Genomic DNA, 57,671 nt, shown 5'->3' on the forward strand with positions numbered 1-57,671 from the left:
TTTATCTTGTCATTGCTCATCTTCGTTGGCGAAGCGCTGCGTGATGCCTTTGATCCGAGGCACTCCTGATATGACAACTGATAAGGTGATAAACGCTAACATGATAACTGCTACTAAGCAAAATAACCTTATAGGTAACAATCATAGCAATACACAAAATAAGCTCATGCTGATAGTAGATGAGCTTAGCATTGTGACGACTTCAGGTAATGCGGCAAGTGTGCCTTTAGTTGATAAACTATCGTATGAGCTTAGGCAAGGACAAACGCTAGCCATCGTTGGTGAGTCAGGCTCTGGTAAGTCGATCGCCAGTCTTGGGCTGTTGGGCTTGTTACCAGATAGCTTGAGCGTCATGGGTGAGGTGCAGTTAGCAGATGCAACAGGAATGGCTACATTGCCGATAAGCAACCATAAAACACGTGATGCAGCGCTGCGCTCCATTCGTGGTCAACGCATCGGCATGGTGTTTCAAGAGCCAATGACGGCGCTCAATCCATTACATACCGTCGCTAAGCAAATCGCAGAGTCTCTGCGTCTCAGCGGTGTAGCCAAAAAGCAATGGCGCGAAAGAAGCATCGCTTTGCTAGACGATGTCAATATTAACGAGCCTGCTGACAAGCTAAATCGTTATCCGCATGAGTTATCGGGTGGTCAACGTCAGCGGGTAATGATTGCTATGGCATTAGCGCAGCAGCCAGATATCTTAATCGCTGATGAGCCAACCACTGCGCTTGATGTCACCTTGCAACATGAGATTCTCGCCCTATTAGATGATCTCAAGCGTCAGCATAATATGGCGATGATATTAATTAGTCATGATCTTAATTTAGTTAGACGCTATAGCAACGACGTCATCGTCATGCGCCAAGGGCAGACTATCGAGCAGGGGCCAACTGCAGCGGTATTTAGTCAGCCTAAAGCCGACTATACTCGCTCGCTTATTAAGCAAGATTTTGGGCAAGCATTGGAGTTATTGGTTGATAACAATGAGCAGCAACCAATAGTATTGCAAGTCAGTAACCTACAAGTACAGTTTCCGATTGAAAAAAGCTTGTTCGGAAGTACTAAACGCTGGTTCGATGCGGTAAAAAATGTCGATATGAACCTGCAAAAAGGGCAGGCACTCGGTATCGTTGGTGAGTCAGGCTCTGGAAAAACCACAATTGCACTCGCGTTAAGTCAATTACTCAGCAATCAAGCGCGAGTCGGTGGCCAGACAATAGTTAATGGACAAAACATCGCAGCATTATCAAAACGCGATCTACGCCGCTTTCGCTCGCAGATTCAAATGGTATTTCAAGACCCCTTTGCCAGTATTAACCCTCGCATGACGGTCATGCAGATAGTGGAGGAAGGACTTTTAGTACAAGGCATTGATAAAATATCCCGTCAGCAGGCAGTGATGGAGAGCTTAGCAACGGTACATCTGCCAACTGAGTTTGCGCAGCGTTATCCACATGAGCTATCTGGTGGGCAGCGTCAGCGGGTGGCACTTGCACGCGCACTCATTATGCAGCCAAGTCTATTGATACTGGATGAGCCTACTTCGGCACTTGATAGCACTACACAAGTCACGGTAGTCAGCTTGCTACGAGAGATTCAAGAAAAACTGCAAATTAGTTATATATTTATCAGCCATGACTTAAAAGTCGTACGTGCATTGTGTCAGTATATTATGGTGCTAAAAGCAGGCATGTGCATTGAGTCTGGATCTACCGAAGATGTTTTTGATAATCCAAAGCATCCGTATGCACAGCAGCTATTGCAGGCGAGCATGCTATAGCTAAGCAGTCAGCACTGCACAAATATACTAATCTTAGAACAATTGGAACATCTTACATGATTGACAGGCTCAAAATAAAACCTATCCAAGCACGAGATACTAATGAGCCAAATAGACCTTCAACCACGCTTGAGCTGCTGTTTGATTTAGTCTATGTCATTGCCGTTGCTGCCGCTGCAAATGGTTTTTATAATCGCTTAGGCGAGCATGACTTTTCAGGATTTTTAACCTTTATCGTGGCATTTTTTATCCTGTGGAATGCATGGACTAGCTTTACGTGGTTTGCCTCAGGATATGATCCTGATGATTGGTTTTATCGCATATCAGTCATGTTTCAAATGTTTGGCTCATTGATGATAGCCGCTAATATCCACCAGTTTTATGAGCAAGGGCTGACATGGATTGGGGTAATGGGCTATGCCATTATGCGACTGGCGAGTTGTAGTCAGTGGTGGCGCGTTTATCGACAAGTACTAGGTCATAAAAAGGTTGCTGCACGCAGTATGGTGGGCTTGTTAACCCTCCAAGCACTTTGGATAACTTGGCTGTTTTTACCCACGTCTCTACAGACACCTGCATTATTTCTGTTTATCGCAGCAGAGTTACTTATGCCTGTATGGGCACGCTCAGAGCAGTTCAATAATTGGCATCCTGGACACATTGCCGAGCGTTATGGTCTATTGACTATTATCGTATTGGGCGAGGGTGTGGTGGGAGTTAGTAATACGATTCAATATTTTTTAGCCAACTCTTCTTCTGCTGCCAGCTCTATTATGTTCCTAGGTTCAAGCTTAGTGGCATTGGTTTTCTCTTTATGGTGGTTATATTTTATCGTCCCTTTTGATACGATTTTAAATAAAGAACGACGCCGTCATGACTTGTTTTTATTTGGTTATGGTCATTTTTTTATCTTTGCCTCAATCGCAGGTCTAGGCAGTATGCTCAATTTGGTCACTGAGTCCGTAGCGGGTGACACAAGTGATGGCGCAAATCAAGTCATCTCACAGACGTACGCGATGGGCATGTTGATGGGTATGTTGAGCGTATTTTTATTGACGCTCACTATCTTGCGAGAGTTAATGTGCCGTAAATCGAGCCATAATGTCATTGCAATGGTCATTGCTTTAACCATTATTGGGCTAAGTTATACTGCTGTGGCGCAAGGTTTAAATATTACTTATGGTATTTGGATGAGTATTTTAGCGCCTGTAATGATGATTTGGTATTTTGGTCAAGATAATAAGCATTGGTTGACCAAAAGGAGCGATTAATAGCTAACTTGCTGTAATAGAGCGATTGTTTGTCTTGAAAGATGTGTCAGATAAGTAAGAACATATCAGTTCACAATAATAGCTACATTTAAAGAAATACACTGTCACAATGGGACTAGACAGTAGTTAATTATAATATGATTAAAAAGGATTTTTTCATGTCCACAAAAAAACAAAGCTTTATTGCTAAGTTGTTACATACCAATGGTTTACAGCATGCAGGCTATTTGACGGTTGCTAAGACTCGCGCTAAGGCGTTAAAAGCCTTTTCTTATGTGGTATCTATCAGAAGACCAATGTTATTCGTTGGCGAGACCTCTTGTGAGGAGCTGTGCGACATGCTCATCAATGAAGGGAGTACTAACGTATTTATCGTTACTGATGCAGTGCTCAATGAGCTTAGTATCCCTGCCAAAGTCACTGACTACTTAGAAAGTAAGCATATCAGCTATCATGTCTACGATGGGATTACGCCAGATCCTACTTTTGAAGTCGTTGAAGAAGGATTGCAAAAGTCTATCGATACTAAATGCGATGCAATCATTGCTATCGGTGGGGGCTCAGTCATTGATGCGGCTAAAATGATTGCCATGTCACAAGGCAATAACTGCAAACCGCAGCAGCTTATCGGTCTTTTTAAAGCAAAAAAACCTTCTATGCCGCTGTACTGTGTGCCGACGACAGCTGGTACGGGTTCAGAAGCGACGTTGGGAGCAGTCGTATCCGATGATAAAACCCATCAAAAAGCCTTGTCTATCGACCCAAAGATGGTGCCATTAGCAGCGGCTATTGATCCAACTATTATGCAAGGTATGCCAGCACATATTACTGCCGATACCGGTATCGATGTGTTGACACATGCGCTAGAGTCTTGGATGAGTGCCAATGCCAGCGTCGAGACCGACTATTATGCCGCCTCTGCCGTTAAGTCTGTCATGCACAATCTACCAGTGGTGTATGAAGACGGTAGCAATCTAAAAGCCCGTGAACAGATGGGCGTAGCAGCGCATTATGGCGGTATCGCCTTTAATAAAGCAGGACTTGGCTATGTTCATGCCATCGCTCACCAGTTAGGAGCATATTATGGTATTCCTCATGGTCGTGCCAATGCCATCGTCCTACCTTATGTACTCGACGTCAATCGTAAGGCGTGCCAAAAAAGACTGGCAGAGCTGGCCAAAAAAACAGGCATGGTGAAGGACGGGCAAACTGCCAATAGCGATGCTAAAATTGCAGAACATCTTATTGCGGAAGTACGAAAATTGATTGCTACCTTAAACATCAATCCAATAGTTAAAGGCATGCAAAGTAGTGACTTTGAGAGTATTGCGAAAGCTGCGGCCAAAGAAGTCAGGGACACCTATGCAGTACCTATTTATCTATCAAAGTCTGAGATCAAAGACCTGTTAACAAAGATTAAGCAGGCAAGTGAGGATTGTACAAACAAGGATAAAAGTAATGATAAAGCTGCATAGTTAATTCGTTCTGAGTAGGACAAGGCATTGCCAGTTTTGTATATGGGATATTTTTAATTGGTTGAAAAATCATTAAAAGTTCTCCATATACAACGATAAGGAAATCTTTTGGTATTGCCTATTTTGGGTGTTTTTTAAAGGTTTTACTGTTTTATCACCTTACTACTAGGAATTCTTATGAATCGTAAATTAAAAGCCAGCGCTGCGATGATGGCTATTGCAGCAAGCAGTACTCTTTATGCCGGCTGTGCTTCTACCGAGAATCCTGCCACCGTAAAAAGTACGCCTGTTGATAACCCTTATGCACCTATTGATTCAAATTTGGCAGTGGCTACTGTAGCTGGCGGCTGTTTTTGGTGTGTGGAAGCAGGCTATGAAAAGATACCAGGTGTGGTCGAGGTGGTGTCTGGTTATGCAGGTGGTCAGTCTACTAATCCAACTTACAGTACAGTGTCAGCAGGCGGTACAGGCCATACCGAAGCGGCGCAAGTGTACTATGATCCAACGAAAATTACTTACAACGGTATCGTAAATGCCCTTTGGCGAATCGCTGATCCTACTGATAGTAAAGGTCAATTCGTCGATCGCGGTACTCAGTATCGTCCAGCTATTTTTTACCAAAATGAGCAAGAAAAACAGATAGCCGAGTCGGCTAAGCAGTCGCTACAAGCTTCAGGTGTCTATGACAAACCTGTCGTGATTGAAATCGTTCCTGCCAGCGAATTTTATCCAGCAGAAGAGTATCATCAAGATTACTATAAAAAGAATCCGTTACGTTACAAAGCCTATACTTTTAACTCAGGTCGCTATCAGTTTATCGAAAGTGTATATGGCAAAGACTATGAACTGGACTTTAGTCAGTTTAAGCCCACTTCTACTAGTGCAGAATCAGGAGTAGTAGCTCAAGAGTCGACAGCGAACGCTTTGGCAGAGACAACAAGCTTGGGTTTTAATCCGAATAATTTTGTTAAACCTGCACAAGATGAGCTAAAAAAATCGCTGAGTAACATTCAATATAAAGTCACGCAAAAAGATGATACAGAGCGCGCTTTTGATAATGCTTATTGGGACAATAAAGAGCCTGGATTGTATGTAGATGTGGTGTCTGGCGAGCCATTGTACTCTTCACGTGATAAATACAAATCTGGTACAGGCTGGCCAAGCTTTACTCGACCGCTTGATACAAGCCTTGTCGTAGAAAAAGCAGATCGAGGTATATTTGGCACTCGTACCGAAATTCGTAGTCGCTATGCTGACTCGCATGTGGGTCACGTCTTTGATGATGGCCCAGCACCTACTGGCAAACGCTATTGCATGAACTCAGCGGCGTTGCGTTTTATTCCATTAGCGCAAATGGAAAAAGAAGGCTATAGCCAATGGACTGATGACGTCAAACCTGTTAGTTAACCCTATTTTATTAGAATTTAAAATCGCTCACTACTGTTTAAATAACATAGTGGGCGATTTTTTTGTTTACTATAATTATATTAAGGATAGGAAAATATTAATCACCAAGCATGAAATGTCGCGGTGTTTGATTATATGAGTTATTAGGAAAGAAAAAGTACGCTATGTTAGAGCAGCTACAAATAAAAAAGACGCATAAGCGCCCTTTTTATTTATCTTAACCATAGTGATTAGAAAACTAGAATGCAGGTTGACGTTTAGGCACTGCCCCTAAGAACTCATTACGGGCTTGATTATCGTGTACATATTCACCAAGCATCGCTGTGCTACGGGTGGTGGAATGCTGCTTATTAACACCACGCATCATCATACACATGTGTGATGCATCCATCACTACTGCCACACCGCGACAACCAGTTACATCCATAATGGTTTGTGCCACTTGCTCACTTAAGTTTTCTTGGATTTGCAAGCGACGTGCAAACATATCGACAATACGGGCAAATTTTGACAATCCTAAAACATATCCATTGGGCAAATATCCAATGTGAGCGATACCATGAAAAGGCAACATATGATGCTCACATAGCGAATAAAATTCAATGTTTTGTACCAATACTAGCTCACGATTGGTCGATGGAAATACGGCATCATTGACGACTTCATCTAAGCTTTGATGATAGCCTTGGGTTAAATGAGCAAAAGCTTTTGCCGCACGTTCAGGAGTATCCTCAAGGCCAGGGCGAGACAAATCCTCGCCTGTTGAGCCAATCAACTGACGATAAGATTCGATACTTTCTTGATATTTTGAAGTTATTGTTGGGGTGTTACTCATAGGTTTGGCAGCCATCCAAAATGTAGGTGTAGCTTAACGCTAAATCCTTGGTCATAAACAACCGTTATAAAGGATTTTTATAAAAATGTGCAAGCTGGGAAGGGCTACGATTATACTTGAAATCGGTGCAACTTCATACCGCTATAGACGATGCTAAACCGCCTGATATATGAGAGTAAATATAAATCGATATTAGTTTACGACTGTTTACTTAATTTGAATCGTGTATAATAAGCTATCTTTTTATGATGACATTTGCTACTTTTCTTATTGTAGCGTCATTGATCAGTTGAATCACTTTACCTCAACTTTCATTACTTTAATGTATTCACAAGGAAATATTATGCTACTGCAAGGACAACGTTTCGTCGTAACTGGGATTGCAAGCAAGTTATCTATCGCATGGGCTATTGCAGAAGCGTTACATCGTGAGGGCGCATCATTGATCCTCACTTATCCAAACGATAAGATTAAAAAGCGTGTCGACATGGCAGCTGAGAAGTTTGAAGCTGACTTAGTGTTAGAGTGCGATGTGGCTTCAGATGACTCTATTGCAGCTTGTTTTGAACAAGTCAGTAATCATTGGGGTGATGGTATAAATGGCGTGGTCCATGCGATCGGTTTTGCACCAATGGACCAGCTAGATGGTGATTTTGTTAGCGCCACTACTCGTGAAGGCAGTCATATCGCTCATGATATCTCAAGCTATAGCTTTGTGGCATTGGCTAAAGCTGCTCGCGAATTACTGGCTATGCGTCATGGTTCTATGCTGACGTTGACTTACGAAGGTAGTATTTCAGTACTTCCAAATTACAATGTCATGGGCATGGCTAAGGCCAGCTTAGAGGCCAGTGTGCGTTATTTAGCGACTTCGATGGGCGGTGAGGGTATTCGTGTCAACGCCATCTCAGCAGGACCTATTCGTACTCTTGCAGCCAGTGGTATCAAATCTTTTCGTAAAATGCTTGATATTAGTGAAAAAATAGCACCACTACAGCGCAATATCAATCAGATGGAAGTCGGTAATGCGGCGTTATTTTTACTTTCGCCATGGGCATCTGGTATTACTGGTGAAATCATGTTTGTTGATGCAGGATTCAATACGGTCGCTATTAGTGAGCAATTGATGATGCTTGATGAAGAGCCAAAATAATAGTGTTTATGTATAGATTCTATCTTTTTTAATATATCAAAGGCAGCCAATTGGCTGTCTTTTTTGATTATACTATTACCTTTTTTATGACAAGCCTTTAAGCGATAGAGATGATAACCAAACTACCAAAGTGGATATTATGGGGCGGGGCAGTACTAGCGTTTAGCGCTGGTTGTGTCAATACTGCAGCACTTATGGGCTTTGCTAGATTATCTGTGTCACACGTCACAGGCAACGTGAGTTTGTTTGCAGCAGCAATCGCCTATCTAGACCTACGTAGTATCTTATATATCGGGGCTCTATTATTGTCTTTTTTAGCAGGCGCGATAATGAGCGGCTTTGTCATTGGACAAACCTCTTTAAAATTAGGGAGACGTTATGGGCGTGCGCTGTATATTGAAGCAGCTTTACTATTGCTTAGTTACTGGCTTTATCAACAGCACGATTATCTAGGACAGTTGACTGCGGCAATGGCCTGTGGATTACAGAATGCGATGGTAGCGACTTATAGCGGCGCGGTAATTCGTACCACACATTTGACAGGCTTGACATCAGATATGGGGGCAGCGATTGGTAATTGGCTGGCAGGACGACCAATCAGTAAGCCAACGCTTGGCTTTCAGGCCATTATTTGGTATTGCTTTTGTGGCGGCAGCGTTGTAGGAGCATTCTTATACGCTAGCGTCGGATATGGCGCACTCTTATTGCCAGTAAGTATTGTCTTGATAGCTGCAATTGTCTATAACCGTGCTTCGGATCGTTTGCCAGAAACGAGAGATCCGATACGACAAGGGCGTCTACCGAAACGATAGACGCTCTTATTTATATTGATAAATCAAACAAGACCTGTATGTAAGCTATAGATACAGCTTTTACTTTTCCTTGTCTTCTTCATGATCTTCATGCTCATGCAAACCTTGCATCATATCAAGCACGCAATCATCAGTACGCTGTTGATCTTCTTTATCAAGACCATCTTGATTAATATCTTTCGGTGCCATTTTAGTGGTTGCGTCGGCTTTTTCACGATTAGCCATGGGATACTCCTTTTTATCTTAATGTCTTATAGCACAGCTACAACATTCTATAAAAGTTACTCATATCACTGAATTAATATTATTCATATGAGTCATATTAATCTACTCAGTTAGTATGAGTAATCTTTGAGTGCTTGTATAGCGTTGGACTGAACCAATTTGGTGACGATGTGTAACGCTGAATAAGTAGAGAATACAAGGAGTATTAGTAGTCAAAAAATAATTAATGTATTTTAAAAACAACGCTTTTTGTAATTATAACAAAAATACTGTCAGACCAAACTCTGTTATTATAGCCACGTATTTTTAACAGTGCTACAAAAGTATAACTAGTTATCAAAGTACGTTTTCATTTTTATGACTTTCAATAATGTCTCTGGGCGCAATAAGGATACTTTATGTCAGAGCAAAAACTAGATAGCCATCTTCCTGATGATGGCAATGAGTATTTATTTACCGATACCTTTCCAAAAGGTACGGGTAAAGGGCTGATAGTGGTCGCCGTTGCTGCGATTATTAGTATGGTTATATACAACGTATTATCGTTTGATATAAATGCTAATAAAGGCCTCGCTATGCTGTTTTTTATCGGCGTATTATGGCTAACTGAAGCGGTACACGTAACGATTACTGCTCTTTTAGTAGTGGTGGTAGGCGCACTAATCGGTATACCTGAATTTGATGCAAAAATAGGGTTACAAAGCTTTGCAAGTCCGATTATCTATCTGTTTTTTGGTGGTTTTGCCTTGGCGGCAGCTCTACATGTCCAGCAGTTGGACAAAAAAATTGCCCTCAAGATACTATCGATGTCTGGTGGTAATCTTGGCACAGCGGTCTTTTTAATATTCGGCGTGACCGCATTTTTATCAATGTGGATATCGAATACAGCGACTGCTGCAATGATGTTGCCATTGGCCCTTGGTATTTTAACGCAGGTCGATCGTGAAAAAGATCGTGGTACCTTTGTGTTTGTATTATTAGGTATCGCTTATTCTGCCAGCCTGGGTGGTCTGGGTACTATCGTCGGCTCACCGCCTAACGCTATCGCTGCAAAAGCCTTGGACATTGCTTTTGTCGATTGGATGAAGTTTGGCGTGCCGATGATGTTGGTGCTATTGCCATTATTGTTAGGTGCTATGTACTTTGTGCTCAAACCCAATCTAAACCGTAAAGTTACGGTTGCACAAGAAGCACCTATCAAATGGAACAAACCACGTGTATTGACTATTATTGTCTTTATCATAACAGCACTTAGCTGGATATTTTCCAAAAAAATTGGTGCCGCACTCGATATTGCCGACACTGATGCTATTATTGCCTTGTCCGCAGCGGCAGCGGTGGTTAGCTTGGGCTTGGTATCTTGGAAACAAGTATCAGATAATACTGACTGGGGCGTACTCATGCTATTCGGTGGCGGTATTGCGTTATCGACAGTGTTAAAAGTCTCTGGTGCATCGTTAGTGCTTGGTGAAACAGTCGCTAACGCTTTATCCTCGGCGCCTATTATTTTGGTGATGATTGCAATTTCAGCATTTATTATCTTTTTAACAGAGTTTGCATCTAATACAGCATCCGCAGCGCTATTGGTGCCAGTATTCGCTGCTATCGCTGAACAGATGGGCTTGCCACATGAGGTGCTAGTGTTGGTCATCGGTATTGGTGCATCGTGCGCCTTTATGCTACCGGTAGCGACGCCGCCGAACGCAATTGTCTTCGGTACTGGTCTGATAAAACAGTCAGAGATGATTCGTACAGGTGTGGTATTGAATATTATTGCCACCTTTATAATCGGTCTTTGGGCGTACTTTTTTCTGATTTAACCATATGTTAGATAACAAAAAACCGATATCTGAAGGCTCAGTTATCGGTTTTTTTATATAATGCTGATTTCGTATCAGTCAGCTGTTTGTACAGCCTCATTAAAGGCTACTCAGAATAATCCAGCCACACCCAGCCATTCTCAAGCCATTCGCTTAACTCGTCTGGATCGACATCTGCAACATCTTGATAACGCAGATGCTCGCCATTTGCCAATCGTATTAGTATGGCCGCTGTTGCCTTATCGATACCATCAAGGCGTTGACCATTGGCATATAGCGTGATGTCATTGTCATTTTGGCTATAGAGTAGGCGATTACTATAATCTGCCTGCAGTGTTGCCCCATCAGATAACGCTTGCATCAGCTCGTCAGTCTCCAATGTCTCCTCTGGAACCAGCGCATCGTATTGACGTTTGCTCACCACTTCAGACACGGCTTGACGAATGATGTCGTCACCGCGCTCAGACTGCAGCATTTGTAATAGCTGTTTTTTAATCGCACCAATGCTATCTGCTTGTAGTTCACCTGATGCTTGTAGCGCTTGCGGCAGTAGCATTGGGACAAATAAATCGCTGTCGTTGGTCGCGATATCGGCCATGCTGTCGATGATTTGCATAAGGTTTGGACGACGACAGCCAAATGAAAACGTCAGGCAGTCGTCTTGTGCTACCCCAAAATGCGAGAGTTTTGGTGGTACATAAAGTACGTCACCCGCTTCTAATATCTCATCAAAGATAATCTCGCCCATATCATCAAAAAGTCGAATCGGCTCATCTGCGACAAACTCAGTGTCTTTGTCACAAAACTTACCGAGCTGCCAACGGCGCGGCCCAAACCCTTGTGCCAAAAACACATCATAATCATCATAGTGCTTGCCGACTGAGCCGCCTGCAGGCGCGTACGAGACCATAATATCGTCGCGTTGCCACTGCGGAATAAAGTCAAATGCTTGCCAAAGCTTTCCAAGCTCAGGAGACCACTGTTCCATATTCTGTACTAACACGGTCCACTGTTTTGGCAAATTAGCAAAATCTGTTTCGATTAGCGGACTCTTTTTGAGTTGCCATTGCGCTTCGCCTTCTTGCTTAGTCGTAGCTTGAGTCAATAGGCGCGCTGAAGCATCTTCTTCCAAAGCAAGATCGAGCATATCTTCTTGCTCAAACATATCGATCAGTTGCGGTAAACCTTGCTTAATAAGTAACGGTTTTTTTTGCCAATACTCGTTCAAGAACTGCTCGGGAGTAATAGAGTCGGGTAAACAAAGAGGAATTGTGGTCATTGGTAAATCCATATTTAAAAATGGGTATAAGATTAATAGTAAGGAGTGCTTTATAGGACGGTTTTAATAGTTTATGATTATCGCCTATCTGATACAGAGTATGACAGTCGCTAGTATTACAGTACTAGTGACTACTAACAAAACATCCCATATCAGAACATCCCATTAATCGTAGGACATTTATGAAAAAATTACAATTTATCGTCATTATCGCAAGCGTATTCTTCCTTCAAGCTTGTGTACATAAGATAGTAACGGTACCTGCTAAAGTTGCCTATAAAACCACCAAAGGCGTGGTCAAAGGTACGGTTGCGGTCGGCAAAGCCATCATACCAGGTGACAGTGACGACGATGATAAAAAGGATAAAAAGTAAAACCTTACTTATCGACTATGGAGTTTGAATTAAAATCAATCATAGTTTTCAAAGTAAGGTTATCACTTATTAAGATAAAAACTTAGTAAGACAGTACTATTATCGAAATAGGAGCGTGTAAATCATTTTGCACGCTCCTATTTTTTAGTATTAGCTTAACTGCTACTAAAGCTTGGCAATCCAGTCTTTAATAGCGCGTGCTTGCTCAGCGGCATTACCAGTATAGGTCGCTGGTGTGAGCTCACGTAGACGTGCTTTATCAGCATCGCTAACGGCTGCCAACTCGTCACTGTCAACGAACGTTAGCATCGCTTCGCGAGTCATGGCATTGCCACGAGTTAGGGCTTTGAGTTTCTCATAAGGGTTCTCAACGCGGTAGCGACGCATGACCGTTTGAATCGGCTCTGCCAATACTTCTTGTGCTTGGTCAAGGTCATCATTCAAACGCTGCGCATTTAATTCAAGTTTGCCTACGCCTTTTAGGCAAGCATCAAATGCAATCATGCTTTGCGCCAGACCAACACCGATATTACGTAGTACGGTCGAGTCTGATAGATCGCGCTGCATACGTGAGATCGGCAGTTTTTCGCCCAAATGTGCGAGCATGGCATTGGCCACGCCCAAGTTGCCTTCTGAATTTTCAAAATCAATGGGATTAACTTTATGCGGCATGGTAGATGAGCCAACTTCACCGTCCTTTAGACGCTGCTTAAAATAGCCTAAGCTAATATATTGCCAAATATCACGGTTAAAATCGATCAATACCGTATTAAAACGCTTTACAGCATCAAACAACTCGGCGATATAGTCATGTGGCTCGATTTGCGTCGTATAAGGGTTAAAGGTCAGCTCAAGGCGCTCATTAATAAATTGCTCTGCATGCATAGCCCAGTCTACATCAGGATAGGCTGATAAATGCGCGTTATAGTTACCGACTGCGCCATTGATTTTACCAAGTAGCTCAACCTGACCAATTTGCTTGATTTGGCGGGCGAGGCGATAAGCCACGTTTGCCATCTCTTTACCTAGTGTCGTTGGGCTGGCAGTTTGACCGTGAGTACGTGAGAGCATTGGCTGATCGGCGTGCGCAATGGCTAGGTCGGCGATACTGTCGGTCACTTGCTGCATTTTTGCAACCACAAGCTCGCGGCTATCTTTTAGCATCAATGCGTACGATAAGTTGTTAATGTCCTCACTAGTACAGGCAAAGTGAATGAACTCAAGTGAGTCAATTAAGGCATCCTGACCACGAAATTTGTCTTTGATAAAGTACTCAACCGCTTTTACATCGTGATTGGTCGTTGCTTCGATGTCTTTGATTGCTTGTGCATCCGCTTCACTAAAGTCATCAACAATGCTATTTAAAAAGGCATTGGTATCTGTATCAAATGCTGATAATTCACCGATTGCGCTATTATCCGCCAATGACTGTAACCAGCGAATCTCAACGGTGACGCGTGCTTTGATCAAGCCAAATTCAGACAAATAAGGACGTAAGCTGTCGGCTTTGGATGCGTAACGACCGTCGATTGGGGAGAGTGCGGTAAGTGGAGTCATAGTGATGCCTCGATAGTTATGAGATAAAAAATTGCAAAGGTGTAGCTACTAAAAATTGCTATATAAGCACGGGGTAAAAATAGTTGCGCGTAATATAGCAGAAATGTGAATGTAAAAAACCCGTCTATTCATATAACTTTATATTTAAGGTGTATTGACAGTATCTGATTGCGTTGTCCCATACTGAGTATTAAAGTAAAAACTACGATGAGTTTTGGCACTTAAGTTTAAAGGTACTGTTTTCACTGTTCCGTTTTCTCCGATTGGCACACTATCGTTCGCATAATCGCTTGCCTGATAACTAGGATCAGCGAGTTTCGACGTTACTGCGGCGTTGTTGTCGCCTTTTTTTTGCAGAATGTCGTGCATGATGAAATTGTTAATATCGATATTGGCACGGTTGGTCGCAGTAATCTTATAAGCAATGCAATTCCCAGGCTTAATATCTGCGCCTGCGCCAGTCTCTGAGCTAGAAAGGGGGTCTTTGCTATAAGTGAGACTGGTAATATCAGTCACTTTGCAGTCATTAGCAGCCTGTTCTTTTTCTAGCACTAAAGCTACGTTTTGATCAATAACTCTACCAAAGTTATTGTTTTGATACTCATATTTCGCATTCTCTAACGTAATAGCCTTTTTATTAGTCGTCGTACGAATAGGATAAATAGTGTCGCTTCTTTCTTCTAAAAGGCAAACATTACCTTGGCCATTTAAGTTAGTAATAGGTATTTTAATTTGATATTTGCCAATAGCGTTGCCGGACTTTTCTACAGATTGTGTGGCGTAAGTTATGGTTGGGTTATCACAGTTATTGACTATTTTGACTATGCTACCAGCAATACCAGATTCAGAAGCGCTGTTAAATAGACCATTGAAATAATTAGGTTTGTTGCTGTAGGCACCGCTTGTTATGTTTGCGTTACTAGCATCTGCCTCTGCAGCAGTAATACCGCCATTGTCACCAAATACTATACCAGAAAAAACATAGTAATATGGTTCGCTCTCTACTCCAAAGCTAATCCACTCATTATAACTTTCACCAACTACATCGGCCTCAATAGCACTATTGCCTTTCATGATACCTTCGTACGTTAAAGTTACAGACTCTGCATTCCTAACTGCGACTACATAATTGCTTTTTGAGTTTTCAATCCCATAGCTGACGTAGCTACCGTTATTAGGGATAACGGTGCTGGTATTGAGAGAAGCATACGTGTTTTGGTTATTGGGGTTGGTAGAGGTTTCTTTTAGAATATTGGTAAAGGTAGGCGTAGGGGGCAAGGTACCTCTTTTTTGACCAGATGCAAAAGATACTTGTCCATTAGCATTGGTAGTAGGCGTAAACGAGCTGCTATTGCCGCTACCGTTAAGTGCAGTGATTCCATAATAATACAAACCACTATCCCCACCATTTGAGCTATCAACACGCAATTGTGGTCGACTTATCGTATTATTGGAACTAAAACTATTTCCTGCCAGTTTTTTGCCCATAAAGTAATCACCCATGGCACCAAAAAAGTAGCCAACATCGGGATTTTCTCTAACCGTCGCTTGTACAGGCAGGTTGATCTGAGTGTTTTCAGTAAAACTTAGTGTTTGGCGGGCAATCTCAGAGTTACCACCTGTGGTATAGCTGGTTTGACCAATTTTTATGGTATGTAAAGAAGTGATGTCATCAGGCGTAATAGTTATCGTATAGGTAAATTTATCTCTGTCGCTACCAGCGTTGGACTCATTTTTAATTTCAACACCGTTGTCTCCAACTGTAACACTAGAGCCGTTATAACCGTTTGACGGTCCTGCAGTAACCTTAAACTTACCAGTAGCATTTGCTGCTGTTCTGTAAGTACCTGAAGCAATACTACCTGCGATCGTATTTGTGTCGCGAGTAAATTTTCCAAAACCTGTAGGGTTAGCTTGCGCCATTAAAGGTGTGGTAATAACGACAAAAGCAATGACATGTTTTTTCCATGTTGAATAAGGTTTTACAATGTTAAAAACAGGAATGAAACGGCCAGTCATGAAATATCCCACAAACATATCTAGAAAATATTAATTGATAACGAGCACTGATAAATAATGATTAGTCTTAAAACCCACAAGGCGCATCAATAGATGCAATCACGCCGCCACCTAAACAAACCTCGTCAATATAGAAGACTGCTGATTGACCTGGAGTGACTGCACGTTGCGGTTCATCAAACACGACGCGGACTTCAGTGCCGTCAGCATTTACTGCAAATACATGGCAGGCTTGATCTGGTTGACGATAGCGCGATTTTGCCATGCAACGTAAACCTTCAGCTCTAAATATATCCGTAGGTGGCAGACCATCAATCCAGTCGAGCTTATAAGCTTGCAGCTCATTACTCATGAGCATCGGATGCGCGTGGCCTTGACCAACGATCAAACGGTTTTTGTCCAAGTCTTTTGCTAGTACAAACCATGGTTCTTCTGGACGATCTTTAACACCGCCGATACCGATACCGCCACGCTGACCTAACGTGTAATACATCAACCCATCATGAGTGCCAATCACTTTATTATCGTCAGTGATAATATCGCCTTTTTGGGCAGGCAAGTACTGCTGCAAGAAGTCTTTAAAACGACGCTCACCAATAAAGCAAATGCCCGTCGAGTCTTTCTTTTTAGCGGTAGCTAGATCATGTTCTTCAGCAATTTGACGTACGACTGGTTTTTCAAGCTCACCAACTGGAAACAAGGTCTTGGCAATTTTGTCACCGCCAACCGCATGTAAAAAGTAGCTTTGGTCTTTATTGTTATCGAGTCCGCGCAGTAGCTGTGCAACGAGCGTACCATCGGCATTGGTATAATTGACACTACGGCGTGTATAGTGACCGGTGGCAATATAATCAGCACCAAGGGTTAGGGCATAATCTAAGAACGCCTTAAATTTGATCTCTTTATTACATAAGATGTCAGGATTAGGCGTGCGGCCAGCTTTGTATTCCGCTAAAAAATGCTCAAATACGCGATCCCAGTATTCCATGGCAAAGTTGGCTGTATGCAATTTAATACCGATTTTGTCACACACTGCTTGCGCGTCGGCTAAGTCGTCCATAGCTGTACAGTATTCGGTGCCATCATCCTCTTCCCAGTTTTTCATAAACAGCCCTTCCACCTTAAAGCCTGCTTGCTGGAGTAGGACGGCTGATACAGAAGAATCGACACCACCTGACATGCCAACGATCACATGCTTGGTGCTTGGATTGTCGATATCAGCGAGCGTCAGAGGGCGCTGGGCGCTGAAAGAAACAGAAACGGGTATGCTTGATGTATTTGGCATGACTGACATAGAACGGCTCAACTTTTTATACTTTATTCAACGTTTAAGATGACGCAACGTCATTTTATCTTTTGGATTCAGTTTATTTTTAGAGTAGATATGATGATAAAATAAGGGCTATATTATACCAGCTAATTGAAACTGATGGCGACCTATGGCATCTTACTGCTTGTAAAATTCAGATAGTAGTTTTAAATTATTTTAATCACGCTTATTTTGGAATAGTAATGATAAAAATTGGTCAGGGTATTGATGTCCACGCGTTTCATAACAATGGTCAGCAACAACAATATGTCATACTAGCGGGCGTGCCTATTGAGCACAGTCATAGCTTACTGGCACATTCAGATGGTGATGTGGTGCTACATGCACTTGCAGACGCGCTATTAGGTGCATTAGCGCTTGGCGATATTGGTCAGCACTTTCCAGATACGGATGCAGCCCATGCAGGTTTGGATTCAAGGGTGTTACTACGCTATGTCTATAGTAAAGTTCAAGAAGCAGGTTACATGTTAGGTAATGCCGATATTACGGTGATGTGTGAGCGCCCAAAACTTGCTCCTCATAGCCTGGCTATGCGCGAAAATATCGCCAGTGATTTGCAAACGGTCATTAGCAATGTCAGCATTAAAGCCACGACGACAGAAAAACTTGGCTTTACCGGTCGACAAGAAGGGATTATGGCCAGCGCCGTGGTATTATTGGTTCCCACTGTTGTCGAACCCAGTTAATTTTATTCGTACAAAAATTGGCCAAACTGAAAAGTACGTGACTTGCAATACTGTAATGGTTGCCCCATGTATGAAGCAACTCTTCATCCAATTATTTTGTATTGATGTCTATTTTAATGAACCGCTTTAATCAATAGGAGCTTTTATGAGTGAACAAACCCCGAATACCGCTGCAAACGATGTTGAACAATTGATTCGTGATCAAATTAAAGACAATAAAGTTATCTTATATATGAAAGGCACACCGCAATTTCCGCAGTGTGGTTTTTCAGCACGTTCTATTGAAGTGTTGACCCAAATTGGTCGTCCATTCGCGTTTGTTAACATTTTGGAAAATCCAGAAATCCGTGCGACGTTACCGAAAGTTGGTAACTGGCCAACGTTTCCACAGTTATGGATTGATGGTGAGTTGATGGGCGGATCAGATATCATTCTTGAGATGTATCAATCAGGTGAGCTTAAGCCGTTGGTTGAAGCAAACAGCCCTGCTGCTTAATGATCTACATTTTTTTGGACCACTTTGTTGTCCAAAACTACTTTATTGTTTAAATAAGTGATTTGTATTTTTTGGCATTGCAAACCCGAGTAACTGATATAGTTGCTCGGGTTTTTGTTGTCTATGTACTTTGTTGTTTTTATCGGTTTTAGCCCCATATAGTGGTTAAGATACATACAATTTAGATAATAAGAGATACTTATGAATGACCAATCAAAACAAGATGCCTCAGCTAAGCAGCAAGAAGCGACAGAACAAACTGCCATTGAGAAGCGCCGTGAACATCTAAAAGCTGAGTCTCTACGCCTTATTGAGATGGCAGGCAATGAGCCAAACTCTGCACTTAGATGTATTCATCAACTGAGTGTGGCAGGCGGTGCTACAGAAGCGACTTATGTTGCCATTGAGCAGCGAGTGGTAGCTGATCAAGACACAGCGGGCGCTTATCATTTGGCATTGCTGGCGCAAAATACGCCAGATTTACCCATTGATGCGCGCCAGCTTATTGAGCTGGTCGTCAATAAAGGCGACAACGATCAGCGTTTGGCCCTACTCAAAAACTTACCATTACCACCTGTTGATATGATAAAAGAGTATATTTTAGCCAGTAACGATGGTGATGCTATTGGCCAGATGAATGCTTATTTGCAGATCAATCCAGAAGGCTATGGCAGCCATCATATGCTAGCTAGCAATCAAGCAGATCGTATTGTACCGTTAAGTCCTGGCAACAATGCAAACTAAAATGATGAGGGTCACTAATCGTTAACTGGTTGGTAAGTAACTGGCTCTTATAGCCTAAATTTTACAACGATAAGTTAATTTTAATCGTTTTTGACGCAACGTTTTTTAAGTGCGCAAAAATTGTTATAATTAGCAGCTGTTTTTTAGTATCTTTATTTAGATAACTGTTTTTAAAGATACCAGTTTTTAACAATACTCCCATCTGTTCTTAAAATACGATTGACGACCATTCATTGCGCGATAAATAATTGTTGAAATCAGTTATTTATCGTCAAAAACTTTGTCATTCAAGCGAGGCTTACATGCAATACCCAAAACATTACGACGTGATAGTGATCGGTGGCGGTCATGCTGGTACAGAAGCTGCTTTAGCATCTGCACGTATGGGCGCGCAGACCCTGCTGTTGACGCATAATATTGAGACGTTGGGTCAAATGAGCTGTAATCCAGCGATTGGCGGTATCGGGAAGTCGCATTTGGTGCGTGAGATTGACGCGCTCGGCGGTGCTATGGCACTAGCGACAGACAAGGCAGGTATCCAGTTTCGCGTGTTAAATAGCCGCAAAGGCGCTGCCGTGCGCGCCACCCGTGCCCAAGCGGATCGTATTTTGTATAAAGCTGCCGTACGCGCGACGCTTGAAAATCAGCCCAATCTTGATTTATTTCAACAAGGTGCTGATGATATTTTGGTAGAAAACGGCCGTGCGACTGCGGTTGTCACCTCTACTGGTATTGTTTTTAAGACTGAAACCGTCGTTTTGACCTCGGGAACGTTTTTAGGCGGGGTTATTCATATAGGTCTTGAGAACTCTAAAGGCGGACGTGCAGGGGATCAGCCTTCTATTAAGTTGGCAGATCGTTTGCGTGAGCTAAAGCTGCCAGTAGGGCGCCTAAAGACAGGTACACCTGCACGTATTGATGCGCGTAGCGTAGACTTTAGTGTAATGACGGTGCAGCCAGGTGATACGCCACTACCAGTGATGAGCTATATGGGTGATGTCTCTATGCACCCTGAGCAAGTTAATTGTTATATTACGCATACTAATGCACGCACCCATGACATCATCCGTGAAAACCTCGAGCGCTCACCGATGTTCTCTGGCAAAATTGAAGGTGTAGGCCCGCGCTATTGTCCATCCATTGAAGATAAGATTCACCGCTTTGCTGACAAAGACAGTCATCAGATTTTTATTGAGCCCGAAGGTTTGACCACGCATGAGTTGTATCCAAATGGTATCTCAACCAGCTTGCCATTTGATGTGCAGCTTGAATTTATTCATAGTATGAAAGGGCTTGAGAATGCCCATATTACCCGTCCCGGTTATGCGATTGAGTATGATTATTTTGATCCACAAAATCTAAAACCAACCCTTGAGACCAAATCTATTGATCGCTTATATTTTGCAGGTCAAATCAATGGTACGACGGGTTATGAAGAAGCTGGCGTGCAAGGTTTGCTTGCAGGCACCAATGCGGCATTAGTTACTACTAATAATAGCGAGTTTGAGACATGGACACCGCGCCGTGATGAGGCCTACCTTGGCGTGCTAGTCGATGACTTGATTACGCACGGTACTACCGAGCCGTATCGCATGTTTACTAGCCGTGCTGAGTATCGTTTGCTACTGCGTGAAGACAATGCGGATCAGCGTCTGACGGAGACTGGTCGTAAACTTGGCTTGGTTGATGATGAGCGCTGGCAAGCGTATCAAGAAAAGATGGAAGCCATTGCGACAGAATCCTCACGCTTAAAGGATATGTGGGCAACCCCTGCTAATGCTTTGGGACAAAAAGTTACTGAGCAAACAGGCGAGGTACTTAGCAAAGAGGCGACCGCTTTTGACTTGATGAAACGTCCACAAATCCACTTTGCTGATATCGCTGCTATTACTGATTCACAAGTCGATGCGCAAGTAGGTGAGCAGATTGAGATTTCTGTCAAATACGCAGGCTACATTGATCGTCAGTCTGATGAGATTGAACAAATGAAGCGCTTAGAGAATACTAAATTGCCTGAGGATTTTGACTATAGTATTGTGTCAGGGTTATCAAATGAGATCGTGCAAAAGCTTACACAAGTGCGTCCTTCGACCTTAGCTCAAGCTGGGCGCGTAAGCGGTGTGACTCCTGCTGCCGTTCAACTGTTGGCGATGACTGTCAAAAAGCAGAAAAAAGCAAAAGCGGCATTAGGTTCTTAATAATAGTACATGACTGATAATAGTGCGTTAACACTTAGATAGCGCATCAACATTTGCAGTCTGTAGAAAAACCCACAATAATCTTTTATTGTGGGTTTTTTTCTGTTTATATGTTTAACAATTTAAAAACAGCTTGGTACTGTTATACTTTGGTTTAGTAAGAAATAATACTAGTCAAATATAAATAAGGAGTAACGTTATGCCTTATGATAATTTATCAGACTTACCAGATGCGGTAAAAGACAATTTACCCAAACATGCACAAGAAATTTTTCGTGCAGCCTTCAATAGTGCAAGTGAGCAGTACGATGATGAGTCTCGCTGGTTTGCGACGGCATGGGCAGCCGTCGAAAATGTCTACGAAAAAAATGCTGATGGTAAGTGGGTAAAAAAACCAGATCATAAATAAAGATGTAGTACACTCTATAATATTTTACTCCACTATTATTTAATCTGACCTATAATAAGTATGTGCTCATGCCTTCAATGACATCGCTTTGAGCACATGACTAATCTGAGCTTATCTATGATCGAAGCTATTGTTTTTGCGATTACTATTGTACTGCCCAACCTTGCCTTAATGTGGTTGGGTTTTTTTATGCAAAGACGCGGCGAGGCGAGTCAGGCTTTTATTGATCAATCCTCAAACTTTGTCTTTAATTACTGTTTGCCCTGTTTGCTATTTTTTAGCGTGGTCGATAGTGAGGTTGATTATGGCAAACAAATCACGCTGATAGTCGCGGGTATTTTGGTGACCTTTATCTTGTTTATTGGTGCAGAGGTTTATGCCAAGCGTTTTGTGAGTCGTCCAGCGGATCAAGGGGTGTTTGTACAAGGTATATTTCGTAGTAATATGGCGATTATCGGGTTGGCGACAGTTGCCAACGCCTACGGAGAGCGCGGTTTAAGTATTGGTGCGGTCTATATGGGCGTGGTGACGATATTGTTTAATATTTTAGCTGTCATCACCCTTAGCCGTGTGTCCAAAAGCGTCGATGATACATGGATCAGCCGCAGCACCATGATTGTCAAAAAACTATTTACCAATCCATTAATCATCGCTTTATTGGCCGCTTTTGCTTATAAGGCTCTTATGCTGCCGCCACTTACTGGCGTTATCCATACGACTGGCGATTTATTAGCAGCGGTGGCATTGCCATTGGCCTTAATTTGCGCTGGGGCCAGTATTGATTTAAAGTCGATGCTGCATCCTTCAGGATTATCCATGCAAGCCAGTATCGGTCGTATTGTTATTGCACCAATAGTCGCTATCGCGGTAGGATTAGGCTTTGGACTGACGGGTGTACATATGGGTGTGTTGTTTTTGATGGCTGCATCACCGACCGCCGCTGCCAGTTATGTAATGGCAAAGGCAATGGGAGGCAATGATGTGCTCGCCGCCAATATTCTTGCTTTTACCACGGTAGTAGGAATGCTTGGGATGGCGATTGGCGCGGCGATGTTACGGGCGTTAGGATTGATATAGCAGTCATGTTTTATGACAAGATAGAGAAAATACGTTCACTCAAGCAAGTAACTAAGTATTCAAGCAAGTAATTAAGTAACTGAGTAACTAAGTATCCAATAAATGAAAGTAGCAACAACGCCATAATAAATACGATTATAAATTTAACCAGCAAGGAGTGCTCATAGTGCAATTATTAAATCAAGCGGTAGTGACCGAACATCTCAATATGCAAGCAGCTATTGATGCCATCGAAGAGCTATTACATCAGCAAGCGGCGCATCCTAATTGGGTAAAGGCGCCTGAACGTTTAGTCATTGAGACTTTTGGCGAAGATAAAGAGCATAGCTCAGGCTCGCACTTATCAATGCCAGCAACTATCTATGATGGTGAAAAAGAGTATACCGCCGTAAAGCTTGTCACCATTTGCCCTGATAATCCTAGCCGTGATATGCCAACGACCACTGCCATTATTACTGTATCAAATAATGATACTGGTGAGATATTGGCCATTATGGATGGCATTTATATCACTCAAGTGCGCACCGCTGCATTATCAGGTATCGCTACTAAGTATATGACAAAGCCTGATTGTCAAAGTGTCGCTGTCGTCGGTTGTGGCGGTATGGCTTATGAACAACTAAATGCTGTGTTGACAGTACGCCCTGACATTAAAACAGTATATCTATGGAACAGAAACCATGAGGGTGCAGCGCAATTTAAAACCCGTTTTGCCCGTGATTATGCTCAATGGGATGTTGAAATCAGCGTCTGCGAAGAGGTAGGTGATGCGATCCGTGATGCTGATATTATTAATGTTGCCACCCGTGCGACGGAAGGTTTATTTAGTATTGATCAAATTAAAACAGATGCACATATCAATGCAGTAGGGGCTTATCAAGCGACAATGAAAGAGATCGGTAACGATGTCGTTGCAAATAGTAGCATGGTCGTCGTTGATGATTTGGCCGGTAGCCGTCACGAAGCAGGTGATTTGATTCAAGCACATGATAATTCTGATTGTACCTGGACATGGGATGATCTCAGTGGTGATCTACAAGCGTTGGTAACTGGAGCGCTAAAAAAAGAGGTGACTAAGTCTGCTGGGGTAACACTATTTAAGTCTGTGGGTGCAGCCAGTTTTGATGCAGCAGTTGCTTTATATGTTGCAAAGCAAGCAGAACAAAATAGTCTCGGATCGTCAATTGATTGGTAATACTGTGTTTGTTTTATAGTGGAACGACTATATGACAGCCATTAAAAAAGCCGTTTTCTCGTATAAGAGAAAACGGCTTTTTTGGTATAAAATTGGGCTACATCAATTTAAGTTGTCTCTATCTCGCTTGTCTTTACGATGCTGCTTTCTTTTTGCACTTGTATGATACGTCAGATAACCTCCAACGGCCATTACTGCAAGAAATGCAACGATATATAGAAATATTGATGAACCAATAAAAGCAGATGATTCCATGACCGTTATCTCATTAAAGTTCATCTTTGATTATGCAAGCGTCTCCTCTTGTTGTAAAGTAAACAAGTTTAGCTCAGGTGTAAGTTCAAGTGAACGCAGGCGTGTGGCCTGATCATAAACGTTTGCTGTCACGATTAATTCATCTGGCTGATACGTGGCTAAAAACGCAGTAAGTTTTGGCTTGACCGTCTCAACAGAGCCAATAAAGGATACCGATAAAGCGTTGTCTACCATCATTTTCTCGCTTGAGCTCCAGATGCTGTCCATATCGTGAGTGGGTTTTGGCATTTGGCCTGTTTCCCCGCGGCGCAAGCGTACAAAGCTTTGCTGTGCTGAGGTGAAGTGATAATGCGCGGTGGCGTCATCATCAGCGAGTAACAGGTTCGCCGCTATCATGACGTAAGGTTTGTCAAGATAGGCGGACGGCTTGAATTGCTCGCGATAGGTCGTGATGGCCTGCTCAAGCATCGCGGGGGCAAAGTGAGAGGCAAACACATAAGGCAAGCCCAGATGCGCCGCTAGGGTAGCCCCAAATAGTGATGAACCTAAGATCCAAATAGGCACGTTTGATTGGGCACCAGGAAACGCCTGTACAGGGCTGTTATCTGTACCATTACCCAAAAAATACATCAGCTCCTGCACATCTTGCGGAAAGCGCTCAGCATCTTTCATTTGCCGGCGTAGTGCCTGGAAGGTCGCACCATCCGTACCAGGAGCACGCCCCAAGCCCAAATCAATACGGTCACCATACAGTGCTTGTAATGTCCCGAACTGCTCAGCGATGACCAAGGGGGCGTGGTTTGGCAGCATGACACCGCCAGCACCGATACGAATACGCTTGGTTTGACTGCCGATATGTGACAGCAGCACAGAGGTGGCCGCGCTTGCGATACCCGGCATATTGTGGTGCTCTGCCATCCAGTAACGATTGAGGCCGACTTCTTCTGCGCGCTGAGCGGTCTCAACCGTCTGTGCAATGCCTTTAGCGATGGTGCTACCTTCAGGGACGGGCGCTAGGTCTAAAAAAGATAAAGGGATTTGTGTGCTCATAAATTATCCAGTCGTTTGTCAGTTATTTGCTATTGATATGCTTATAGTTGGGGCTGGTTTCAAGTGCCCCCAGTCACTGTTAATAAATCCTAACAAAGACGGTTAATGCTGTTTTTAAGCTCGCTTAACCGTTATCCAGACACGGTGATGATCACGGTGATAATGGTCGTTAGGTCTTATAACTAAGTCAGAAGTAGGGAGATAATGGCTTATTTTGGCATTATGTGAGGGCACTAAAAAAGCAGGCAACCTAAGTCACCTGCTTCTTCATAGGCTCATTATAAAAAGACAATAAATCGAATTATCAGTGTCCTAATGAGCAGATATTACTTATCTTGGCCACCAAGCTTATAGGCTAAGACATAGTCTCCAATGGTTGTACCCACTGAACCATGACCACCAGCGACCAAAAGTACCATCTGCTCGCCTTTAGAGTTTAAGTAAGTCATGGGTGTCGCTTGACCCCCTGCTGGAATACGAACATTCCACAGCACGTCGCCATTTTTTAGATCATACGCTCGAAAGTTGTTTTCTGTCGCGGCTGACAAAAACGCTACGCCGCCTTTAGTGATGATAGGTCCACCAATACCAGGCACGCCCAATTCCAACTTTATAGGAATAGGAGATAGGTCTTGTACCGTACCGTTTTTACGTTGATACGCGATATCACCTGTGGCCAAATCCGCACCAGCGACCGTGCCCCAAGGTGGCTGCTGGCAGGGTACACCTAGCGGTGATAAAAAGGGCCCCATTTCTACTGCATAATCTGCCCCTTTGTTTTCATTGACCCCTTGCTCGCCTTTATTGGTCTCTGCATCACCCAACGTGTCTCTAGGGATAAGCTTAGATGTAAATGCCAAATATGTGGGCATACCGAACATCACGCCATTTTCAGGATCGACTGCAATACCGCCCCAATTGAAGGTACCAAAGTTACCAGGATAGATCAGACTACCCTTGGTTGATGGTGGGGTATAACGGCCATCGTAATTAAGCTTGTTGAACTCAATACGGCACATCATTTGATCCACGAGGCTTGCACCCCACATGTCTTTTTCAGTGAGTGGTTCAGGCTCAAAGCTCAAGCCAGAATAAGGCTGAGTCGGTGCAGCGTGCTCGCCTGCCACAAGATAGCCTTGCGGTGCAGGGCGCTCTTTGATCGGTACAATAGGCTCGCCCGTCGCTCGGTTTAGCACATACACATCACCTTGTTTGGTTGGCACCACCAACGCAGGCTGTACGCCATCAGCGGTATCTAGATCAAGTAAGGTTGGCTGCGCAGGGGTATCCATATCCCAAAGATCATGATGGACAAATTGCTGAACCCAGCGTGCTTTACCCGTCTCGATATCTAGTGCGACCACAGACGTTGCGTATTTTTCTTCAGCAGCGTTGCGATAGCTACCAAGCTGGTCAGGCGTACGATTGCCCATTGGAAAATACGCCAATCCAAGCTCTTCATCAGCGCTAGCAATCGCCCATGAATTGGGCGAGCTGGTTTTGTAAGTTTGGGATGGGTCGTTGACATCAAAAGGCGCGGTGTTTTCAGGGTCACCTGAATCCCAGTTCCAAAGAAGCTCACCGGTATTGACGTCATAAGCACGTATCACACCAGAAGGCGAATTTACATCATAGTTGTCGTTGACCGCGCCCGCTACGATGATGGTATCACCCGCGACTACTGGTGGCGACGTCGAATAATAATACCCTGCTTGATTAAACGGCATGTTATGCATCAAATCTAGCGCGCCATCATCACCAAAGTCTTGGCAGCGCTGCCCAGTATTTGGGTCAAGGGCGTATAACTTTGCATCAGAGGTGGGGATAAATATCTTGGCATCGCACTGCTTGGAGGCGTTTTTAAAGGTGTTGCCAGCAATTTTTTGCACTTGCACAGTGCTGGTTGTCTCGTCACTAGCAAGGGCAGGCGCCGGATCAGAGCCCGCTTGACCCGCGTAATAGGACACGCCGCGACATGTCTGGTGCTGACGTTGTAGGTTTTTTCCTACTTTTGGATCAAACGTCCACAGCGTTTCACCAGAGTCAGCATCTAATGCCATGACCCAGTTGTGAGGCGTACATAGGTATAGTGCATTGCCAATTTTTAGGGGCGTTGCTTGATAAGTGGTCTCACCAACATCGTTAGGACCTTTAACGTCACCCGTTTGGATTTGCCATGCCAGCTCAAGGTCTTTGACGTTGCTGGTATTGATTTTATCTAAAGGTGAATAGCGTTGGCCGTAGTCGGTACGACCATAAGCGCTCCACTCGCCATCTGGTGTGTGTTCACCGTTTGATAACGGGTCACCAAGATTGGCTGACGTCTCATCTGAGCTGTCATTTTGCTTGCTTTTATCTGTAGCAGATAAATCAAGCTCGCCCAGTTTATCAGTAGCGTTATTTGCCAGACTACCAAAAGAGAGCAGGGCACCTACGCCCACGCTTGCAAGCAGACCCCAATAGTACACAGGGCTTTTTTTTGTGGAGTCTGTGGTTAGTGTGCTGTTTGTGGCGTTTGGCGTGACTTCAGGTTTGGGTCCTCGCATTTTGCTTGAGACCCATGGTAGGAGCATCAACAAACCAAATATGAGTGGAAAGCCAACGCGCGGGGCCAGCGCCCACCAATCAAAGCCAGACTCCCAAAGTGCCCATACCATGGTCGCTACTATAAAGATGGCGTAGAGCCCGTAAGCACTCCAATGTTTTTTGAACAATAAAAAAGCGGTCGTTAGTATGATAACGCCAGCGAAGAGATAGTAAGGACTACCGCCTAAAGATAGCAGATAAGCGCCGCCAATCAGTAAAGGGGTGGCAAAAAGTGCCATAATGAGCGCTACGAATTTTTCCATGAGCGGTATCACCTGATTATAGAAGAACAAATGGACATGCAATGATCGATACCCAGACATTATTAAATATCTAGGTATCCAGCAATGCATGCAGAGATAAAATGAATCAAACGTTGAGTAACGTTTTAGCCCTCATTTTATCATCCATAAGCAAATCTAGTAAGTTTGAGATACTTTATTTAACAACTGCTCATTAATTGGCAAACTGCTGTTGGCACAGTTCCATAAAGGCGCGACCATATTGGCGAATCTCAGCGTCATCGCGTACCGCCATCCAACTGGTAAAGCGGCCAAAATGATCGACAGGAATGGCCGTTAGGTTTTGATAGTGACTGGGCTCAAACGCCATCTCAGCGATGATGCCGATTCCTAAACCCAGACCGACATAGGTGCTTATCACATCAGCATCAAGCGCTGCCAGCACAATATCCGGCTCAAGGCCTGCCTCGCTAAAGGTTTTGTCAATGGCACCGCGTCCGGTAAAACCACCGTGATAGGTGACAACCGGATAGCTGGCGAGAGTAGGTAGGTCAATGGATTCTTGTCCAGCCAATTCATGGTCGCTTGGTACGATGACGCGATGTGTCCAGTCATAATAACGAAAGCAGCGTAGATAGTCGTTATGGAGTAACGATTCGGTGGCAATGCCGATATCAGCTTGCCCGCGAATTACCATCTGTGCGATGGTCTCAGGGTCAGCCTGTTGCAAAATTAGATTAACTTTGGGGAAGCGCTCTTTGAACTCTTTAACCACGTGCGGCAAAACATATCGCGCTTGTGTGTGCGTGGTAGCGATCGTCAATGTGCCAATATTGGGATTATTAAAATCGAGACTGAGGTTCTCAATCGTACGAATTTCAGCAAAGATAGACTCAATATGCGGCATAAGCGCTGTACCCATGGTCGTAAGACCCGTTAAGCGCTTGCCTTGTCGGACGAACACTTCGGTTTTGAGTTGGTTTTCAAGCGCTGCTATATGCTTTGATAAGCTTGATTGACTGGTATGTAATACTGTCGCTGCTTGACTTAGGTTGTAGCCATTGATTACCGTATGCCATACCGTCTCTAGCTGTTTGAGCTGGATTTGTAGATGCCGCTGATTGACCACTACGTCGATTGCCATTAGTTAATCCTATTGTATAAATACACAAACGCTGTCTGTATATAAAAATAAAAGTGTACAGATATGCAGTAGGTAACCAGTGTAAATCAAATCTATTATTCTTGTATATAAGAAATAGCTATCAGTTTATGATAATTAGGAATATAAAAAACTGCTAAGTCTGAAAGGTACGGCAGATATAGTCACTCTTAGTTTTTAGTAGCTTTCGTCTTATTTTTATTACCACACTTGAATGTGATAAAGATGATTCTAGGCAGTAAATACGTGAGTAATAAGTGTGTAAACGATACTATATAGACAACACATGTGTGTTAATAATTCTGTGAGCTGATAATACATAAGTTTACTGCAATAAGGTATTCAGGGTTATTAAGCTAAGTTATCAAACTTTAATGCAGAAATTTCGATAGAATGTCTAGTCAATATAAACGTTCTGAAGTACCATAATTCAATTTTGCTATAAGTATGGCTTTCTTTGTACAAATTTAATCAGCTTTTATCAATTTTTGATGCAAATAATTGATACTAACGACTGATAAGAATTGTACGTGGTTGTGTTTTTTGTTTTAATTTTTGGTGAATAGTTATGTCTGCTGTCCAACCTGTGCCTCCAAACCCCCCAGTTGCCAAAAAGTCATGGGGAGAGGCGGCAAAAGCCTATCTCGATCGACGCGCCATTATCATGTTGTTTTTGGGGTTTGTCGCTGGCATTCCCATCTTGCTTATTTTTTCAAGCCTGTCACTGTGGCTGCGTGAGGCTGGTATTGATCGCAGTGTGGTAACGATGTTTAGTTGGGCGGCGCTTGGGTATTCGTTCAAGTTTATTTGGGCGCCATTGGTTGATGCCGTGCCACTTCCTATATTGACTAGACTATTGGGCCGTCGTCGTAGCTGGATATTGATTGCTCAATTGATGATTATTGTGGCGATTTGTCTGATGGCAAGTGTCAATCCAACCAATGAAGGTAGCCTTATTTATATGGCAGTTGGGGCGGTTTTACTTGGTTTTTCTTCCGCTACTCAAGATATTGTCATCGATGCTTATCGCATTGAGCTTGCTCCCCCAAGTCTACAGTCGGTATTGTCTGCCATGTATACTGCAGGCTACCGTTTGGGTATGATTGTCGCTGGGGCAGGCGCGCTATATTTGGCGGATTATTTTGGTTCAACTGAAGCGTTTTATAGTTATGAAGCGTGGCGCAATACTTACTGGGTTATGGCAGGGGTCATGGGAATTGGGGTCGCGACCACTTTGATTATTCATGAGCCAGTCAGCAATCAGGTACGCGTTGAACGTAAAACATCAGACTATTCACGTCTAGTCTTGGTATTTGCGTTATCAGTCATAGGTTTTGTGTTCATATTCGCAAATTTAGGATCATTATTACCTGCGACAGAAAGTGCGCTTTTAGGGTTTTTGTATGAATTGGTGCGTATGGCATTGAGTCTGACAGTAGCTTTGGCTATCGGTTATGGGTTGGTAAAAGCGAACCTTGTAGAAGCAGAAGTTGCCAAGACAACATGGGTTGAGCCTATCGCTGATTTCTTTCGTCGTTATGGCAAAAAAGCATTGTTGCTTCTAGCACTTATTGGTTTATATCGTATTTCAGATATTGTGGCTGGGGTAATATCCAATGTTTTTTATCAAGATATGGGCTTTACCAAGACTGATATTGCCAATGCAGTAAAATTAGTCGGTGTCATTATGGTGATCGCTGGAGGGTTCTTAGGTGGGTTATTGGCGCAAAAGCTGCGTATGATGCAAGCCATGATGGTTGGGGCAATATTGGCTTGTGCGACTAACTTGCTGTTTGTATTGCTGACATATCATCCTGGTAGTTTGCCGTATATGTACCTGGCCGTCATTTTTGATAACCTTGCTGCAGGTCTTGCAAGTGCGGTATTTATTGCCTTTTTATCTGCTCTGACTTCTATTCGTTTTACCGCAGTACAATATGCGATATTCTCATCGCTTATGACGTTGCTACCCAAAGTATTGGGTGGTTATTCAGGTACTATTGTCGATAATACCAGTTATCCGTTCTTTTTCATTTTTACCTTTGCGATCGGTATACCCATTTTGGCACTGATTTATCTTGTCGATAAACATATTATTATCGGTGACAATGATGATATTTATAGTGACAACGATGATAATAGTAGCGGCGGTAATACTGCGACTGGTTTAACTAAGACCAACCCAAACCTAACCGATACTAAAGAGCCGCCACGCGCTACAGACTAGCGACAACGATTAGCTGTGTTTTGTCCTAAATTGTTAGACAGTATTTTTATGAGTAATCTATGACAGCGTTCACCATTTATCAAATAAAGCAGCAAATTCAGCAACTAACAAATGGTGATACAGGAGGGACGCTGCCATCATTCTGGCTAACGGATTGGTTGCTATATATCATCGATAAGCCAAGCTCATTTTTAATCACTGATGAGAACTACGAGCTATCTGATAGTGAGCTTGAGAGATATAATAATGGCATTGCCAAAATGCAGACTGGCACACCGCTCGCGTATTTAACGGGACAGCAAGAATTTTGGTCGCTTAATTTTACTGTCAATGAGCACACTTTAATCCCTCGACCTGATACTGAAGTGTTGGTTGAACAAGTATTAAAGTGGATACAGTCTCAGCCAAAGAGCTTAGATAATATTAATAAGCCAAAGCGGCTGTTAGACTTAGGAACAGGCTCAGGCTGTATCGCTATCAGTTTGGCGCATGAGTTAAAATATCAATTAAAAGATGATAGTTGGCAAACGGTAGCGGTTGATTTATCAGCAGAGGCATTGAAAGTTGCTAGACACAATGCCGCTGTTAATGATGTTACTGATATCGAGTTTGTACAAAGCAGCTGGTATGACGAGCTGTCTACTCAAGACGAGCACTTATTCGATGTGATTGTCTCCAACCCTCCTTATATTGACGAGTCTGACGAGCATTTAACACGCTTAATAGCTGAACCGATTAGTGCGTTAAGTGCACCTAATCATGGACTTGCCGATATAGAGCGTATTGTGCAGCGAGCGCCGCTATATTTACGTACAGGTGGGCTGTTAGCGCTTGAGCATGGTTTTGATCAGGGCGCAACTGTCCGGCAAATATTTGCAGGTAATGGCTTTACCACTGTACAAACGGTGCAGGACTTTGGTGGTAATGATCGGGTGACGCTCGGAGAGATTTAGTCGTTGGTTTATTCTTATCGACTATTGTTTATAGTAATAATTTGTTGGTGACAAATATGGTGCAGTCGTTAGAATCAAAACAGTTATCAGATGATGAGCTGATGCGTTATGCACGGCAGGTGTTGCTTGACGGTTGGGATGTCGATGCGCAGCTACGCTTGAAATCGTCTCGTGTGGTAATGATAGGCGCGGGCGGTTTAGGTTGTCCAGCTTCTGAGACTTTGGTACGTGCAGGACTTGGGCAAATTCATCTGATTGATGATGATGAGATTGAGGCAAGTAACTTACAGCGGCAAACGCTATTTTTACCTGAAGATATCGGTCGGCCTAAAGCGTTGACCGCTGCCGAAATGCTTGAAAAGATTAATCCCTTGATATCTGCTCGCGGTACGGTTGCACGCTTGAATGAAGACAATGCTTATGATTTGCTTGATATGACAGCAGGTAAGCCCAGTCTTTTACTAGATTGTACCGACAACTTTGCCACACGTGACATCATTAATCGCATTAGTGTGCGCTTTCAGATACCATTATTGACTGCATCAGCAATTGGCATGCAAGGTCAATTGGCATTGTTTGAGCCGCAGTTAAATACTGGTTGTTACTACTGCGTCTTTGGCTCAGTCACGCATAATGCAGAAATTGATGAACGTACCTGTGCCAATTCTGGAGTGCTTGCCAGTACCACGGCTATTATGGGTAACCTGCAAGCCAATGCTGCTTTACAGTATCTAGGATTAACCAAAAATCCACTGATTAATAAGCTGCTTTTGTGGGATGGTAGCCGGATGCAGCAGCGACTGATGGGCTATCGGCAAGACAAACATTGTCCTGTGTGCGCTGCTTAGTTATTTTACTATTTATTTAGTGTCACATATTAAATGACACAATATATTTTATTATCCAATTTTGTTTCTTAATTATAGTTGTCTTCTATGAAAATTCATCGTCCTCATTTACTCAAGCATTCGTTCAATGTGGTCAATCGTATGCGTCAGACGGTCAGTGTCGCGGGCTTATCTGCCTTTAGAGTTGCAAAAGGCGAGAAGCCTGATGCAAGACTATTAAAAGATACTTTTGAGCAGCTTGGCACGACTTATATCAAAATTGGTCAGTTTATAGCCAGTACACCTTCGTTGTTTCCGCGTGAATATGTAGAAGCCTTTCAAGACTGTTTGGATCAAACAACGCCATTATCTTATACCTACATCGAGCAGGTACTGACAGCTGAGCTGGCAGTCGATGGGCAAACACTGGCGGATAAGTTTGCGTTCATTAACGAAAAACCATTAGCATCCGCCTCTATCGCTCAAGTACATGCCGCGCGTTTGCATAATGGCGACGAAGTGGTATTAAAGGTACAAAAGCCTGAAGTCGAAACCATTATGCAAACGGATTTGGGCGTGTTGCACGGCGTGACTAAAATTGTTGAGCTGCTTATGCCATCAATGAGGTTTGCCAGTATTGCACCGATTATCGATGAGATTCGTCTGCGCATGTTGGCTGAAACTGACTTTATTAGCGAGGCACAAAATATTCGCGATTTTCAGCAGTTTTTGAGCGTATCGGGGAACACAAAAGTAGTAGCGCCAGAGGTCTATGATGATTTGACGACCAAACGCGTCCTGACTATGAGCCAATTACACGGCGTTTCTATGATTGATGAGACGGCTATGCGTCAGTATTGTGACGATCCAGCGCAAGTGATGGCAGATACGTTAAATACGTGGTTTGCAAGCCTTATGTTTTGTAATAGTTTCCACGCTGACTTGCATGCTGGCAACTTGATGCTGTTAACCGATGGTCGAATTGGGTTTTTGGATTTTGGCATTGTGGGTAAGTTAAAGGCTGAAAGCTGGCGTGCTTGTATGGGGATGATGCAGGCATTGCAAGATAATAACTATCAAGCGATGGCGCAGCATATGATCGATATGGAGATGACCCATGGCCGCAGTAATGTCGATGCCCAGAGCTTAGCAAATGATCTAGAGCGCATGATGAAAACCATCATGGCAGAAGACATTACGTTTACAAGTGGGGTGCCTTTTAATAGTAAAGAGCAGGCCGATGAGCTTAACCAGATGATGCTCGAAATTGTCGAAGTCGGCAAACGTCATGGTATTCATTTCCCCCGTGATTTTGCTTTATTGACTAAGCAGTTGTTGTATTTTGATCGGTTCATGCGTACGCTTGCCCCTGATATGGATATGTTTAGCGACCAACGAGTACAGATACTGGGGCAGACTGATACTAGCCAGCATTCAGCGCCTGCACTTAATATGTCATAGTTTTAAGCTTCATCGCTGCTTTTAAGCGCTATCTATAGGTTTTTAACACAAAGGATTGTGTGCTGATAACCACAAATTGGCTGCGTCATGATGACTACCTCCAAAAGCCGTATTGTCCCTATTATTACTCATGAAACCACTATCGCTTGGATTGGACTTTACTGTCTGGCGGTAGTGATGGGTTATGGGCGCTTTTTATTTACAGCGACCTTACCTGATATTATGGTTCAAATGTCGCTGTCGACCGCTACTGCTGGATGGCTCGCCTCAATTAACTATATTGGCTATTTTATTGGCGCGCTCATTGCCATATTTGTGACACAGCGACACACGTGGCAAATGCTGATGCTATGGACGATGGTTAGTGTTATTACGACGATGATGCTTGTCGTACCAAAAATGTCATTAAGTCTATGGTACTTTATCCGTTTACTAGCAGGTGTCGCAAGCGGAGTGGCGATGATTTTAAGCTCGTCATTAGTGATTCAAAGCTTCAGCGATGAGCGTCGCTCTATACTTTCTACGCTGCACTATGCTGGGATAGGAGTGGGTATTAGCCTGTCAGCCGTATTGACTTGGTGGTTGTTATTGCTCGGCTATCATTTTGATATTATTTGGCTGGTAGCGGGCGTGAGTAGTTTGCCGTTACTCTGGCTACTTTACGGTCTACGTCCGACAAATAGCGATGCTGCCGTATCTAGCGAGTCAACGATAGCAGATGCGCCGACCAGTCTTACTCATCGATCTATACGCCAAACCTATATTAATTTTAAACGCTCATTATATAACGCTGTTATCGGTCATACCAAAGCCATAGTGTTGTTATCAGCAAGCTATGTATTAGCAGGATTTGGTTATATTACTTCAGCGACTTTTTTACCAGTTATGGCAGCACAGCGGCTTACTATCCAGAGCTATGCTGGGCTACTTATCTGGTTGCTGGTTGGTATTTTTGCGATGCTGTCGAATCCTCTGTGGGGTGCGCTTGCGAAGCGTATTGGTGAGACCAAAACCTTAATGGGTTTAACTCTATTACAAGCGCTAGGGATGCTTTTACCTTTGTGGTTTAAAGGAGCGTTTGGCTTATATGCGAATGCCGTTATTTTAGGACTAACCTTTGTCGGTATGGTGTCAATGACCTTAAATATCATCAAAAATATCAATCCCGCTTACTCTAATTTGCTTATAGGATTGGCAACTTTAGCCTATGCGCTTGGGCAGTTTATCGGACCATTGGTAACGGTTGCTTTGGCTGGACAAAGCGATAATTTTAATGCAGGTCTATTGGTTGCAGCTATCGGTTTACTCGTTGGACTGGCTTTAATAGTGCTATTTTATCGGCTGCATAACAACCCACTCAAGCGAGTATTGTAAAGATGCCATAATGCCTTAAACGATGCTGCGGCTAAAGACCTCTCGTAACTCAAAGCTAGTATGGACTTGTGCAACGCCCTCGATACGATTTAGCCGATGTAATAAAAACTCTTCATAATGTGCCATATCGCGTACCCGTACTTTGATCAAGTAGTCCTCAGAGCGGCCTGTCACGATGCTACAACTGATCACTTCGTCGAAGCTTTGCACCTTTTTTTCAAACTGCTCAAAACGCTCAGCTGTGTGGCGATCCATACTAATGGCGATAAATATAGCAAGTGGGTAGCCAAGCTTTTCTGCATCTGTTTGAGTATGATAACCTGTGATAATACCTGTATCTTCTAGGCGCTTAACCCGGCGTGCGCAAGGAGTCGCTGACAAATTGACGTTTTCAGCCAACTCGGTAATACTCATACGGGCATCTGTCTGTAATAGACGTAAAATACGCTTATCAGTATCATCAAGAGAGTGTGTGGTTTGAGAGGCTGGTTGGCTATCAGTCATATCTTTTGTTCATCGTTAGTGATTTGTGCCGATAATATATATGATATTAGTGATAAACACTACTTACATGTGACAATTTATTTAATAAAGCTGTTTTTCACTTTAAAAACTTTGCTATTATAATGTTGTAACCACCATCTCTTGTGATAAAGCGATTTAGTTAGATACGTATTTAGCTCATTATATCGTCTAAAAGGATTCATTATGTCTAACCAAGACCCACGCAATGCGACCACACATACGGCAAAGATTACCCCTAAAAATGCCGCTTTTGATTTTCGTAAATATCGTCCATTTGCGTTTGCACCTTCACTACCGGATCGCACATGGCCAAGTAAAACTATTGAGGCATCGCCAATATGGGCGAGTGTCGATCTACGTGACGGTAATCAAGCTCTCATTGATCCAATGACTATCGAACAAAAAATGCGCTTTTTTAAAACTTTGGTGGATGTGGGTTTTAAAGACATTGAGATTGGGTTTCCATCGGCGGCGCAAGTTGAGTTTGATTTTGCTCGCAAACTTATCGAAGAAAACCATGTACCAGATGATGTGACCTTGCAAGTATTGGTGCAAGCACGTGAGCATCTGATTGCTCGAACCTTTGAATCTTTAAAGGGGGCCAAACGAGCCATTGTTCATGTTTACAACTCAACTTGCCGCGTACAGCGTGAAAAGGTTTATGGCAAAGATAAGTCTGAAATTAAAGAAATTGCAATCACTGGTGCCAAGCTATTGCAGCAGTATGCTGCCAAATATCCAGAGACAGAATGGGTATTCCAGTACTCACCTGAGAGCTTTAGCCAAACTGAAACTGAATACGCTGTGGAAGTCTGCAACGCCGTCTGCGACGTATGGCAACCGCAACAAGGACAAGAGGTTATTCTTAACTTACCAGCAACCGTTGAAGCCTCAATGCCTAATATTTTTGCCGATCAGGTTGAATATTTCTGCCGCAATCTTGCCCAGCGTGAGCATGTGATTATTAGTCTTCATACTCATAATGATAGAGGTTGTGCAGTTGCCGCGGCTGAGCTTGGTGTGCTTGCTGGTGCCGATCGTATCGAGGGTACGTTGCTTGGGAACGGAGAGCGTACTGGTAATATGGATATCATGGTGATGGCGATGAACTTATTCAGCCAAGGTATCGATCCTGAGCTTGATTTTAGTAATATGAGTGAAATCGTGCAAGTGGTGAGCGAGTGTAACAATCTACCGCTGCATCCACGTCATCCATATGTGGGCGAGCTCGTCTTTACTGCCTTTAGCGGCTCACACCAAGACGCCATCAAAAAGTCTCTTGATTATAATGAAAAGCATCAGGATGAGACTGACACTGTGTGGGACGTGGCTTATTTGCCGATCGATCCGGCGCATATCGGTCGTAGCTACCAAGACGTGGTTCGTATCAATAGTCAATCTGGAAAAGGCGGCGTTGCTTACATCTTGCAGCGCAACTATGGGTTTAATTTGCCACGCTGGATGCAAATTGACTTTAGCGGTGTGGTGCAAAAGCAGGCTGAGACAGCGGCACGCGAGCTACAAAATGATGAGATATTACAGACCTTTGAAGACACATATTTGCAAAAAGGCAATTTAGAGCTATTAGATTATAGTGTTAATAATAAGGGCGGAGCCGTTTATTTTAATGGTCAAGTACAAATGAATGACGATACTATTACGATTGACGGTACGGGTAATGGCCCATTATCATCATTTATTGATGGACTTGCACAGCACACTGGTAAATCCATCCATGTTATTAATTACGCTGAGCATGCTATCAATCCGCAGCACAATAGTGGTGATGGTATCGACGACGGCAACAACAGCGATAATAAGACCAATGCCAATGCGGCCGCTTATATTCAGCTTAACGTCGATGGCGAGGTTTATTCTGGTATTGGTACTTGTAGCAGTACGGTATCGGCGATGCTAAAAGGGGCACTCTCTGCATTTGCTCAAGCGCCAAGTACGGTAGCCGCTTAGTTTTAGTCACAGTTAAGCAGCATAAAACTAAAAACCGCCATATCTTTTATAGAGTATGGCGGTTTTTTTTATAGAATATAAGCTCTGCTAAATGCACATCTGTTCATCTATAGCATAAAGTTACTTGTGTGTTCGACAGCGAGGACTTACACTAAGACAGACAATCTATATTATAAGTATAAGGTTAATTATGGAACCAATCTCGTTTGCGTCATTTACGTTAGCTGCTGTTCTAGCTTCACTACCTGGTAATAGCGAACCTGTTAGTCAGTCAGTGATTACAACGCATATTAGTCCTGCTATTGCTGGGCAATGGGAAATAGATTTGGATAGTGGCATCACTATGACCAAAGAGGCTATAGCGAAGCAAATGGTAACAGGTAGTGCTCATGATATAGAGACCAATGAACCTGAGATAACTGTTAAAGCAGATGGTGTGTTGAATCAAAGCGAACGCCGTGTTTTTAAAGTCATACCCAATATAGCGCCTAGTACAATAACTGATGATAATATAAAGACGAAAAGTGCTACGCAGTGCCGAGAGTTATACAATTTTGGTGCAGATAACGAGATGTGGGCAGTAAGCGGCAAAGAATGGACTTATGGACGTTATTTGGTCACGCACCGTGAAGAAGGTTTGCCTATTATCGCCATCAAAACTATTTATGATAACAATGAAGTAGACTGTTCAGGCAATCAGATTGACCAGACTGACGAGGCGCTGATTGCTTATTTAAATCATGATGGCAATGAGATGCAGTGGTGTGCTGATCCTGAAGGCAAACAGTGCTTTATGAATTTTCATAGAGTCCTACCATAAGCAATAGGCTTTAGTGTCTTAATCATAACAATCAAAAAACCGCTCCTTTATAAGAGAGCGGTTTTTATTTAAAGCATCAATATTCTCATTATTTTGCAGTTTTAGTCTTTTGTGATTTAAGCATTTCTTCTTCAAGATAATGGATATTCTGAGCTTCATTAACGAAGTTTTCATCTGCCAAAATGACATCACGATGCATAGGAATGTTGGTTTTTATACCTTCGATAATAAGCTCATCAAGCGCATGTACTGTTTTTGCAATAGCTTGCTGGCGAGTCTGGCCATGACAAATGAGCTTACCAATCAATGAGTCATAATAGCTAGGGATCTCATAGCCGGGATATAAATGCGAATCAAAACGTACGCCAGCTCCACTAGGTGCGTATAGCTGTGTAATTTTGCCAGGCGAGGGCATAAAAGTTACTGGGTCTTCAGCATTAATACGACATTCAATTGCATGACCTTGAATTTCAATCTCATCTTGACGATAAGATAAGCCGTAACCTGCAGCGATTTTGAGTTGTTCAACCACCACGTCGATACCAGTGATCATTTCAGTCACAGGGTGCTCAACCTGTACCCGCGTATTCATCTCAATAAAGAAAAATTCGTTATTTTCAAACAAAAACTCAAACGTACCAGCGCCGCGATATTCAACCAGCTCACATGCTTTAACACAAGCTTGTAGTATTGGTTCACGGACATCATCCGGAATATCAGGAGCAGGTGCTTCTTCTAACACCTTTTGGTGACGACGTTGTAGTGAGCAGTCACGATCATAAAGATGAATGGCATTACCATTACCATCGCCCAGTACTTGGATCTCAACGTGGCGCGGGTTTTGTAAGTAACGCTCCATATAGACAGTATCATCGCCAAACCACAGCTCAGCTTCTTGTCTCGCCGCTTGTACTTGACCAACCAGCTCATCAAAGCGTTCAACGACACGCATACCACGACCACCACCACCAGAAGCGGCTTTAATGATCAACGGGAAGCCAATATTACGAGCTTGTTCTTCCGCATTGTGCATCGTTACAGCGCCGACTGAGCCAGGAACAGTTGGTACGCCAGCTTTTTTCATGGCATTAATGGCAGATACCTTATTACCCATAAGTCGAATATGATCAGCATTGGGGCCTACAAAAGTTAAACCAGCTTCTTCGATACGTTCAGCGAATTCAGCGTTTTCGGCCAAAAAACCATAACCAGGATGAATGGCATCAGCACCAGAGATCTCAGCAGCTGTTAAAATAGTACTGATATTCAAATAACTTTCACTGGCATTTGGTTTACCGATACAGATAGCTTCATCAACGAAGCGTAGATGCATGAGGTTTTCATCAGCAGTGGAGTAAATACCGACAGTCTCTATACCAAGTGCTTTACACGCACGTACGATACGTAGAGCAATCTCACCTCGGTTGGCGATGAGCAGTTTTTTTATCATAGGGTCATCCTCGTCAAAGCGGCGTTGATCAATCCAATCGTTACACATCACTCATATAATATGAGTATGAACGAGGTATTGAACGTAACAAAGTAAGGTGTAGCGAGTACAATTAGGCTTTATAACGTATAACAGGCTGGCCAAACTGTACAACCTCAGAGTTGTCCACTAAGATTTCGTCAATGACACCACTTTGAGTTGCTTCAAGTGGATTCATGATTTTCATCGCTTCAATAATACCAAGTGTGTCGCCAGCCTGTACGGTTTGACCAACTTTTACAAACGGTGGGTCATTAGGACTAGGAGCAGCATAGAACACACCAACCATCGGTGAGGTTTCAACGCTTCCAGCTTTGACAGATGCTTTGGCTTCAGTAGCAGCTATAGGTGCTGCACCCATAGCAGGCGCTGCCATCATGGTTGGAGCTGGTGCATCATAGTGACGAGTTAAACTGATATGCTCATCATCTGAACTCACTTCTAAATTGACCAGTTCATTTTCTTCCATGAGAGCGATTAGTGTGCGTATTTTTTCAATATCCATAGTTTTAATGACGCCTTTTTTTTAAATTGAAGAAAGAAATAGTGTAACAAAATATTGTTTGATTGACTGCTAATGATACCTATATTCAACGCAATGAGCAATCAATGTACAGTTGTTAACTGGAATTTTTTACATATTTTTGACGCTAAGGCGAATAATAGTAACATGCGTCCCATATTTGTTGAGTTTTTCTTAACATTGATTAAGTCCATATGGCCGTCAGGCGCCTTTGTTGGTAACGTAATCGTAAAGTCAAAAGGATTGAGGATAAAAACAAACCAGTAATGAGCGCCATCCAAAACCCCTGTGCACCAATGCCTGTAAAACGTACTAGATAGACACCAAGCGGCAAGGCGACCATCCAATAACAAAAAAGCGTCACCCACATCGGTATGGTGGTATCCTGCATCCCGCGTAATATCCCAGCAACATTGACCTGCCAGCCATCAAAGAGCTGATAAGCCAGCGCGAAGATTAACAGATGCATAGCCTGTGCTCGTAACTCAGGATTGTCGGTAAATGCTGCGGCAAGCTGTGGTCTAAATATCCAAATACCCAGCATGCAGACAAGGGCAATGAGCACTGTCCAAATAAGCCCAGTTGCTTGTACGTGTCGTAAGGCGAGCAGATTCTTTTCGCCAAAACGATTAGATACCATGATAGTCAGCGCCATCGCGACTGATATCGGAATCATAAACAACTGAGAAGTAACTGCTAGGGCGACTTGATGTGACGCCGTTGCGATCTCACCTAATGGGCTAATGACCAATGCGCCTAAGCTAAATAAGCTGGCTTCAAAAAAAATAGACAAACCAATGGGAATGCCAAGTTGAAGGAGCTTGGTTATTTGCTCTCGGTTAGGAGCAGTAAAGCTGTAGAAAAAACGAGTACTGGCAAATTGTTGACGCTTAGAGAGGGTGGTATAAGCGCCCAAAATCAATACGTTAATCCATAGCACTAGTGCTGTTGCCACACCGCAACCAGCACCGCCCATCTCGGGCATGCCAAATAATCCGTGGATAAAAATATAGTTGAGCGGTATATCTGCTAATAGACCAATAATACTAACGACTGTGACTGGCTCAGGTCGACTCAGTGCTTCACAATAACTACGTAATACCGCGTAAATGGCGAGTGCAGGGAAACCAAAAGAAACACCATGTAGGTACTGTGCAGCGATAGGCTGAATGTTCTCTGGCACACCCATTAAGCCAAGCACATTTGGCATCAAATTGACAATAATAAAACCGCAAATACCTATCACGCTGGCGGTCCATATAGACTGCTGAGTGATGTGTGGAACTTGGCTGTGTTTGTTTTGCCCTATTGCTTCCCCAATTAGGGGCGTGGTAGCGATTAAAATACCTGTTGCCAATAAAAACAGCGGTAGCCAAATACCAGAGCCAACAGCCACGGCAGCCAAGTCAAGTGCTGAGACACGTCCCGCCATAATGGAGTCAACAACTCCTAACGCTGCTTGGCAAAATTGGGTAATTAAAATAGGTAGCGCAAGCACGCCTAAACGTAAGCTGTAGCTTTTAAAGTCTGTAAAGGATAATGGCAAAACCATAGTTAGCAACTTTTCATTATTCACGTTGGTTATTGATGTTTAAACACTGCCATCAGCAAATCGTTGGTAAGGCAGTAACATAGAATCTGTGCTGACGATAATACTCCGATAAATAATATGAGCAAGTCCATATAGCCAAAGTTTGAAAATAAAAATGACGTCAATAAAACAAAAGCAACCCGCCAATTCAAATGATGAACTGACAGGTATCCTTGTATTAAATGGCTAAGAAGCCAGACTGTAATTTTAATGCTTAAAAAACGTTTAAAACTTTTTCAGAGTCGTCTGGAGTTAATCGTCATATGTATACTTATAAAAGCTCATATATTCAAAGATCATAATGATTCAGGCAAATCTTGTACGATTGCTTGATAGCCAATCAGTTTATTATTCGCATCAAATGCCTGCACGACAATAGCGTAGTTCGTCGAGACATTTGGAATAACAGGCGTGAATTGTGTTTCGCTATTAGCCAATACAGCATTCTGTACATAACCGTTGGCGCCAGACTCAGCTTTATTGACATCGATTTGGCTGACTAATACTTGTTTTGTGTTAATTGGATTCTTCCAAGTGACGGTTTTTTGGTTACCATTACCAGTGATGTCGAGCATCATGGCACCTAGTGTATAATCGAGTGCATAAGTGGTAAAGTTAGAACGATCACTCAGAGTATAGGTAACCTTACAATTGTCTTTGGCAGCTGAAAGGGTGGTGCCACCTAGACTGTCTTGATATTCAAAACTGCCTCTCCATGGTAAGCCTACTTGGTTTTCCTCAAAGCTACCTGCAAAGGTGGTCATCAAGTTTGGCGTTTCAAGATCTAGATCATTGATATATTTGATGTCTAAAAATTCTGCTGTATCAAGGCTACCTGTTACCTTGCCTGTAATATAATTATTTACTTTAAAGCCCGTATTGACATCGAGTGTGCGGTTTTCTTGACAAATCTGCTGTTGGTAACTGATACGCCCATCAACACTACCAGCGCCGTCATTACTTATATCAAAATATATCGCTCCGATATCAATGTCGCTATTATCACCATCATCAAGCTCGGTGAAGTGACCGACATAGAGACCACCGCGTCCACCCTCCGGCGTCAATTTGTCTAAGAAATTATCTAATGACTCTTCTGGTAAAAATACAGACTCCAAAATCTCAGCCATGCTTTTTTCGTTATCAGTCAGCTTATCTTCGACTTCTTTATACTTATCTTTGACTTTATCTTCTACACGATCATACTCGTCTTTCACTTGGTCTTCGATGCGATCGTATTCTTTTTTAACTTTATCACCATCGCTGCCGCAAGCGCTTAGTGTCAGTCCTAATACACTGACTGTTAATACAGATAGTACGATTTTGGGTGCGCTCATAAATGAGTCCTAGAATATGGAAATAGTGTAATAGTGTAGATAAAAATCAAGGCGTCAATATAGCAAACTTTGGTAAGGTAGTGCTACAAAAACCTTTGACCCATTACTTATGAGCTCATACTAGCTCCAGCATCTCTGCCATATCCATGATAGCCTGCCAATGCTTAGGCTCAAGTGGTATTACGGTCAGTTGCTGGCAGCCCTTTCTAAGTAGTAATGAATCCTCAAGTGCAGGGATAAATTTTAGCTCAGATAGGGGTAGGGTTTCTTTAAAAGCTCGCTCAAATGTTACATCGACCATATACCAGCGCGGAGTCTCAATAGTTGCAATGGGGTCGTAATGCCGATGTTCAGGATGAAACTGGGTTGGATCAGGGTAACCGGCTTGGCTTATTGTCATAATGCCAGCGACGCCAGAGGGTTTTGCACTCGAATGATAAAAAAACACTTTGTCATCTACTTGCATATCATCGCGCATAAAGTTACGCGCACGGTAGTTACGTACGCCGTCCCAACATTCTGTACCCAACCGTTGTAGGTCTTCAATACCAAAAAATTTTGGATTAGATTTCATTAGCCAATATGCCATAACTGTTATCCTCATATTTGTCGTATGATATTTGATATACGTTTTATCTAGCTTGCCTGTTAGATGGCATTGATGATAGTCGTGTTTGTTTAAGTATGGTTTTACAGCTGTTCGTTAAACGTCTCTTTAATAAATGCAATTGATGAATACAATGCTTTTCTTTCAGTGACGTAGCCGTTATCCTAGCCGTATTTTTTGCGGTTTGTCGCCGCTTTTTATTGAATAAGTTTATGTTATGTCGATATCTAAAAGTGAGAATATTACCATGCGAGCTGATATTAACGGTGCTTCTTGTATAGACGCGACCATTATACCGTTGGCGCTGTATATTCATGTTCCATGGTGCGTAAAAAAATGCCCTTATTGCGATTTTAACTCGCACGAGCTAGGCGCTGATGTGCAGCTATCAATGTATGATGAGTACGTAGATGCACTCTTGCTAGATGCGCAGATGCAAGAGCATCTGACTCAAGGACGCCAGATTGGCTCAATATTTATAGGCGGTGGTACGCCGTCATTATTACCGATTATTCAATACCAGCGTTTATTTAAAGGTTTACAAGACTGCTTTGAATTTGCCAATGATATTGAAATTACCATGGAAGCAAATCCTGGAACGTTAGAACATGCACCATTTGCTGAGTATTTAAAAGTGGGTATTAATCGCTTATCTATCGGGGTGCAGAGCTTCGCTGCTGATAAGTTGCAAACACTTGGGCGTATTCATAATCCTGATCAGGCAACAGCCGCCATTCAGGCGGCTCGCGCTGCTGGCTTTGAGCGGGTCAATGTAGACTTAATGCATGGGTTACCGCAGCAGTCGCTTAGCGAAGCGTTATACGATATTCAAACGGCACATGACGCTGGCGCAACGCACATCTCTTGGTATCAGCTGACGATTGAGCCCAACACCGTATTCTATCGCAGTCAGCCTATCTTACCTGATGAGGACAGCTTGGCTGATATTGAGGAAGCAGGGCAGGCTCTGCTACAGCGTCTAGGCTATGATAATTATGAAGTATCGGCATGGGCAGGCGCGTCAGATAAACCGTGTCGACATAATGTCAATTACTGGCAGTTTGGCGATTATTTGGCCATTGGGGCTGGCGCGCACGGTAAAGTGACCTTGAACAGTAATGACTTAATAAGTAAAGATTTGCAAAACGATGAACTACTATCAAAGACAGGTATCTACCGTTTTAGTAAGTCACGCTCTCCAAAAGACTATATGACTTATCAAGATGCACCAAAAATGGTCAATTGGCAGCCAATCGCTGATGATGAGTTGGTCAGTGAATTTATGCTCAATGCGCTGCGTTTGCACGAAGGGGTAGCATGGACATTGTTTGAGTCGCGAACAGGGTTAAAATATGAGCGTGTAGCGCCACAAGTGAATGAGCTAGTTGAGCAAGGTCTCTTGATAGATGATCCTAATCTGTTGCGACCAACTTTATTAGGTCATCGGTATTTAAACCAGATATTGCGTGCTTTTTTATGATGTTTGTAGGCTCAAGCTGTTATGCATTTGCATAGATGACCATTATCTATAAATTACCACTTTTAAAAACCAAAAAAAGGACTTACCAAAAGGTAAGCCCTTTAAATACAGAATCTAAAAATTTAGCAATTAGATTTTGTTTTGTACGTCTTGTGCACCACCACTTACTGCTTCGCCAGCACTTGATACGTCTTGGCCTAGGCCTTTAAAAGTGTTGCAACCAGTCAATACAAACATAGCAGTCAAAGATGCGATAATTACTTTTTTCATAATAATGTTCCCAAAATGGATAGGTTTATTCGAGTAATAATAAGCATGTTGCTTAGGTATTACCAACGATGTGCAGGATAAATGGCAATATCATGATATCAGTTAGGCATAAATAAATAGGCTGTTCTGATATCATCAAACTGTCTTGATATCCATTGAAGCCATGATAATCAAAGTTAAAATCTGTGCCCAGTATCAAAATGTAATTATTGACAATAAACTGTAACTTTTAATTACGGTTAGTAGTTAGCTGGTTTACATAGCTGTCAGTTGACGATAGTGCATAAGAACAACATTGGACCAGTATGTCGCAAATAACATCAATCTTTTTAATCCTATTATGGAAATTTTATGACCATTCATATCGTGCTAGTGGCACCCAAAATGCCTAGCAATACTGGCAATATTATTCGTTTATGTGCCAATAGTGGCGCGCAGCTACATTTGGTGCAGCCACTAGGCTTTGAGCTGGATGATAAAAAGTTACGCCGTGCTGGATTGGATTATCATGAATACGCACACTTGCAAGTGCATGCTGACTGGTCAGCAGCGAAGAAAGCATTATTTGAGGCAGATTGCCAGACAATCACAGCGCTGACGACCAAGCTTAGTAAACCGTTTTATGATTATGATTTTATGGTGCAATTAGATACTAGTACCGACAACATACCAGCGGTAGCGCCTAGCGTAGCACTGGTTTTTGGTTCTGAAACCGCAGGTCTAGCGGATGATATACGTGAAGATATTGGCGCTAATAATTGGTTAAGACTGCCAATGTTACCTGATTCTCGCAGTCTTAACTTATCTAATAGCGTGGCAATATGTCTCTATGAAGTATGGCGCCAGCAGGGATTTTACGGTGATACAGGTCGCAGCACCGGTTATGAGACTCTCACTGTTTATGACCCAAAATAGCAGCCTATAAAAAAGCGGTTTTTATAAGCAGTTAGGCGGCTTTGGGAGGCCTGACAAACGATTGACATGACGGGCAACTAAGCCAGTATTAAACAGTTGCTGCAACTTTTGGTTGCTGATATCGTATTCAGGCAAAGTCTGCTGTAGCCATTTAATCAATGGGCGAGTAGCTGGCGCGTGATTAAACCTAGCAAAAAAAGCCCGGACTTGATGCAGGATGGCTAGGTGCTCGTCATTTAGCTTGACATCTAATGTATCTGCCAGTTGTTGGGCGATAGCAGGTGTCCATATATTATGGTCACAAAGATGACCGTCTTGGTCTAAAGCAATGTTAGACATAGTGATATTAGATACAGTCATAAGGATATGGTCACTACTTTGTCAAACTGTGGGTCTTGGGTCATAGTAACCCATTCATCATCAGTTAAAACACCAGCCAGCTTGGCGTTTAGGTTTAATTTGGCAGTCGTATTATTACTGAGATTTGCGACATCATCCGCTAGAGCATAGATTGCTGTGATACCTTCTATATCACTATCACTCAAATAAGCATTTAGCCATTCAACAAAAGCGACAGTTGCGCCTAACAAAATAATACTGTCACCAGCCCGCCACGTTAGCGCCATCTCTTCTGTGCTTCGTCTGAGCTTATCCACTGTACTGTGTAATTGATATAAAGTTGCCATATTAAGTTTCCGAATGTTTACAAATAGCAAGGTAATATCTAAAAATATATACCATCAAAAAGCTAAGATCTGCTCAAAATCTTGTGAGTTAACGACTTCTGGTATTAGCGTAAGCTGCGCGGCTAAATCGCTTGGTACCATGCCTGTAAGCCATCCGCTAAATACATCCTCAGGTAGCCAAGCGGGCGGCATATCATATAGTTCAAGAGATTGAATCATACCGTGCAAACGCGACTTCGGCTGCATTAATAGTCCAAAAACAGGAGCGTCTAAATAAAGCTGCACCTCATGACCGAAAGTTGCAAGCGTCAAGGCGAGGGCACAACCTTCATAACTTGCCATCTCCGTTGGAGTGCGCAGCTGAATGAGTAATTTCATAGGTTATTTCTTATTATCCATGATGAATATTCGTACTTAATTGGCACTTAAAACTGTAGCAGACGGCAGTTGCCTTGCATCATTATAGCAAGCTCACTAAGTCCAACTAAATGAAAGCCATCGGCAATATTTTCACCATTTAGCTGATGGCGTGTGCTGTTATCACTATCACTGATACCGCGGCTAAGCGCAGTGCTGACGCATACAGGTAGCGAGAGCTGGTATTGCTTAGCAAGCGCTTGCCATTCTTGAGTTAAGTCAGTCTGATCCGCTGACTGCCAGCGTAGGCGATTGGCTGTATGCGCAGCGTCAGCGTAAAAAAAGACATTTAAAGGTTGCGTATCGTTTTCAATGATTCCTTGCTCATGCCTCTCATCAGCAAGTTGCGTCTGTTGCAACTTCATTTGTTTTAAAAAGGTACGAGCATAACGCAGCGCCAAATGCGCAAGCGGCTGGCTTGGGTCGGTCGTAATCAGGAGTAGCGGGGTAGCGTTCATAGTTATAAGCCATCATAAAAGTTCAGAATTCAAAGTATTATATTTTAGTTAGGTTTTAGTTTTGATCGTTATTGTACCACTCTGTAATCTGTTTTTTGAGATTATCAAACTCATTGGTCACGTCGACTGCGACGGACTTCTCTTTTTTTATCATTGCTTGCATATTGTCGATGTGCTTACAGTTAATACCTTTATATCTTCTAAGAGTTGAACGTTTTTTCCACGCAAAACATTTATGGATATTATCAGCGGCTCGTCATAACCTATATCCACAAAACCGTGCATTAAATGTTTGATAAAGGCATAGGTACTAGTTATTGAAAAATCACCTTACCTTTATAGTAAACCGCTTCGCGTCTTGGTAGGCGGGCTACTGCCTCCGCAGAACAAGAGGCATTGACCAGTATAAAGTCAGCGTCAGCGCCTATGAACGGCCAGACTTGCTTGCCTTGGTCGTCCAAAGGTAACGTATGATTGGTAATCATTTTTAACGCCCGATTCAAACGATATTCGTCAGTCCAGTCATACAATTGCGCGCATAAATTTGCTTTTTGTAGCATATCGCCCGTTCCGAATGGCGAAAAGTTATCCATAAGATTGTCAGTACCAGTTAGGACATTGACGTTGTGTTTTTTTAAGGTGGGAACAGGCATTACTTGGCTGACAATTGGGACGCTGGAAACGATGCCGATACCATATTCTGCAAATTGCTCAGCGATAAGTTCCAGCTCTTTTTGCGGCATCATAGCCAATGCGTAAGCATGGGTAATAAAGGTTTTACCTTGCAGTACCTTGTTTTCTTTAACCTTTTTTATCATATAATCCATCGCCGCTTTGCCAGAAGGCAGGTCTTCATGAAGATGAATATCGACACCTTTGTCATAATCTAACGCGATATCAAACATAATATCTAAAGATTTTTTCATATCGCCATCGACAACTGTAGGATCAAGCCCACCGATGAAATCAATATCCATTTGAGCCGCTTCTCTCAACAAGCCCTCGGACTGCGAATAAAGAATACCGTGTTGAGGAAAGGCGGCTATTTCCCAATCAAAGCTGTCTTGGTAATTATCCAACGCTAACAGCAGATGTTCTAAGCTTTTTAATCCACTAATGGGATCGATATTGCAGTGGCAACGAGCAAAAGTAGAGCCATAGCTTTGCATGAGCTGTATGCATTCTTCCGCTTTTCGCTGAGAGTCAGGAAGGAGTTTTGGAATTAATTTCTCTTCCAGACGAATCATATCTTTGATACTGCCCGTCCAAGGTGCTGCTTGCCAACCTGAACCGTAGTAAGTTTTATCGATATGAATATGCATGTCTTGAAAAGTTGGCAGCATTAAGAATTCATTAGCATCAACTGTTTTTACATCAAGGTTCGTTTGACTCTCATTTGTCAGTTCTTTTTTAGTGATTGATTCGATTTTGCCATTGGAGATAAAAAGATCAAAAAGCGACGTCTCTGTCGCAACGACTTCATTGTACTTATTGCGCACAAAACCGGTTTCTAATCGAACATTGCTAAGTAAAAATCCTTCATCGTCGGTCTTATTCTTAGGGCTGTCACTCTCTATATTTTGCTCAGTCAGCTTCATAGAGCTTCTCCACTATATTTGGATAGATAATCTGTAACTTTACGGACGATATTATCCAGCAGAATGTATGCATCGTCAGCTGCTGTAAGTTTGTGATTATTGATACTTCAGCTAACCATGCTACCATAAAGTTAACTTGGTCAAATACTGTATATATTGTAAGCAGCAGACTGGTAACACATAGACCACATTATTCAATATGACTCTCTCGTTAGAAAAAACTATGAACAAAACAGCTAGGTTCAGGTAGTCTTATTAATCCATGCTGTACGGAGCACTTATTATGTCATCGGCGATGCCATCTACTACAATCAATAACCAAAGCCATCAGCCCACAGCTGAACAGATCCAAGTTTTAAGTATTGCTAGTGCTTTTGCATATCAGATTTGGGAGAGCCGAACGACTTCTTGTCAGACGTTTTTGCGTAGCTATCCACTCGATCAAACATTAACTCGCCAGCAAATAGATGATCTTATTCAAGATTATACGTTAGATGATAACTACCAGTTGGGCGATGAGACGACAGTCATGAGAGGGCTGCGAAATTTGCGCAATCTATTGATGATGCGCTGGATTTGGCAAGATGCTTTAAGAATGATAGAGCTTGAACAATTGACAGATGAGCTCTCTGAATTTGCTGATGGCTGTATAGACTTTGCCAAAGACTATACTTATCGGCAACTGGTTACTCAATATGGCAAGCCAACTTTTATAGATGATAAAGGGGTGAAGCGTGTTGACGACATGGCAATTATGGCCATGGGTAAGCTTGGGGCACATGAGCTGAATTTGTCGAGTGATATCGATCTGATGTTTGTCCATCAAGCGCGCGGTGAGACTGATGGGGATAAGGCACAAGGCACGCGATGCATTGATAACAAGCGTTTTATGACGCGCCTTGGTCAAGGTATTATTAAATTATTGGATAATTGTACTGCGGACGGGTTTGTATTTCGGGTAGATATGCGCTTGCGACCATGGGGAGATGGTAGCGATTTGGCCATTCATCTGTCAGCATTACAAAAGTATTTTGCCAATCATGGACGAGCATGGGAACGTTTTGCTTGGTTAAAAGCACGCGTAGTCGGTCAGATTACACCGCCATTTTATGACGAGCTACAAGCGCTGATTAAGCCATTCGTTTTTCGGTATTACGTTGATTATAGTGCCTTTTCAGCATTGCGTGAGATGAAGTCACTCATTCAAAATCAAGTCGCACAGCGAGAGGACTTAGACAATATCAAGCTAGGTGCTGGCGGTATTCGTGATATTGAGTTTATTGTACAAGCTTTTCAGCTCATCTACGGTGGCCGTCATCCGCAGTTACAAGTCAAGTCGTGTCTACAAGCAATGATGGCTTTATGTGAACTTGAATATCTTGAATACTCAACCTATGAGCAATTACAAGCCGCTTACCGGTTTTTGCGTCGACTTGAGCACGGCATCCAAGCGATTAACGATCAGCAGACTCAGCGGTTGCCTAATGACGAACATTGGCAGTACAATTTGGCTCGCACTTTAGGCTTTGAGACTTGGGATGCGCTACTAACAATGCTCAATTTGCATCGCGAAAATGTCAATGTTCCATTTGAGCGTATGGTGACTGAACGACAAGTACCCGATCAAGAAGATACTGAGCTTGACCATGCCAACCTTGATGAGCAAATTGCGCAGCTTGACACCGTATTAACAGAACAAAACCGCGCCCAATTACAGACATTTTGGCAATCAAAAATGGTCGCCAACTTAAGCGAGGAAGCCAGAACCCGTTTAGATGATGCTTACCCAGTAATCGTGCATGCGTTGCTTGCGCATCAAGAACAGCAGCAGCTGGCCAATAGCGCATTGCCGCGTCTAATCAATTTACTTGAGGCAATTTGTCGGCGCTCAATCTACTTAGTCATGATCGCAGAAAACCCAAATGCAACGGTTGAGCTGATTCCGATGTTGTCTGCCAGTCCTTGGATTGCCAATGAGCTGGCACGGTATCCCGTGCTACTCGATACCTTTTTACAGCAGCGTTATCGTCATCTGCCAGATAAACTAGAGCTACACGACATTTTGCGTCAGCGTCTATTGCGTGTAGAGCCTGATGACGAAGAAGAGCTACTGAGTGTGCTGCGATTGTTTAAAAAGAACCAAGTACTGGCCGTTGCTGCTAGCGACGTCTTGGCTGAACGGCCCATTATGAAGGTATCAGATTCCTTGACCTATATTGCAGCTGTGGTGTTAGAGGCTGCACTGGAACGGGCTTTTGCAGAATTGGTCAAGCGCTATGGCTATCCTATCGCCCAAAATGGTGATCCAGTGACTGAAGCGGATTGTGGTTTTGCTATTATCGGTTATGGTAAGCTTGGTGGCCTTGAGCTGTCTTATTCCTCCGATTTAGATTTGGTGTTTTTACACAAAATAAAAGAGCAGGGCATGACGACTGGTGAGAAGTCAGTCAGTGGCATGAAGTTTGCGGCTCGTTTAGCTCAAAAGCTTATGACTTATCTCAATACGCAAACGCGTGATGGGCGAGCGTATGAAATCGATATGCGTCTGCGCCCATCGGGAAATGCAGGTATGATGGTGGTTTCTTGTCATGCTTTTGAGACTTATCAGCGCGAAAAAGCGTGGGCTTGGGAGCATCAGGCACTGGTTCGGGCACGGGCAGTATGCGGCGACAAACGCGTAACAGCGCTATTTTGCGATATTCGCCGTACGATATTGGCCCTGCCACGTACACTTGATGAAGTGCGTACAGAGGTGACAAGCATGCGCATAAAAATGCAAAAACATCTCGGTACCAGTCAGTGGCAACAACAAGCGGGCAAGTTTCATCTCAAGCAAGACGCTGGCGGTATCATTGATATTGAGTTTCTGGCACAATTTGTCGTGTTGGCCTATTCGCATAAGTACCCAAGCCTCACTAAGTGGAGCGACAACGTACGCATCTTTGAAGAAGTGGCGTTGCTTGGCATTTGGGAGGAGCAAGTCTGTCAAGATTTAACTGATGCTTACTTACGTATTCGTGCCGCCACTCATCAGTTAGCATTGGCTGAGCAATCACTACTGGTAGATGAGCTGCTATGGACAGAGACACGCGCACTGGTACAGGCTCAGTGGCAACATCTTATGGGTGTGTCCTCGAGAGAAGAAGAATAAGCGTTTATACGGCAAAGGCTATAAATAAAAGCCATGTTAGGATAAACTAAAATGTTTCATTTGTTTGGCTTGCCGATGATATAATCATTTACGCACTAATACGGACTCGGTGTAAGCATACAATTTTAATTAAAACACTTACTTAAAACTCAATAAAAAGTTAGTCGATAGTACTAACATAAGGATTCTTACATGAATATGGCAACACAGGAAGGCAAGCTTTGGATGAACGGCACAATGGTTGAACAACCTGATGCCAAAGTTCATGTACTTACCCATAGTTTGCATTATGGTATGGCTGTGTTTGAAGGGGTACGTGCTTATCAAACTGATGATAATCGTACAGCAATCTTCCGTTTAAAAGAGCATACTGAGCGTCTGTTAGGGTCTGCAAAAATCTTTCAAATGGATGTGTCTTTTGATGCGGCTACCCTTGAGCAAGCACATAAAGATGTGGTTAAACAAAATGAGTTAGCAGAAGCTTATATTCGTCCACTTATTTGGGTTGGCGCAGAAAAGCTAGGCCTATCCTCACATGGCAACAGTATCAACGCGATGGTTGCGGCTTGGCATTGGGGCGCATATCTTGGTGACGAGGGCATCCAAAACGGTATCCGCGTCAAAACATCTTCTTATACACACCACATGCCAAACGTCACTATGTGTAAAGCCAAGGCTTCAAGTAACTATCCAGTATCTATTATGGCTAACCAAGAAGTTACCCGTAACGGGTATGACGAAGCCATCTTGATGGACCCACAAGGCTTTGTGTGTCAAGGTGCAGGTGAGAATTTATTCTTAGTTAAGAACGGTGAACTACATACCCCAGATTTATCTGGCGGCGCACTAGATGGTATTACTCGTCGTACTATCTTGCAGTTCGCAGCTGACTTAGGTATAAACGTCATTGAACGCCGTATCACGCGTGATGAGTTTTACTTAGCAGACGAGATTTTTATGACTGGTACTGCTGCTGAGGTCACACCGATTCGTGAATATGATGACCGTACTATCGGTAATGGTGGTCGCGGTCCATTGACCGAAAAGCTACAAACCTTGTATTTTGATGTGGTACACGGGCGTAATGAGAAGTACATGGACTGGTTAAGCTTTATTGATTAACATTATCTAGAAGAATTAAAAAGGCTGAACATAATTGTTCAGTCTTTTTTTTATGTTAATATACGGAGCATATTATTTATTCATACTATCTAAAGTGAGTAGTTTCGATGCCAATAGGTACAAAAGCAGCACATAACAATGATATCAAGCAAATCATCTGTATTAAATGGGGCACTAAATACGGCGCTGACTATGCCAATAAGCTCTACGGTATGGTATCACGTAACATCACGCCACCATTTCGCTTCATCTGCTTTACTGACGATACTACAAACGTTCGTTCAGAGATTGAGTGTCAAGAACTGCCTCCTTTAGATGTAACTATGCCAACCAATACCTTAGGTAAATGGCCAAAGTCACGACTTTGGGGTGAAAAGCTAGGTGATTTATCAGGAACTGTTCTATTTGTAGATTTGGATGTCATTATCGTCGATAGCCTTGATCCTTTTTTTGAGTATGGTAAACCTGATGATGTTATCTTGTCTTATAATCCAAGTAATCCCTTAGAGCGACTGGGCCAAACGTCTTGCTTTCGTTTTCAAGTTGGTTCATTGGTATCTCTTCAAGAAAAATTTAAAGCCGATCCGCAAGGCATCGCTGATAAATACCGCTTTGAGCAACGCTTTGTAACTCGTAATGCGCCAAATGGTGTTAAATTATTTCCGAAAAAATGGGTGGCCCACTTTAGACGTAAGTGTCGTCAACCGTTCCCGCTAAATTATATCAAAGAACCAAAAATCCCTAAAGGGGCACGCATCGTTATCTTCCCAGGTGATCTGTATCCTACTCATGCAATTGAGGGAAGATATAACAAAAACGCTGCTAATAATGCAGTAGACCATTTGAAAAGATTGAAAGAACCTAAAAACCTTAAAAAACCACTACGCCATCTGCGCCATTTTATCTTGCCAGTAGGATGGATTGAAAAATACTGGAGAGAGTAGTTAATCATCGATCTCAAAACTATCGAGTTAACTATTAATCCAAAATAAGCCATAAGAGATGAATCAACATTCTAAAATAGTACTACTAGTCATTAATTGTCTACAAGGTGGAGGCGCAGAACGCTCTGTACTTACTTTAGGACAAGGCTTTCATGAGCTAGGTTATGAGGTACATATATTAAGATTCAAACCCCTCGTAGAGTATGACCTCAATCCAAACCTAATATATCATGTGTTACGGTTTAAACCTTATAAACTGATACCGAATCCTCAGCTTCGTTATCAGTTGTTTGCTAAAACAGTTGATAAATATGTTTTAAGCAAAATCGGTCAGCCAGATATTATCTTATCTAATCTTATTGCTGCAGACCGAATCATGTTTCATAGCAAGCTGCCAAATCTTATGTATGTTATTAGAAACACAATGTCTAACAAGTTTAATCTAATTGATAGTCCAATAGCAGCCAATAAGATTGAAGAACTCAAGCAAATCTATAAGAGTAGTCCCTGTGTTTGTGTTTCAAAAGGTGTGGAGAGTGATTTACAAGCGAGTTTAGGTTCAGATATCACTAGTACCACTATTTATAATGCTTTTGATAAAGTGTCAATTGAGCAGTTAGCCGATAGTTCACTAGAGCTACCCCATGATGTACTTAAATCAAATCAATATTTATTGCATGTAGGTAGTTTTAAGCCTGAAAAGGCTCATGATGTGTTGCTAAAAGCTTATGCTAAATCGTCTATGGCCTATCCTTTAGTGTTGTTAGGTAAAGGTAAAATGCTTGATCAAACAAAAGAGTTGGCTAAAAAACTAGGAATATCTGATAAAGTCATATTTTTAGGGTTTAATAAAAATCCCTATCCTTTTATGAAAGATGCCAAAGGATTTGTCTTGTCTTCACGTTCTGAAGGTTTTGTTAGGGTAATACAAGAAGCGCTGGCATTAAACGCACCAGTCATCAGTACTAATTGTCAGTCCGGACCAAGTGAGATGCTGCCTGAAAGTAGCCTTGTACCTGTAGACGATATAGACGCTCTAGCAATTAAAATGACAGAACTAATGGCAAAGCCACAAATTTTTAAAGTTGACTTTGATGATAAGTTCTTACCTAAAAATATTGCTCAGCAATATGTTGACTACTTATCATGTTAATAAAGACAAGTTTGTTGTCTACTAAGAGCGATTTTTCGTGCAGCCAACTATAAACTAATTACCTGACAAAACTATATAACTGTTGAAATAGTATGAGTTCTTTTATGTTTAAAAATGTGTTGAGAGTTGCAAAAAGTAAGTTAGAAGGTGAGGTAGAACTGGCAGGTGCTAAGAACTCAGCTTTAAAATTGTTGGCTGCCAGTATCCTAACTGAAGAAGACGTTATATTAGAAAATTACCCTTCGCAGCTTTTGGATGCTCAAGTACATGTAGATATGCTTCAGGCTTTGGGCAAAGAAACAAAATATCTAACTCCTAATAAAATTATAATAAAA

The 57,671-nt window shown here is 42.7% G+C and carries 51 protein-coding genes (2 of these 51 running past the window's edge); 30 read left to right on the plus strand and 21 right to left on the minus strand.

Features of this window, described 5'->3' with window-relative positions:
- The 5 genes from ACTXGH_RS08575 to msrB form a co-directional block, all read left to right on the plus strand.
- Nucleotides 1–69, plus strand: the 3' portion of a protein-coding gene (locus ACTXGH_RS08575) for an ABC transporter permease (RefSeq protein ID WP_439261494.1). Its footprint begins 1,014 nt before the window's first position; 69 of the gene's 1,083 nt are visible here — the last part of the coding sequence; its start codon lies off the left edge, out of view; the stop codon is at nucleotides 67–69.
- A gap of 31 nt (nucleotides 70–100) precedes the next feature.
- Entirely contained in the window at nucleotides 101–1,783 is a 1,683-nt protein-coding gene (locus ACTXGH_RS08580) for an ABC transporter ATP-binding protein (protein ID WP_439261493.1), read from the plus strand.
- Nucleotides 1,784–1,839: 56 nt separating this feature from the next.
- Nucleotides 1,840–3,054, plus strand: coding sequence for a low temperature requirement protein A (locus tag ACTXGH_RS08585; protein ID WP_439261492.1), 1,215 nt, complete (start codon nucleotides 1,840–1,842; stop codon nucleotides 3,052–3,054).
- A gap of 158 nt (nucleotides 3,055–3,212) precedes the next feature.
- A complete protein-coding gene (locus ACTXGH_RS08590) occupies nucleotides 3,213–4,529 on the plus strand; it encodes an iron-containing alcohol dehydrogenase (RefSeq protein WP_439296245.1) in 1,317 nt (438 codons plus the stop codon).
- A gap of 177 nt (nucleotides 4,530–4,706) precedes the next feature.
- On the plus strand, nucleotides 4,707–5,936 hold the full coding sequence (gene msrB, locus ACTXGH_RS08595) for a peptide-methionine (R)-S-oxide reductase MsrB (RefSeq protein ID WP_439296244.1): 1,230 nt from the start codon (nucleotides 4,707–4,709) through the stop codon (nucleotides 5,934–5,936).
- A gap of 238 nt (nucleotides 5,937–6,174) precedes the next feature.
- Here msrB and folE read toward each other — a convergent pair whose 3' ends face one another.
- Nucleotides 6,175–6,771 (minus strand): GTP cyclohydrolase I FolE, encoded by a 597-nt coding sequence (gene folE, locus ACTXGH_RS08600; RefSeq protein WP_439296243.1) that lies wholly within the window; start codon nucleotides 6,769–6,771, stop codon nucleotides 6,175–6,177.
- A 343-nt stretch (nucleotides 6,772–7,114) separates the two neighbouring features.
- Between folE and ACTXGH_RS08605 the strand changes: the two genes are divergently transcribed.
- Together ACTXGH_RS08605 and ACTXGH_RS08610 are read left to right on the plus strand one after the other, a co-directional pair.
- Nucleotides 7,115–7,924 carry an enoyl-ACP reductase FabI gene (locus tag ACTXGH_RS08605; RefSeq protein WP_299220323.1) on the plus strand — a complete coding sequence of 270 codons (810 nt, stop codon included), beginning with the start codon at nucleotides 7,115–7,117 and terminating at the stop codon, nucleotides 7,922–7,924.
- A 110-nt stretch (nucleotides 7,925–8,034) separates the two neighbouring features.
- A complete protein-coding gene (locus ACTXGH_RS08610; RefSeq protein ID WP_439296242.1) occupies nucleotides 8,035–8,736 on the plus strand; it encodes a YoaK family protein in 702 nt (233 codons plus the stop codon).
- 60 nt (nucleotides 8,737–8,796) lie between these two features.
- Here the strand turns inward: ACTXGH_RS08610 and ACTXGH_RS08615 are convergent, their stop codons facing one another.
- Nucleotides 8,797–8,961 carry a hypothetical protein gene (locus ACTXGH_RS08615; protein ID WP_299220329.1) on the minus strand — a complete coding sequence of 55 codons (165 nt, stop codon included), beginning with the start codon at nucleotides 8,959–8,961 and terminating at the stop codon, nucleotides 8,797–8,799.
- Between the two features lie 398 nt (nucleotides 8,962–9,359).
- Here ACTXGH_RS08615 and ACTXGH_RS08620 point away from each other — a divergent pair, with 398 nt between their 5' ends.
- Nucleotides 9,360–10,781 (plus strand): SLC13 family permease, encoded by a 1,422-nt coding sequence (locus ACTXGH_RS08620; protein ID WP_439261488.1) that lies wholly within the window; start codon nucleotides 9,360–9,362, stop codon nucleotides 10,779–10,781.
- Nucleotides 10,782–10,887: 106 nt separating this feature from the next.
- Here ACTXGH_RS08620 and ACTXGH_RS08625 read toward each other — a convergent pair whose 3' ends face one another.
- A complete protein-coding gene (locus ACTXGH_RS08625) occupies nucleotides 10,888–12,060 on the minus strand; it encodes a JmjC domain-containing protein (protein WP_439296241.1) in 1,173 nt (390 codons plus the stop codon).
- A gap of 182 nt (nucleotides 12,061–12,242) precedes the next feature.
- Between ACTXGH_RS08625 and ACTXGH_RS08630 the strand changes: the two genes are divergently transcribed.
- Nucleotides 12,243–12,434: an NF038104 family lipoprotein gene (locus ACTXGH_RS08630; protein ID WP_439261486.1), complete on the plus strand. Its 192-nt coding sequence runs from the start codon at nucleotides 12,243–12,245 to the stop codon at nucleotides 12,432–12,434.
- A 165-nt stretch (nucleotides 12,435–12,599) separates the two neighbouring features.
- Here ACTXGH_RS08630 and purB read toward each other — a convergent pair whose 3' ends face one another.
- The 3 genes from purB to mnmA all read right to left on the minus strand — a co-directional run bounded on the left by purB (nucleotide 12,600) and on the right by mnmA (nucleotide 17,190).
- The gene (gene purB / locus ACTXGH_RS08635) at nucleotides 12,600–13,991 is read right to left on the minus strand and encodes an adenylosuccinate lyase (RefSeq protein WP_439261485.1); all 1,392 of its coding nucleotides are present in this window, start codon (nucleotides 13,989–13,991) and stop codon (nucleotides 12,600–12,602) included.
- Nucleotides 13,992–14,135: 144 nt separating this feature from the next.
- Nucleotides 14,136–16,010: a hypothetical protein gene (locus ACTXGH_RS08640; protein WP_439296240.1), complete on the minus strand. Its 1,875-nt coding sequence runs from the start codon at nucleotides 16,008–16,010 to the stop codon at nucleotides 14,136–14,138.
- A gap of 67 nt (nucleotides 16,011–16,077) precedes the next feature.
- Entirely contained in the window at nucleotides 16,078–17,190 is a 1,113-nt protein-coding gene (mnmA, locus tag ACTXGH_RS08645; RefSeq protein ID WP_439296334.1) for a tRNA 2-thiouridine(34) synthase MnmA, read from the minus strand.
- Nucleotides 17,191–17,522: 332 nt separating this feature from the next.
- Here mnmA and ispF point away from each other — a divergent pair, with 332 nt between their 5' ends.
- The 7 genes from ispF (at nucleotide 17,523) to ACTXGH_RS08680 (ending at nucleotide 24,145) form a co-directional block, all read left to right on the plus strand.
- A complete protein-coding gene (gene ispF, locus ACTXGH_RS08650) occupies nucleotides 17,523–18,026 on the plus strand; it encodes a 2-C-methyl-D-erythritol 2,4-cyclodiphosphate synthase (RefSeq protein ID WP_439296239.1) in 504 nt (167 codons plus the stop codon).
- Nucleotides 18,027–18,171: 145 nt separating this feature from the next.
- Nucleotides 18,172–18,522 (plus strand): Grx4 family monothiol glutaredoxin, encoded by a 351-nt coding sequence (grxD, locus tag ACTXGH_RS08655; RefSeq protein WP_299220350.1) that lies wholly within the window; start codon nucleotides 18,172–18,174, stop codon nucleotides 18,520–18,522.
- Nucleotides 18,523–18,723: 201 nt separating this feature from the next.
- Nucleotides 18,724–19,266 (plus strand): hypothetical protein, encoded by a 543-nt coding sequence (locus ACTXGH_RS08660; protein WP_439261482.1) that lies wholly within the window; start codon nucleotides 18,724–18,726, stop codon nucleotides 19,264–19,266.
- 302 nt (nucleotides 19,267–19,568) lie between these two features.
- Nucleotides 19,569–21,464: a tRNA uridine-5-carboxymethylaminomethyl(34) synthesis enzyme MnmG gene (gene mnmG, locus ACTXGH_RS08665; protein ID WP_439296238.1), complete on the plus strand. Its 1,896-nt coding sequence runs from the start codon at nucleotides 19,569–19,571 to the stop codon at nucleotides 21,462–21,464.
- Nucleotides 21,465–21,663: 199 nt separating this feature from the next.
- Complete coding sequence (locus ACTXGH_RS08670) at nucleotides 21,664–21,873, plus strand: ChaB family protein (RefSeq protein ID WP_345832169.1); 210 nt, start codon at nucleotides 21,664–21,666, stop codon at nucleotides 21,871–21,873.
- 117 nt (nucleotides 21,874–21,990) lie between these two features.
- Nucleotides 21,991–22,950, plus strand: a complete 960-nt coding sequence (locus tag ACTXGH_RS08675) for an AEC family transporter (protein ID WP_299220361.1) — start codon at nucleotides 21,991–21,993, stop codon at nucleotides 22,948–22,950.
- Between the two features lie 166 nt (nucleotides 22,951–23,116).
- The gene (locus ACTXGH_RS08680; protein ID WP_439296237.1) at nucleotides 23,117–24,145 is read left to right on the plus strand and encodes an ornithine cyclodeaminase family protein; all 1,029 of its coding nucleotides are present in this window, start codon (nucleotides 23,117–23,119) and stop codon (nucleotides 24,143–24,145) included.
- 285 nt (nucleotides 24,146–24,430) lie between these two features.
- Here ACTXGH_RS08680 and ACTXGH_RS08685 read toward each other — a convergent pair whose 3' ends face one another.
- The 3 genes from ACTXGH_RS08685 to ACTXGH_RS08695 form a co-directional block, all read right to left on the minus strand.
- On the minus strand, nucleotides 24,431–25,450 hold the full coding sequence (locus ACTXGH_RS08685; protein WP_439296236.1) for an LLM class flavin-dependent oxidoreductase: 1,020 nt from the start codon (nucleotides 25,448–25,450) through the stop codon (nucleotides 24,431–24,433).
- Nucleotides 25,451–25,776: 326 nt separating this feature from the next.
- Entirely contained in the window at nucleotides 25,777–28,299 is a 2,523-nt protein-coding gene (locus ACTXGH_RS08690) for a membrane-bound PQQ-dependent dehydrogenase, glucose/quinate/shikimate family (RefSeq protein ID WP_439296235.1), read from the minus strand.
- A 193-nt stretch (nucleotides 28,300–28,492) separates the two neighbouring features.
- A complete protein-coding gene (locus tag ACTXGH_RS08695) occupies nucleotides 28,493–29,422 on the minus strand; it encodes a LysR substrate-binding domain-containing protein (protein ID WP_299220373.1) in 930 nt (309 codons plus the stop codon).
- A 586-nt stretch (nucleotides 29,423–30,008) separates the two neighbouring features.
- On the opposite strand from ACTXGH_RS08695, the gene ACTXGH_RS08700 reads away from it, so the two are divergent.
- The 5 genes from ACTXGH_RS08700 (at nucleotide 30,009) to ACTXGH_RS08720 (ending at nucleotide 36,282) form a co-directional block, all read left to right on the plus strand.
- Complete coding sequence (locus ACTXGH_RS08700) at nucleotides 30,009–31,667, plus strand: AmpG family muropeptide MFS transporter (protein ID WP_439296234.1); 1,659 nt, start codon at nucleotides 30,009–30,011, stop codon at nucleotides 31,665–31,667.
- A gap of 59 nt (nucleotides 31,668–31,726) precedes the next feature.
- Nucleotides 31,727–32,620, plus strand: coding sequence for a peptide chain release factor N(5)-glutamine methyltransferase (gene prmC / locus ACTXGH_RS08705; RefSeq protein ID WP_439296233.1), 894 nt, complete (start codon nucleotides 31,727–31,729; stop codon nucleotides 32,618–32,620).
- A 56-nt stretch (nucleotides 32,621–32,676) separates the two neighbouring features.
- Nucleotides 32,677–33,468, plus strand: a complete 792-nt coding sequence (locus tag ACTXGH_RS08710; RefSeq protein ID WP_439296232.1) for a HesA/MoeB/ThiF family protein — start codon at nucleotides 32,677–32,679, stop codon at nucleotides 33,466–33,468.
- Nucleotides 33,469–33,555: 87 nt separating this feature from the next.
- Nucleotides 33,556–34,908 (plus strand): ABC1 kinase family protein, encoded by a 1,353-nt coding sequence (locus tag ACTXGH_RS08715; protein ID WP_439261473.1) that lies wholly within the window; start codon nucleotides 33,556–33,558, stop codon nucleotides 34,906–34,908.
- 87 nt (nucleotides 34,909–34,995) lie between these two features.
- A complete protein-coding gene (locus ACTXGH_RS08720) occupies nucleotides 34,996–36,282 on the plus strand; it encodes a YbfB/YjiJ family MFS transporter (protein WP_439296231.1) in 1,287 nt (428 codons plus the stop codon).
- Between the two features lie 15 nt (nucleotides 36,283–36,297).
- Here ACTXGH_RS08720 and ACTXGH_RS08725 read toward each other — a convergent pair whose 3' ends face one another.
- Nucleotides 36,298–36,786, minus strand: coding sequence for an Lrp/AsnC family transcriptional regulator (locus ACTXGH_RS08725; protein WP_439261471.1), 489 nt, complete (start codon nucleotides 36,784–36,786; stop codon nucleotides 36,298–36,300).
- 204 nt (nucleotides 36,787–36,990) lie between these two features.
- Between ACTXGH_RS08725 and leuA the strand changes: the two genes are divergently transcribed.
- Nucleotides 36,991–38,775 carry a 2-isopropylmalate synthase gene (leuA, locus tag ACTXGH_RS08730; protein WP_439261470.1) on the plus strand — a complete coding sequence of 595 codons (1,785 nt, stop codon included), beginning with the start codon at nucleotides 36,991–36,993 and terminating at the stop codon, nucleotides 38,773–38,775.
- A 190-nt stretch (nucleotides 38,776–38,965) separates the two neighbouring features.
- Nucleotides 38,966–39,595, plus strand: a complete 630-nt coding sequence (locus ACTXGH_RS08735) for a hypothetical protein (RefSeq protein ID WP_439261469.1) — start codon at nucleotides 38,966–38,968, stop codon at nucleotides 39,593–39,595.
- 88 nt (nucleotides 39,596–39,683) lie between these two features.
- Here the strand turns inward: ACTXGH_RS08735 and accC are convergent, their stop codons facing one another.
- The 5 genes from accC to ACTXGH_RS08760 form a co-directional block, all read right to left on the minus strand.
- Nucleotides 39,684–41,045, minus strand: a complete 1,362-nt coding sequence (gene accC / locus ACTXGH_RS08740; RefSeq protein WP_299220398.1) for an acetyl-CoA carboxylase biotin carboxylase subunit — start codon at nucleotides 41,043–41,045, stop codon at nucleotides 39,684–39,686.
- Between the two features lie 112 nt (nucleotides 41,046–41,157).
- A complete protein-coding gene (gene accB, locus ACTXGH_RS08745) occupies nucleotides 41,158–41,589 on the minus strand; it encodes an acetyl-CoA carboxylase biotin carboxyl carrier protein (RefSeq protein ID WP_299220400.1) in 432 nt (143 codons plus the stop codon).
- 202 nt (nucleotides 41,590–41,791) lie between these two features.
- Nucleotides 41,792–43,159, minus strand: a complete 1,368-nt coding sequence (locus ACTXGH_RS08750; protein ID WP_439296230.1) for an MATE family efflux transporter — start codon at nucleotides 43,157–43,159, stop codon at nucleotides 41,792–41,794.
- 335 nt (nucleotides 43,160–43,494) lie between these two features.
- On the minus strand, nucleotides 43,495–44,535 hold the full coding sequence (locus ACTXGH_RS08755; protein WP_439296229.1) for a hypothetical protein: 1,041 nt from the start codon (nucleotides 44,533–44,535) through the stop codon (nucleotides 43,495–43,497).
- 115 nt (nucleotides 44,536–44,650) lie between these two features.
- Nucleotides 44,651–45,124, minus strand: coding sequence for an EVE domain-containing protein (locus ACTXGH_RS08760; protein ID WP_439296228.1), 474 nt, complete (start codon nucleotides 45,122–45,124; stop codon nucleotides 44,651–44,653).
- A gap of 265 nt (nucleotides 45,125–45,389) precedes the next feature.
- Between ACTXGH_RS08760 and hemW the strand changes: the two genes are divergently transcribed.
- Complete coding sequence (gene hemW, locus ACTXGH_RS08765; RefSeq protein WP_439296333.1) at nucleotides 45,390–46,622, plus strand: radical SAM family heme chaperone HemW; 1,233 nt, start codon at nucleotides 45,390–45,392, stop codon at nucleotides 46,620–46,622.
- A 129-nt stretch (nucleotides 46,623–46,751) separates the two neighbouring features.
- On the opposite strand, the gene ACTXGH_RS08770 is transcribed toward hemW, so the two are convergent.
- Complete coding sequence (locus ACTXGH_RS08770; protein WP_290162464.1) at nucleotides 46,752–46,892, minus strand: entericidin A/B family lipoprotein; 141 nt, start codon at nucleotides 46,890–46,892, stop codon at nucleotides 46,752–46,754.
- A 351-nt stretch (nucleotides 46,893–47,243) separates the two neighbouring features.
- On the opposite strand from ACTXGH_RS08770, the gene ACTXGH_RS08775 reads away from it, so the two are divergent.
- Complete coding sequence (locus ACTXGH_RS08775; protein WP_439261465.1) at nucleotides 47,244–47,807, plus strand: tRNA (cytidine(34)-2'-O)-methyltransferase; 564 nt, start codon at nucleotides 47,244–47,246, stop codon at nucleotides 47,805–47,807.
- A gap of 21 nt (nucleotides 47,808–47,828) precedes the next feature.
- On the opposite strand, the gene ACTXGH_RS08780 is transcribed toward ACTXGH_RS08775, so the two are convergent.
- From ACTXGH_RS08780 to ACTXGH_RS08800, 5 genes are all read right to left on the minus strand, one after another.
- Nucleotides 47,829–48,167 (minus strand): TusE/DsrC/DsvC family sulfur relay protein, encoded by a 339-nt coding sequence (locus tag ACTXGH_RS08780; RefSeq protein WP_439261464.1) that lies wholly within the window; start codon nucleotides 48,165–48,167, stop codon nucleotides 47,829–47,831.
- On the minus strand, nucleotides 48,164–48,493 hold the full coding sequence (locus tag ACTXGH_RS08785; protein ID WP_439261463.1) for a hypothetical protein: 330 nt from the start codon (nucleotides 48,491–48,493) through the stop codon (nucleotides 48,164–48,166). The genes ACTXGH_RS08780 and ACTXGH_RS08785 overlap by 4 nt, the downstream gene beginning before the upstream one ends.
- 54 nt (nucleotides 48,494–48,547) lie before the next feature.
- On the minus strand, nucleotides 48,548–48,871 hold the full coding sequence (locus tag ACTXGH_RS08790) for a hypothetical protein (protein ID WP_299220417.1): 324 nt from the start codon (nucleotides 48,869–48,871) through the stop codon (nucleotides 48,548–48,550).
- 47 nt (nucleotides 48,872–48,918) lie between these two features.
- Nucleotides 48,919–49,368, minus strand: coding sequence for a sulfurtransferase complex subunit TusD (gene tusD, locus ACTXGH_RS08795; RefSeq protein ID WP_439296227.1), 450 nt, complete (start codon nucleotides 49,366–49,368; stop codon nucleotides 48,919–48,921).
- A 314-nt stretch (nucleotides 49,369–49,682) separates the two neighbouring features.
- Nucleotides 49,683–50,966, minus strand: coding sequence for an amidohydrolase (locus ACTXGH_RS08800; protein ID WP_439296226.1), 1,284 nt, complete (start codon nucleotides 50,964–50,966; stop codon nucleotides 49,683–49,685).
- Between the two features lie 283 nt (nucleotides 50,967–51,249).
- On the opposite strand from ACTXGH_RS08800, the gene glnE reads away from it, so the two are divergent.
- From glnE to ACTXGH_RS08825, 5 genes are all read left to right on the plus strand, one after another.
- Nucleotides 51,250–54,117 carry a bifunctional [glutamate--ammonia ligase]-adenylyl-L-tyrosine phosphorylase/[glutamate--ammonia-ligase] adenylyltransferase gene (gene glnE, locus ACTXGH_RS08805; RefSeq protein ID WP_439296225.1) on the plus strand — a complete coding sequence of 956 codons (2,868 nt, stop codon included), beginning with the start codon at nucleotides 51,250–51,252 and terminating at the stop codon, nucleotides 54,115–54,117.
- Nucleotides 54,118–54,309: 192 nt separating this feature from the next.
- Nucleotides 54,310–55,239: a branched-chain amino acid transaminase gene (locus ACTXGH_RS08810; protein WP_439296224.1), complete on the plus strand. Its 930-nt coding sequence runs from the start codon at nucleotides 54,310–54,312 to the stop codon at nucleotides 55,237–55,239.
- Between the two features lie 107 nt (nucleotides 55,240–55,346).
- Nucleotides 55,347–56,183: a glycosyl transferase gene (locus tag ACTXGH_RS08815; RefSeq protein WP_439296223.1), complete on the plus strand. Its 837-nt coding sequence runs from the start codon at nucleotides 55,347–55,349 to the stop codon at nucleotides 56,181–56,183.
- A gap of 58 nt (nucleotides 56,184–56,241) precedes the next feature.
- Nucleotides 56,242–57,336, plus strand: coding sequence for a glycosyltransferase (locus tag ACTXGH_RS08820; protein WP_439296222.1), 1,095 nt, complete (start codon nucleotides 56,242–56,244; stop codon nucleotides 57,334–57,336).
- A 104-nt stretch (nucleotides 57,337–57,440) separates the two neighbouring features.
- Nucleotides 57,441–57,671 carry the start of a UDP-N-acetylglucosamine 1-carboxyvinyltransferase gene (locus ACTXGH_RS08825; protein WP_439296221.1) on the plus strand. It continues 1,032 nt past the right edge of the window, so 231 of the gene's 1,263 nt are visible here — the first part of the coding sequence; its start codon is at nucleotides 57,441–57,443; the stop codon falls past the right edge of the window.

It is taken from the genome of Psychrobacter sp. 1Y10, assembly GCF_052259005.1.
Lineage (GTDB): Bacteria > Pseudomonadota > Gammaproteobacteria > Pseudomonadales > Moraxellaceae > Psychrobacter > Psychrobacter saeujeotis.

Excerpts from the sequence above, each read along its gene's own strand:
- msrB (WP_439296244.1), top strand. The coding sequence starts at position 4,707 with ATGAATCGTAAATTAAAAGCCAGCGCTGCGATGATGGCTATTGCAGCA.
- ACTXGH_RS08590 (WP_439296245.1), top strand. The coding sequence starts at position 3,213 with ATGTCCACAAAAAAACAAAGCTTTATTGCTAAGTTGTTACATACCAAT.
- ACTXGH_RS08735 (WP_439261469.1), top strand. The coding sequence starts at position 38,966 with ATGGAACCAATCTCGTTTGCGTCATTTACGTTAGCTGCTGTTCTAGCT.
- ACTXGH_RS08725 (WP_439261471.1), bottom strand. The coding sequence starts at position 36,786 with ATGACTGATAGCCAACCAGCCTCTCAAACCACACACTCTCTTGATGAT.
- ACTXGH_RS08605 (WP_299220323.1), top strand. The coding sequence starts at position 7,115 with ATGCTACTGCAAGGACAACGTTTCGTCGTAACTGGGATTGCAAGCAAG.
- glnE (WP_439296225.1), top strand. The coding sequence starts at position 51,250 with ATGTCATCGGCGATGCCATCTACTACAATCAATAACCAAAGCCATCAG.
- ACTXGH_RS08785 (WP_439261463.1), bottom strand. The coding sequence starts at position 48,493 with ATGGCAACTTTATATCAATTACACAGTACAGTGGATAAGCTCAGACGA.
- mnmA (WP_439296334.1), bottom strand. The coding sequence starts at position 17,190 with ATGTCAGGTGGTGTCGATTCTTCTGTATCAGCCGTCCTACTCCAGCAA.
- ACTXGH_RS08675 (WP_299220361.1), top strand. The coding sequence starts at position 21,991 with ATGATCGAAGCTATTGTTTTTGCGATTACTATTGTACTGCCCAACCTT.
- purB (WP_439261485.1), bottom strand. The coding sequence starts at position 13,991 with ATGACTCCACTTACCGCACTCTCCCCAATCGACGGTCGTTACGCATCC.
- ACTXGH_RS08715 (WP_439261473.1), top strand. The coding sequence starts at position 33,556 with ATGAAAATTCATCGTCCTCATTTACTCAAGCATTCGTTCAATGTGGTC.
- ACTXGH_RS08615 (WP_299220329.1), bottom strand. The coding sequence starts at position 8,961 with ATGGCTAATCGTGAAAAAGCCGACGCAACCACTAAAATGGCACCGAAA.
- ACTXGH_RS08660 (WP_439261482.1), top strand. The coding sequence starts at position 18,724 with ATGAATGACCAATCAAAACAAGATGCCTCAGCTAAGCAGCAAGAAGCG.
- accC (WP_299220398.1), bottom strand. The coding sequence starts at position 41,045 with ATGATAAAAAAACTGCTCATCGCCAACCGAGGTGAGATTGCTCTACGT.
- ACTXGH_RS08770 (WP_290162464.1), bottom strand. The coding sequence starts at position 46,892 with ATGAAAAAAGTAATTATCGCATCTTTGACTGCTATGTTTGTATTGACT.
- prmC (WP_439296233.1), top strand. The coding sequence starts at position 31,727 with ATGACAGCGTTCACCATTTATCAAATAAAGCAGCAAATTCAGCAACTA.
- ACTXGH_RS08685 (WP_439296236.1), bottom strand. The coding sequence starts at position 25,450 with ATGAGCACACAAATCCCTTTATCTTTTTTAGACCTAGCGCCCGTCCCT.
- ACTXGH_RS08610 (WP_439296242.1), top strand. The coding sequence starts at position 8,035 with ATGATAACCAAACTACCAAAGTGGATATTATGGGGCGGGGCAGTACTA.
- ACTXGH_RS08820 (WP_439296222.1), top strand. The coding sequence starts at position 56,242 with ATGAATCAACATTCTAAAATAGTACTACTAGTCATTAATTGTCTACAA.
- ACTXGH_RS08625 (WP_439296241.1), bottom strand. The coding sequence starts at position 12,060 with ATGACCACAATTCCTCTTTGTTTACCCGACTCTATTACTCCCGAGCAG.
- tusD (WP_439296227.1), bottom strand. The coding sequence starts at position 49,368 with ATGAACGCTACCCCGCTACTCCTGATTACGACCGACCCAAGCCAGCCG.
- ACTXGH_RS08695 (WP_299220373.1), bottom strand. The coding sequence starts at position 29,422 with ATGGCAATCGACGTAGTGGTCAATCAGCGGCATCTACAAATCCAGCTC.
- ACTXGH_RS08775 (WP_439261465.1), top strand. The coding sequence starts at position 47,244 with ATGACCATTCATATCGTGCTAGTGGCACCCAAAATGCCTAGCAATACT.
- ACTXGH_RS08755 (WP_439296229.1), bottom strand. The coding sequence starts at position 44,535 with ATGAGCGCACCCAAAATCGTACTATCTGTATTAACAGTCAGTGTATTA.
- mnmG (WP_439296238.1), top strand. The coding sequence starts at position 19,569 with ATGCAATACCCAAAACATTACGACGTGATAGTGATCGGTGGCGGTCAT.
- ACTXGH_RS08760 (WP_439296228.1), bottom strand. The coding sequence starts at position 45,124 with ATGGCATATTGGCTAATGAAATCTAATCCAAAATTTTTTGGTATTGAA.
- ACTXGH_RS08700 (WP_439296234.1), top strand. The coding sequence starts at position 30,009 with ATGTCTGCTGTCCAACCTGTGCCTCCAAACCCCCCAGTTGCCAAAAAG.
- ACTXGH_RS08630 (WP_439261486.1), top strand. The coding sequence starts at position 12,243 with ATGAAAAAATTACAATTTATCGTCATTATCGCAAGCGTATTCTTCCTT.
- ACTXGH_RS08780 (WP_439261464.1), bottom strand. The coding sequence starts at position 48,167 with ATGACTGTATCTAATATCACTATGTCTAACATTGCTTTAGACCAAGAC.
- grxD (WP_299220350.1), top strand. The coding sequence starts at position 18,172 with ATGAGTGAACAAACCCCGAATACCGCTGCAAACGATGTTGAACAATTG.
- ACTXGH_RS08670 (WP_345832169.1), top strand. The coding sequence starts at position 21,664 with ATGCCTTATGATAATTTATCAGACTTACCAGATGCGGTAAAAGACAAT.
- ACTXGH_RS08620 (WP_439261488.1), top strand. The coding sequence starts at position 9,360 with ATGTCAGAGCAAAAACTAGATAGCCATCTTCCTGATGATGGCAATGAG.
- ispF (WP_439296239.1), top strand. The coding sequence starts at position 17,523 with ATGATAAAAATTGGTCAGGGTATTGATGTCCACGCGTTTCATAACAAT.
- ACTXGH_RS08750 (WP_439296230.1), bottom strand. The coding sequence starts at position 43,159 with ATGGTTTTGCCATTATCCTTTACAGACTTTAAAAGCTACAGCTTACGT.
- leuA (WP_439261470.1), top strand. The coding sequence starts at position 36,991 with ATGTCTAACCAAGACCCACGCAATGCGACCACACATACGGCAAAGATT.
- ACTXGH_RS08790 (WP_299220417.1), bottom strand. The coding sequence starts at position 48,871 with ATGAAATTACTCATTCAGCTGCGCACTCCAACGGAGATGGCAAGTTAT.
- ACTXGH_RS08585 (WP_439261492.1), top strand. The coding sequence starts at position 1,840 with ATGATTGACAGGCTCAAAATAAAACCTATCCAAGCACGAGATACTAAT.
- accB (WP_299220400.1), bottom strand. The coding sequence starts at position 41,589 with ATGGATATTGAAAAAATACGCACACTAATCGCTCTCATGGAAGAAAAT.
- ACTXGH_RS08710 (WP_439296232.1), top strand. The coding sequence starts at position 32,677 with ATGGTGCAGTCGTTAGAATCAAAACAGTTATCAGATGATGAGCTGATG.
- ACTXGH_RS08815 (WP_439296223.1), top strand. The coding sequence starts at position 55,347 with ATGCCAATAGGTACAAAAGCAGCACATAACAATGATATCAAGCAAATC.
- hemW (WP_439296333.1), top strand. The coding sequence starts at position 45,390 with ATGCGAGCTGATATTAACGGTGCTTCTTGTATAGACGCGACCATTATA.
- ACTXGH_RS08580 (WP_439261493.1), top strand. The coding sequence starts at position 101 with ATGATAACTGCTACTAAGCAAAATAACCTTATAGGTAACAATCATAGC.
- ACTXGH_RS08720 (WP_439296231.1), top strand. The coding sequence starts at position 34,996 with ATGATGACTACCTCCAAAAGCCGTATTGTCCCTATTATTACTCATGAA.
- ACTXGH_RS08640 (WP_439296240.1), bottom strand. The coding sequence starts at position 16,010 with ATGACTGGCCGTTTCATTCCTGTTTTTAACATTGTAAAACCTTATTCA.
- ACTXGH_RS08810 (WP_439296224.1), top strand. The coding sequence starts at position 54,310 with ATGAATATGGCAACACAGGAAGGCAAGCTTTGGATGAACGGCACAATG.
- ACTXGH_RS08690 (WP_439296235.1), bottom strand. The coding sequence starts at position 28,299 with ATGGAAAAATTCGTAGCGCTCATTATGGCACTTTTTGCCACCCCTTTA.
- folE (WP_439296243.1), bottom strand. The coding sequence starts at position 6,771 with ATGAGTAACACCCCAACAATAACTTCAAAATATCAAGAAAGTATCGAA.
- ACTXGH_RS08800 (WP_439296226.1), bottom strand. The coding sequence starts at position 50,966 with ATGAAGCTGACTGAGCAAAATATAGAGAGTGACAGCCCTAAGAATAAG.